Here is a 57671-nt window from a genome sequence, read left to right as displayed (position 1 = left end):
GGAAAATTACGGACAGCAGGAGCGTTACTGGCACATTAAACAGTAAAATACCTAGAATGGTATGGCTGAAGTAGCTGACATGGTGCAAACGGAAAAAGTATTCAAAGTCAGGTGCCATGCTGCCAATAATCAGGCCTGTGCCGGAGAGCAAAGGCTTTTTTCGGCTAATGAGGGGCAGCACTAAAGCAGGATGTGCAGGAGTAAAGGGCATTGTAAGGGTGTGTTTTCCACTATCAACGCAAAGAAGGAACAGAGGATGCAATTATAGCGCTGACAAAATTTCAGTAGGCGCTAAAAGCTACTTTTCTTCGGTTTAATGATAGTAAACTCTACCCGGCGGTTGAGACGCCGGTCTTCCTCTGTTTTCTCTTCACGTAAAGGTTTTCGGCTGCCGTAGCCAATGGCATCAATGCGTTCATTGCCAATGTTTACCTGCCGTTCTATGTAGCGTTTTATGGCTTCCGCTCTATCCTGCGAGAGGGAAAGATTAAAGTCGGGGTCTCCGAAGCTGTCTGTGTGGCCAGCTATTTCCAGCCTGTAGCTGGGGTGGTCAATCATAAACATCGCCACCTCGTCTAGTATCGGCTTCATTTCCTCAATAATGTTCGACTGGTTCTGCTCAAACTCAATGTTCTTGAATACCATCGGCACGCTATAATCTATCAGGGTGGTCATTACCTGGAAAGCGGTGTCCTGCTCCAGCGACAATTCCCTTTCAATGGTAAAGAAGTCAGCGCTTTGGATCAGTATCATGTAGCGCGATTTATCGATCAGGTCAAACTCAAAAGTCCCATCGGGGCGGATATACTTAGAGGAGATCTCAATGCCGTTTTCCAGGTCAACGACAGAGACTATGCCAGACAAGGGCTTGCGGGTAACAGAATCCGTTAGGATGCCTTCTACTTTGGTAACGGCCAGGGGGTGCGCCTCCATCGGTAGCGGAAATGAGAACAAGTCCAGGTTCTCTATATCGTCTGCTTCGGAGCGGGCGTAGTAGAGGTTTTTAGAGGCAGCATCAATCGTAAAATAATACTCGCTACCCCGCCCGTTCACGAGCGGCCCAATGTTACGGGGCTCCTGCCAGTGCCCCTGCACCTTATAGGTTTTGTAGATGTCGAAGTCACCGAAGTTGTAGAGCTGGCCCCTGGAGCTAAAGTACAGCACCTGGTACAGCGGGTGGAAGAACGGACTCACCTCGCTCTCGCGGGTATTTACCACCGGGCCTAGGTTTTTAGCTTTCGCCCAGTTGCCTCCTTTTGTTTTATAGGTATAGTAAATGTCTGACAAACCAAAGCCGCCCAGGCGGTCAGAGGCAAAGTAAAGGGTGTCTTCATTAGAAGAAAGCGTCGGTTGAGAGTCCCAGGCTTCAGAGTTTACGTTGGCGCCCAGGTTCCTGATCTGCCCCCAGGTGCCATCTTCTTGCATAGAGGCCATATACAGGTCGCAGTTGCCCATGCCGTCCGGCGATTCGCAGCGGGCAAAGTAAAGGGTTTTGCCGTCGCGGCTCAGGCAGGCAGAGCCTTCGTTGTACTGGCTGTTGATGGGCTTGCCGAAGGATTTGGCCTCTTCCCAGTATCCGTTGTTCTGTTTGCTGTAAAACAAATCCTCATTTACTTTCGTCTCCATCCCCAGGTAGTTCACGTTGCGCTTCGAGGTATATATGAACATCTCGTTTTCATCGCTGAGGGTGGGGCCATAGTCTGCATACTCAGAGTTGATAGCGTTGCCCATGTTAATGTATACCCCTCTCGGCGGCTGAAAAGTAGCGATGGACTTCCGGTATTCTACCAGCTCATAGTAGTAATCGAGCGGTACATAATAGTCTTTGGTGTTCTGCTCCAGGGAGTCGTAGTGGGAGGTCACTTTGCGCACATCGGAACGGTGGTGTTTCAGCACGAGGCGGTATAAAGCTATTGCCATTTCCTGTTCCCCTCTTTTCTCGTATAGCTGACCCAGGCGCCAGAGCAGGTGTGTGTCTTTGTAAAAGTTCTGAACTCCAAAGTTTTTTACGTACTGCCTTAGCAGCGGCAGCACCTGGTCATAGCGCTTGCGTTTCTCTAATTTTTGTATGGCCGCAAGCTTTCTGGGCTCGTGATAGTAAGGTATTTTATTTAAATTGGAAAAGTTAAAGTGAAGCTCGGGAGCAGGAGCTTTTTTATGAACATTCAGGCCTGCTTCTGAATCGAGTGGAATGTGCTTGTACTGCTGTCCCTGGCTTGTGAAGGCAAGATGGAATAGCAGCAAGTAAAGCGCCAACAAGAGGGATCGTTTCATCATTCTAAGTGTTTTGCCTGAGTTTCAAAGATATCAAATCTTAGCTATATTTTGCGAAAGCGTTATAACTTGCTATAATTTTTGAAAAGGGCTTTACACTTAAATAAAGTTTAACAGACAATACTTCTGCCAAAATAGCCTTGGCACAAGACTTGACATTACTACGGAAGTTCAGAAAAACGGGGGACAACAGTGTTTTTCTGTCAAAATGGCATTAATCAACATATGAACTATACATTCAATCAATTTTTACAAAATCTATTATTAAGCAGGATTTCTGATGACGATGATATCGAGCTCATCCCGGTAATAACGGCAGAAATTGAGGATGACGTAAAGACCGAAGACCTGCCGGATGAATTGCCGATTCTGGCAGTGCGCAATACGGTGCTTTTCCCGGGGGTGGTGCTGCCGATTACGGTAACCCGCAAAAAGTCTGTGAAACTGGTGCGAAAGGCCCATACCGGTAGTAAAGTGGTGGGTGTGGTGGCGCAAAAGAACACCAGCAGCGACGATCCGGCAGGCGAAGACTTGTACAACATAGGTACCGTCGCTAAAATCCTGAAAATGCTGGTGCTGCCCGATGGCAATACCACCATCATTATTCAAGGGCAGAGCCGCTTTCAGATAGACGAGATAAAGCAGGAAGACCCTTTCCTGACGGCTAAGGTGAGTATCTGCGAGGAGACGCCACTGGATAAGAAGAGCAAAGAAGTGAAGGCGCTGGTGCAGTCGTTGAAAGATGCGGCCGGCAAAATGCTCAAGCTAAACCCGGAGATACCGCAGGAGGCGCAGGTGGCGCTGGACAACATCGACAGCCCAAGCTTCCTGACGCATTTCCTGTCGAGCAACCTGAATGTGGAAGTGGCGCAGAAACAGGCGCTGCTCGAGGTGAACGACAGCAAAGATCGCGGTACCCAACTGCTGGAGCTTATGCTGCTCGAGATTCAGATGCTGGAGCTGAAGCAGGAAATCCATTCAAAAGTACATACTGATATTGACCAGCAGCAGCGCGATTATTTCCTGCGTCAGCAGATAAAGGTGCTGCAGGATGAGTTGGGTCAGGAGGGACCAGACCAGGAGATAGAACGCTTTAGGGAGCGTGCGAAGAAGAAGAAATGGGCAGAGCCTGTGGCCAAGCATTTCCAGAAGGAGATGGAGAAGCTAGCCCGCCTGAACTCGCAGGCGGCAGAATACCCGGTAGCCGTTAACTACCTCGAGTTCCTGCTCGACCTGCCCTGGAACGATTTCACCAAAGATAATTTTAACCTGAAGCGCACCAAAAAGATACTCGACGCCGACCACTATGGCCTGGAGAAGGTAAAGGAGCGCATTCTGGAATACCTGGCCGTGCTGAAGCTGAAGAACGACATGAAAGCGCCGATTCTTTGCCTTTATGGCCCTCCAGGGGTTGGTAAAACCTCCCTCGGCCGTTCTGTGGCGAAGGCGTTAGGCCGCAACTATGTGCGTATGTCGTTGGGTGGCGTGAGAGATGAGGCAGAGATACGCGGTCACCGCCGCACCTATGTGGGGGCGATGCCGGGCAAGATAATCAGCCAGATTAAAAAGACAGGTTCTTCTAACCCGGTCATTATCCTGGACGAGATAGACAAACTGGCGTCTGATTTCCGTGGCGACCCTGCTTCCGCTTTGCTGGAGGTACTGGACCCGGAGCAGAACCATACGTTTATGGACAATTACTTGGATGTAGAGTATGACCTGTCGAAGGTGCTGTTCATCGCCACAGCCAACTCATTGGATACCATACAGCCCGCCCTGCGCGACCGTATGGAAATCATCGAGATTACGGGCTACACCCTGGAGGAGAAAACAGAAATAGCCAAGCGCCACCTCGTGCCAAAGCAGCTGCAGGAGCACGGTCTGGAGCCGGACGACGTGAAGGTGCCAAAGGCAACCATTCAGAAAGTGATAGATGATTATACCCGTGAATCAGGCGTAAGAAACCTGGAGCGGAAGATAGGCCAGCTGATGCGCAACACCGCTAAGCTAAAGGCGATGGAGGAGGAGTTCTCTTCTTCTATTAAGCCGGAAGAGGTGGTGAAGATTTTAGGCTCCGAAATTTTTGACAAAGAGATATACCAGGACATTGACACGGCAGGTGTGGTAACAGGCTTGGCCTGGACCTCTGTAGGTGGTGATATCCTCTTTATAGAATCTATCCTGAGCAAAGGAAAAGGCAAGCTGACGCTGTCAGGGCAGTTGGGTGATGTGATGAAGGAGTCGGCTATGACGGCCATTTCTTATCTGAAGGCACATGCAGAACTACTGGATATTGACTACCGCCTGTTTGACCAGTACGACCTGCACATCCACTTCCCGGAAGGGGCTGTGCCAAAAGATGGCCCGTCGGCGGGTATTGCCATTTTTACGAGTATTGCCTCTGTATTTACGCAGCGTAAGGTGAAGTCGCGACTGGCTATGACCGGTGAAATAACCTTGCGCGGCAAAGTGTTGCCAGTAGGCGGCATCAAAGAGAAAATTTTAGCGGCCAAGCGTGCTGGTATATCCGATATCATCCTTTGCCAGAAAAATAAGAAAGACATCAACGAAATTCCGGCGCACTACATCAAAGGTTTGAACATACACTATGTAGACCGTGTGGATGATGTTGTGAAAATAGCCCTGCTAAAGGAGAAGGTGAAACACCCTCTTAAGCTGACCTTGACGGAAGAGAAAACGAATGTTGAATAAGTGAAGAGGTGATTGACAGAATAAGTTGTCTGTCATTTCGACGATAGGAGAAATCTGTAGTCTGCATAACTCAGATTTCTCCTATCGTCGAAATGACAATATTGTTTAGGGCATTCTATTACTCAAAACTACTCCAGTAGCCGTTAAAGCATGAAAGCACACAAGCCACTGCTCGTCGTCCTGCTATTGGCTTTTGCGCTTACAGCGCAGGCGCAGGTGGGCGGCCAAAGAGGCTTCAGTTTCCTGGAGCTTCCGGGCAGTGCTAAACAAGCGGCTTTGGGTGGAGTGAACGTAACGGCTGGGGCGCATGATGTGAACATGGTGGCGGCTAACCCGGCGCTGCTGAACAAGGAGATGGACAACCAGCTATCACTGAGTTATGCAGGCTACCTGGCTGATATCAGGCAGAGTAACGTAGCTTATGCTTTTAATTCTGAGAAGTATGGTCGGTGGGCAGCAGGCATAAATTACCTGAACTACGGTGATTTTGTACAACGCGACGCCACCGGGGCAGCAGAGGGCAGCTTTAGCGTAAATGAGTATACCATCAACCTGACACATGCCCGGCAGTTTGAGGCCTTTACAGTGGGTGCCACTGCAAGGGTAGCAGTATCGAGTATAGCGGGGAACAAGGCAGTGGGTTTGTTGGCAGATGCGGGAGTGGCGTTTAAGCACCCTGAAAAGGATTTTACGGTGGGGCTGGCCTTTAAGAACGTCGGATACCAGGTAAAGCCGTATGATGGAGGAGAGCGACAGTCAATGCCTTTTGATGCCCAGTTGGGCATAAGCTATAAGCCGGAGCATATGCCCGTGCGGCTTTCGCTCACGGCGCACCGCCTCTACCAGTTCGATATTGTGTACCTCGACCCCAATGCACCGGGGCAGCTGGATGCGAATGGGAATGAGGTGAAGGAAGAGAAAAAGTTAGGTGACAAGATAGCCCGGCACTTTGTGGCAGGCGCTGAGTTTGTGTTCAGCAAGAACTTTCAGGTGCGGGCGGGGTATAACCACCTGCGCCGCCGGGAACTACGACTTGATACCCGTTCAGGAGGGGCAGGTTTTTCACTGGGAGCCATGCTGCGGGTGCGTACGTTTGAGTTGAATTACGGCAGTGCTTTTTTTCATCCTTCCGGCGCTACCCATTATGTTACCGTGAGCACCAACACCCGTACCTTCCTTAAAAAGAAGAGTAGTTAAAATAAGTTTATAAGCTGTGGCAGTGTATCCGCTGTAGTGCGTAAAACATTATCAAAAACGAAACAACATGTTAGATAGCATAGAACATTTAACCCCGGCCCAGATTGTAGCGGAGCTGGATAAATATATTATCGGGCAGAACGATGCCAAGCGCAATGTAGCCATTGCGCTTCGTAACCGCTGGCGCCGCATGAATGCCGATGAGAATATCAAAGGCGAGATTGTGCCGAACAACATTCTCATGATTGGGGCAACAGGTGTAGGTAAAACAGAAATCGCCCGGCGCCTTGCCAAGATTGCAGATGCGCCCTTCACCAAAGTGGAGGCTTCTAAATTTACCGAAGTAGGTTACGTAGGCCGCGATGTGGAAAGCATGGTGCGTGACCTGGTAGAGCAGTCGGTGAACATGGTGAAGAGCAAGAAGAAAGAAGAGGTTAAGCAGCGTGCCGCCGAAGTAGTGGAAGACATTATCCTGGATGCCCTTATACCGCCTATTCAGGGCAGGGGCAATACCACTTCGTCTGTTGGTTACTCCTCCGACCCCGCTGTGATGCCGGACAGCGATTATGAGCTGAACGAGCGTACCCGTGAGAAATTCCGTGAAAAAATCCGCAACGGCGAACTGGAAGACCGAAAGATTGAAATCAGGATACAGCAGAGTGCTATGCCTGGCGTAGGGGCCTTAGGTCCTGGCATGGATGAAGCTTCTATGATGAACATCCAGGAGATGATCAGCGGCATGATGCCCAAGAAAACGAAGAAGCGCAAAGTAACCATTGCCGAGGCCCGCAAGATTTTGCTGGAAGAGGAAGCTTCAAAACTTATCGACATGGATGAAGTAAAAGAAGAGGCCATCTTCAAAGCAGAGAACGCAGGCGTTATCTTCATCGATGAGATAGACAAAGTGGCCAGCTCCAGTAAAAAAGGCGGCGGTGGCCCGGACGTAAGTCGCGAAGGTGTGCAGCGCGACCTGCTGCCGATTGTGGAAGGTTCGTCGGTAAATACCAAGTACGGCATCATCAACACCGACCATATCCTGTTTATTGCAGCCGGAGCGTTCCACGTGGCCAAGCCATCTGACCTGATTCCGGAATTGCAGGGACGTTTCCCGATTCGCGTGGAGCTGGATAGCCTGACCAAGGATGATTTTTACCAAATTCTGAAATTCCCGAAGAACGCCCTCACCAAGCAGTATGAAGCGCTGCTTTCTGCCGAGGATGTGGATTTGAGCTTTAACGACGAAGCACTGGACGAAATCGCTTCCATTGCCTTTGAGGTGAATTCTGAGGTAGAGAACATCGGTGCCCGCCGCCTGCACACGGTTATGAGCCGCCTGCTGAATGATATCCTGTTTGATGTGCCGGATAAAATCGGGCCGAACGCGCATATCGTTATCACCCGTGAAACAGTGCAGGAAAAGCTGGCAGGCATGGTGAAGAACCGCGACCTAAGCCAATATATTTTGTAGTTAGAAAGTTAAAGAGTTAGAAAGTTAAAAAAGGTACACGCTGGCGCGGGAATCTATCCCTGACTTGGGGTGGACAAGAGTCTCCAGACTCGTTTTTGTTAGCTAATTTTTACTCAAAAAGCTGGTGTTTCTGCTATGGCAGGGGCACCAGCTTTTTGTTTGACAGTAGTTCTTGCGTTTATCATGAGAATAATGTGCTGCGCTTTGTTCTGATATGTTCCTACTAGAGATGTGTGCAGGATGCGGGTATGGTGCTATCGAATCAACATCTCCTATCATCCGTACCTCATAAGAACAAGTCATAATTTATAACTCATCATTCATAATTAAAAACGAAGTGAACATATACATTATAACTGGAGCCAGCAAAGGGATAGGCAAAGCCATCGCGGAAGAGCTGTTGAAGGACGAAAATAACCGTGTAGTGGGCGTATCGCGCACCAACAGCATCAAGCATGAGAACTACCGGTATCAACCACTTGATTTCTCTGATATAGAGGCGGTGGAGCATAACCTGCAGAAGGTATTTATTTCTTACCCGGAGGCACAGAAGCTGGTGCTGATAAACAATGCAGGTGTGTTGGGAGACATTGGCTATGTAGGTGAGAACATGCAGAATGAGATGTTTCAGTTCGTATTTGATGTGAACGTGGTGGTGCCGGCTATGCTCATGAACACGTTCCTGGAGGTATACCAGCAGCACCCGGCGCAGAAGGTGGTGGTAAACGTGAGCTCCGGCGCAGGCAAATACCCAATTGATGGCTGGGCCAGTTACTGTGCTTCTAAGGCGGCCATCGACATGCTGTCGCAGACAGTGCAGTTGGAGCAGGGCAAACGCGGCTCCGGCGTGAAAATTTATGCGCTCTCACCAGGTGTAGTAGATACGGGCATGCAGGGGCAAATCCGGGAGTCAGACGCCAGCAGGTTCAGCACCGTAGAGAAATTCCGAGACTACAAAGCGAACGGAGAACTGGCCTCACCGGATGAGGTAGGCAGTAAGATTGTGAACTTTCTTCACAATATAGACAAGTATAATGAGGTGATGGTGTCGGTGCGGGATATGTAAATGTCTTTGATGTTCTCCTTTTGTTCAAGTTTCTGATGCCATACGGCAGTGCATACTAAACTAGAACATTGTAGAATAAAAAAACTTGTTTTTCTACCATCAAAAATGCCCTTCCAGCAACTGGAAGGGCATTTTTGATGGTAGAACCAGGGGTAAAATTCCGATTACCTACAGCTGTTCTGCCAAATAACAAAATATTCTTTTTACATTATATTGCTAACTTGATATAATTCTGCAGATAATGATACACGTTTAATAAATAAAAGCTCTTTACCTCATGGAAAATAACAGACAAAAAATGCAGGAGTACTGGAAGCGCAACGTCCGGATTCTATCTATTCTGCTTGGCATATGGTTTCTGGTCTCGTTTGTCTTCGGGATACTCTTAAAGGATGAACTCAACCAGATTAGGATGGGAGGATTTAAACTCGGCTTCTGGTTTGCCCAACAGGGCTCCATCTACTGCTTTGTTATCATCATTTTTGTTTACGTGTGGCTGATGAACAGGCTGGACCGGGAGTTTGATGTGCACGAAGACTAGTCACGCCTTTATCATAAAGAAGTTTAACTCTAACTTATAAGACAATGGGTATTTTAACCTGGACATATATTATTGTAGGAATCACATTTACCGTCTACATTGGCATTGCTATCTGGTCCAGAGCAGGTTCCACAAAAGATTTTTACGTGGCGGGCGGGGGGGTATCACCGTTGGCAAACGGATTGGCCACTGCGGCAGACTGGATGTCGGCAGCCTCTTTCATCTCCATGGCCGGCCTTATCTCCTTTATGGGCTACGATGGCTCTGTATACCTCATGGGCTGGACAGGTGGCTACGTTTTGCTGGCCCTGCTCCTGGCGCCGTACCTGCGCAAGTTTGGCAAGTTTACGGTGCCTGACTTTGTCGGGGATCGATACTATTCTAAAACTGCCCGTTTGGTGGCGCTGGTATGTGCCATCTTTATTTCCTTTACCTACGTGGCGGGGCAGATGCGTGGAGTGGGCATCGTATTTTCGCGTTTCCTGGAAGTAGACATCAACACAGGAGTTGTCATTGGTATGATTATCGTGCTTTTCTATGCCGTTTTAGGGGGTATGAAAGGAATTACGTATACGCAGGTGGCGCAGTTCTGCGTGTTGATATTTGCTTACATGGTACCAGCCATATTCATATCCATTCTGCTGACAGGAAATCCCATTCCACAACTAGGCTTTGGTGGCGAATTAAAAGAAGGGGGGTATCTGCTGGACAGGCTGGATAACGTACTGACCGAGCTCGGTTTTGCTGCCTATACGGAGGGCAGTAAGTCAACCATAGATGTGTTCTTCATCACCGCAGCTCTCATGGTAGGCACTGCCGGCCTACCTCACGTAATTGTGCGCTTCTTTACGGTGCCTAAAGTAAAGGATGCCCGTAAGTCAGCTGGTTATGCACTCCTCTTCATTGCGATTCTCTATACTACTGCCCCTGCTGTAGGAGCCTATGGTATGTACAACATGCTGCAAACTACAAGCGGGCGGGAGATTGCCTCTATGCCACAGTGGGTAGGCAACTGGGGAAAGACAGGATTAATTTCGGTGACGGACAAGAATGCAGACGGCCTTATCCAGTATGTGAAGGACCCGGAACAGAATGAGCTGGTTATAGACAAGGACATCATGGTGCTGGCCAACCCGGAGATAGCACGGCTACCCAACTGGGTAGTTGCCTTAGTGGCGGCTGGTGGCCTGGCAGCGGCCCTTTCTACAGCGGCGGGTCTGCTGCTGGTTATTTCCACCTCTATTGCCCACGACCTGTTAAAAAAGTCGTTTACGCCTGATATATCCGAGAAGCAGGAACTGCTGGCTGCGCGTGCCGCCGCTACTGTAGCGGTTGTGATAGCTGGTTATTTCGGTATTAATCCTCCAGGGTTTGTGGCGGAAGTAGTTGCCTTTGCATTCGGACTCGCTGCCGCTTCCTTCTTCCCTGTAATCATCATGGGTATCTTTTCTACCCGCATGAACAAGCAGGGGGCAATCTGGGGTATGGTGACAGGGCTTCTGTTTACAATCGCGTATATATCATACTTTAAGTTTATTAACCCTGCGGCTAATGTGCCTGCTAACTGGTGGTTTGGCATTTCCCCGGAAGGTATTGGTACCTTGGGTATGATACTCAACTTCATCGTGTCCAGTATTGTGTCTCGTTTCACGCCTGCCCCGCCAGCTTATATTCAGGAACTAGTGGAGGACATCCGTATACCCCGCGGTGCGGGTACGGCAACACATCATTAATATGGAAAAAAATCTTTTGCGTATATTCTAAAATGTAGCGCTCTTTTAAAAGACAAACATTAACTCAAATCTAACCTTTGCCATGATTAACTATCAACTTAAAACAAATGAAGAATATCAGGAAGCTTACAAACGCAGTGTAGATGACCCGGAAGGCTTTTGGGCCGATATAGCCGATACCTTTACCTGGCGAAAGAAGTGGGACAAGGTGCTGGAGTGGAATTTTGAGGAACCGAACATAAAGTGGTTTCAGGGAGGCAAACTCAACATAACAGAGAACTGCCTGGACCGCCACCTGAAGACCCGTGGCAACAAGCTCGCCCTTATCTGGGAGCCGAACGACCCGAAAGAGCGGTTTATACGCTTTACCTACCGCGAACTCCACGAGAAGGTATGCCAGTATGCCAACGTGCTGAAGAAAAACGGGGCAAAGAAAGGTGACCGCATCTGTATTTACATGCCTATGATCCCGGAACTGGCGATAGCCGTGCTGGCCTGCGCCCGCATTGGTGCCATTCATTCGGTGGTGTTTGCCGGCTTCTCTGCTTCGGCCATGGCCGACAGGATAAACGACGCCCAGTGCAGCATGGTGCTGACGTCGGATGGGCTTAACCGCGGTGCAAAGCAGATACCGGTGAAGCGCGTGGTGGACGAAGCGCTGGAGAGCTGTGAATCGGTGCAGAAAGTAATTGTGGTGGAGCGATTAGGCTGGGCCGTGAACATGGTGGAAGGCCGCGATGTATGGTACCATGAGGAAGTGAAGGATGTAAGCAAGGAGTGTCCTGCCGAAGAGATGGATGCCGAAGACATGCTGTTTATTTTGTATACCTCCGGGTCAACGGGCAAGCCAAAAGGGGTGGTACATACGTGTGGCGGCTATATGGTATATGCCCAGTACAGTTTCACGAATGTGTTTCAGTTGGAGGAGAGTGATGTCTACTGGTGCACCGCTGACATTGGCTGGATTACGGGACACACCTATTTGCTATACGGTCCGCTCATGGCCGGGGCAACCTCATTGATGTTTGAAGGGGTGCCAACTTACCCGGACAACGGGCGTTTCTGGCAGGTAGTAGACAAATTCGGGGTAACTATTTTTTACACGGCACCAACAGCCATCCGGGCGCTCATGGGCGGTGATATTGAAGATGTGCTTTCTTATAGCCTGAACTCGCTGCGTGTGCTGGGTTCGGTGGGCGAGCCAATCAACGAGGAAGCGTGGCATTGGTACCATACCCACGTCGGGAAAGATCGTTGCCCGGTGGTGGATACCTGGTGGCAGACAGAAACAGGTGGTATCATGATATCAACCATAGCCGGTGTAACGCCCATGAAGCCAAGCCATGCTGGCCTGCCGCTGCCGGGTATACAGCCCATACTGGTGGATGCTGAGGGCAAGGAGATAAAAGAGAATGGCGTGGAAGGTTACCTGTGCATGAAGTTTCCGTGGCCCGGCATTATCCGCACCACCTACGGCGACCACGAACGAGCCCGCCTCAGCTACTTCTCCACCTACAAAGGCCTGTACTTTACAGGCGATGGTGCCAAACGCGACGAAAACGGGTTGTATCGTATTATTGGCCGCGTAGATGACGTGATAAACGTGTCTGGTCACCGTTTCGGAACAGCCGAGATTGAGGAAGCCATTAACCACAACAAACATGTGGTGGAGTCGGCTGTGGTGGGGTACCCGCACGAGGTGAAAGGGCAGGGTATCTATGCCTTCGTTACCCTAAAAGATAAGCCGGAGCACATGGATTGGCTTCGTGCAGAGATAATCGAGACAGTGGTAGAAAAGATTGGCAAGATTGCCCGTCCGGATAAGATACAGGTAGTAAGTGGTCTTCCTAAAACGCGTTCCGGTAAAATCATGCGTCGCATTCTGCGCAAGGTAGCCGAAGGCGACACCTCCAACCTGGGCGACACCTCTACGTTATTGGACCCTACCGTAGTAGACGAAATAAAAGAAGGTGCGTTATAGGCATCTTTTTGACGTTAAACTTAACCCTTGCAGTTCACGCTGCAGGGGTTTTTTATGGCTGTGCTATTAGGTGGAGTCATTATATTTTTGATTCGGGGGCATCTGGTTTTATCATGGTGCCGTCCTGAAATAAAGCAAAGAAGGTATGGGTTCCTTTTAATTCGATATATTGATGTAGGAAAGTATAATGTAGGATATCCTTAAGATGTGCGCAAGAGCTTTAAAAACGGAGAAAAGCAGGCTTACAAACCTCCGCACATGACGCTGATAACTATATGCTCACGCATATCCACAAGTTGGCACAAATAGGTAATTAATGAAGAAGAGAATTGTCTATATCTTAATTGCTCTTTCAGCATGCCTGACATTGTTGATAAGACACTCTATTTATGATAGTGAGTACAGGAGCGCGGCTGTAGTGGGCAAAGAAAATGTTAAGAAGCTTAAAGACGTGCAAATAGGAATGGACTCTCTTATTGTACTTGACATAATGGGAAAACCGAGTGACAGACATGTTTTCAAAGAAGAAACTTTTTATAAACGTGAACTCGGGAATTAATCTTTGAAATTTACACTTGTAGAGCTCTCAATATGAATATCGGTTGATGTATTCTTCTATTTCGGGAAATATAGGCTACAAATGCAGATAAATACCATGATACTCACGATTACTTAGTGTTTAAAACACCATATAAATGATTGCAAATCAATTATTTATATATGGTTTAATTACCGAGTTTACGTTTTTATAACTATAAAGTGCCACCAGGTTCTTCATATCAAGCTCAACAAAAGGGGAAAGGTAGCTTACATATCATCTGTTCCTCATGTTGAAGAATAGTAGTCAGAAAAACTAAATGTGCCAACACAATACATACTCAACCTTCGCTAATGCTTCGGGCTCAGTATGCACGACGCCGTTAAATGCCAATAACATATCTGCCACAATGAAGCTGCTACCTATCTCAAGACGAGTTGCCTTTTTATTTTCATCAGCATAAACACCTCCTCGTAAATGGTGGCGGTGAATGCAGTGAGTAAACTGAACGTTTTCGTTTCTTCAGCAGTAATCATCCTGCACCTCGAAGGTCAAAGAACTCAAACCGGGATGCCTTTGCTACTGCTCCTGCTTTGCGATTGTATAACAAACTGGGTAATTTTCGCTTCATCCCCTTTTCCTAAGCGTTTTCTATACCATGGATTAATCTAAATTTATACTTTCTAGATGAAACTAGCCTGCTTTATACTCCTCGCCTTTTTGCTTACTGGCTGTAACCAGGAAAAAACGGTCCAGTTGCCAATCGCTAAACCGGATGCCAACTGGGCCCTGCTTGATTTTGTAAAGGTTGATAGCCTGAACCCTATCCTGCAACCTTCTCAGGCGCAGTCTTTCTATTCTCCTCTTAGCAAAAAGGCAGTGAACTGGGAAGAAAGAAATGTTCTGAACCCATCCGCCATTGTAAGAGAAGGGAAAGTTTATCTGATCTACCGGGCCCAGGATAACCAAATGACTTCAAGACTAGGCCTGGCCATTAGTGAAGATGGTTTGCATTTTACAAAACAAGCTGACCCTATTTTATTTCCCAACGAAGACGAATTTAAAAAATACGAATGGAAGGGCGGAATAGAAGACCCGCGGATTATAGAAAGCGAAGACGGCACTTATATTCTGACTTATACTGCTTATGATGGTAAAACAGCCCGCCTTTGTTTGGCTACTTCCAAAGACCTGCAAACCTGGACGAAGCATGGCCTGGTTTTAGGGGAAGGAAAATACAAAGACACCTGGTCTAAATCGGGAGCCATTGTAGCCAAGCCAGTCGGCGACAAAATGGTGGCGGCCAAAATAAACGGCAAGTACTGGATGTATTTTGGCGACACCGATTTGTTTATGACTACATCGGATGATCTGATTCACTGGGAAGTAGCTGAGAACGAAGAATCGGGGAAAATGATCTCGGTACTGCATCCGCGGAAGGGGTATTTCGATAGCCGCTTGGTTGAACCCGGCCCTTATGCCATGCTGCAGGATGAGGGCATACTGTTAATCTATAACGGCAGCAACGCTGCAAACTTCAACGACCCTGCTTTACCGAAATTTACCTATAGTGCCGGCCAAGCGCTTTTTGATAAAACCAAACCTTACAAGTTATTAGAAAGAACCAATACTAATTTCATTCAGCCAGACAAACCCTATGAAAAAGTTGGCGAGGTAAATGAGGTATGCTTTGTAGAAGGACTCGTACATTTTAAGAACAAGTGGTTTCTTTACTACGGTACAGCAGATTCAAAAATAGCCGTAGCGGTAAGAGACGAAAAGTAGAACTTCTCATAACAAACTAAGACTTTGTTGGGCACGCGGCGGACAGGTCTACGGAAACAGTTTGAGTAGGTATAGGTTAATGAAACAACTATGAAATGCGGTATTGCCGAAATGGCAAGAACGAAAAAGACATCTCTGGATGAAAATGATTGCCTGCACCAGGCAATCTGTGGCAGCCGGTATGCAATTTCCAACTCGTCAAGCCAGGATATAAAACATAGTCGGTTCCTTAGGCTTACCGCCGGAGACAGGTGAGCAACCTTACTGCCTTATGCCTCGGCACCATGCAGTTAGCCTTCTGGGTTATCTGGTGCGACAAAACAAAAAGAGGAAGTGCAGAACTGCACTTCCTCTTTTTGCCTCAACATTCAGTTACATAATGCTGAAGTATATGTTTGAGCTGTAATCTTACAGTTTGTTCATCTTTGTTAATTTCGCCTCAATGCCATGGTCTTGCATCAACTCGGTCGCATACTTAAAGCTGCCATGGGGCACGAACAATCGCAGATCGCCGCCTTTCATTTTGGCGATAGACTCCAACGCTTTCCATTTGCTTACCAACATACGCTTGTCATCCTCATTCCCGTTTTTCACTACAAGCTCAAAGTAGTATTTATTATCGCCGCGCTTAGCTGTGAAATCAGGCGTTAATACAAGCTCCTGATTTACCATAGTTAAGGATGCCGGGCTGTCATACCCTGTAAAGTCAGCTTTGATATCCTTGTAACCTGATTTTACTGCATAGTTGATAACCTGTTCGGCAAGTGCATTGTACTCCTCTGATGTGTTCTTTCGTGTGTATAGCATAAGTATAAGTAATTTTAGATGAATAAATTTAAAACAGCCGAAGAGCACTGTCAGACAAATAATGGAACTGGGCAAACTGGTCACAAACAGGCGCATCTGAACAGATGGTGGTGTAGGCTTAGGGTAGTTTGCTTGGCTTTCCTTAATTAAGCTTCATAAATGAGGCCTGCTTGAGGGTAACAGCATTATAGCTGTTCCATATTCTGTATAGCGACAGAAGCCTTTGTATTACTGGTCCGGGCTTCCTAAAATGTGAAATGCTGACGATTTCCTCGGTATTTTGTAATATACGGAAAATTTATGAAAAAACCTAATTTTAATCTGTATTTTTGATAAAATATTATTGATTGCCAGCGGTTTAGCGCTGCAAGATGAGCCTGCTATTGGGTATAGGAAGTCGTTCTGAGTATGATTTCCTCCATCAGTTGTATTAGAAGAAAAAACAAATAAAGCAGTGGTAGCTATGGATGCTAATTTCAGAAACAAATCGACAAATGAGGAAATAAGACAGCGGTTTGACAACGATGTGGATAGGTTTTCTAACTTGGAAACAGGACAGCAATCAACCATTGACGCTCCCATTTCTCTTGAGTTCATAACGGATGCTGCTAAAGCGGTGAACCCAAAGGCTGTCAATCTTCTCGATATTGGATGCGGGGCAGGTAATTACACGCTAAAGATGCTGACAAAGCTTCCGGGCCTTAACTGTACGTTGGTTGATTTGTCAAAACCAATGCTTGACAAAGCCTATAGCAGAATCCAGGAAACGACAAGCGGGCATATAAATGCTATACAAGGAGACATAAGAGCGGTTGCACTGGCTCCAGGCCACTATGACATCATTCTTGCTGGTGCAGTCTTACACCATCTGAGAGGTGAGGATGACTGGAGGCTTGCCTTCACAAAGATATACAATGCACTGATAGAAGGCGGTAGCTTTTGGATATCCGACCTGATCACGCATAGTTCAGATGAAGTAAATGCGCTGTTTCAGGATAAATATAGCGCCTATCTGGCAAGTATAGGAGGGGCCGATTACAGGGATAAAGTTCTCAGTTACATAGACAAAGAGGACAGTCCCCGGCCTTTAACGTTCCAGCTTGATCTGTTGAAAGAGGTCGGGTTCAGGCATGTGGAAATATTGCACAAAAACAGTTGCTTTGCAGCATTTGGCGGCATCAGATAAAGTCTTCATTTTCAATACAATTGATCCAGCTTGTATGTCCGGTTAAGGCTAAATATTTGCTGCCTGGAATTGATTTTCAAACTGAATCGGTTTCCGCAGACTACCTGGTTGTACATTGTGTGCGAACAGTAGCTTCCTGAGTAAAAAAGGCACCTGTATAGAACTGTTAGCGCATATTTGCTGTTTAGGAGGCGTTCTAATATGCCGCTTCACTTTATTTAATGGCATCATCTGCATGTTATCACATTGTCTTATCTATTTTTGGATCAATATTTGAAACATGCAGCATCTGGTGCCCAATTCTCACGATCCATAATAGCACCGTCATTAAGATTTGCAACGAAATATTAAGCATAAAGCATTACTTTTAGAGGCAAAATATTGTTTGGGTGAACCACACGAATAGGACGAACAGGTAAACTCACAGACTAAATAATTATCTAATCTAACACAAAACAACCTTCATTGACAAATATGTCGAACTGGAAAAAAAATCTTACACTACTACTTTTTGGTGCTTCTACCCTTTATGGCGTAGAAGCAACTGCCCAGCAAACCAACGCTACAGCTACACAAAAGCAATTCATCGATAAGTCGAACATGGACGTGTCGGTAAAGCCGGGCGATGATTTTTATACCTACGCGAGTGGTACATGGCTTAAAAATAACCCGGTACCGGCGAAAGAAACCCGCTGGGGAAGCTTTAACCTGCTGCGCGATTTTAACATTAAAGCGGTGCAGGATATCCTTAACGAATCTGCTGCAAATAAAAATGCTGCATTGGGATCAGTTGAAAAGCGTGTGGGCGATTTTTACGCCGCTGCCATGGATAGCGTGACTATCGACAAGCTTGGTTATACCCCAATTAAGAAAGACCTGAAAAGAGTAGGGGCAGTGAAAGATAAAAAAGCTGTACTAAACGAGGTGGCTTACCTGAGAACATCGGGCGCAGGCTCTCCTATGTTTGGCTTTTATGTGGGCCAGGACCGCAAAGATGTCAACAATATGGTTCCGCAGTTGAGCCAGGGCGGTACAACGTTGCCGGATCGTGACTACTACCTGAAAGATGATGCACGCAGCAAGAAAATTCAGGAAGCGTACAAACAATATATCACGACCCTCTTTACACTGACAGGTGTTCCGCAGGCAAAAGCACAGCAAAACGCAGAGACCATCTTCAACCTCGAGAAGAAAATGGCCGAAGCACAAATGGCTCGTGTAGAGATGCGCGACCCGTACAAAACTTACAATAAATTCTCCGTTTCTGATTTCAGCAAAACCACGCCGAACATCGACTGGAAGACGATGATGGCAAAGATGAAGGTAACAGGCGAGGATACCATCCTGGTAAATAACCCTGCTTTCTTTAACGAACTCGACGGTTTGGTAAAAGCGACACCTGTTACAGATTGGCAGAAGTACCTGCAGTGGAACGTGCTGAAATCAGCTGCTCCATACCTGAGCACGCCGTTTGTGGATGCCAACTTTGCTTATTCACAGGCACTGAGCGGGCAGAAAGTGCAGACGCCACGTTGGCAGCGTATGTCATCCCTGACAGACGGTACCATTGGTGACCTGCTGGGGCAGCTGTATGTGAAGAAGCACTTCAAGCCGGAGGCAAAAGCCAGAATGGAAGAATTGATCAGTAACCTGATCAAGGCCTACGAAATCCGGATCAACAACTTGGATTGGATGACAGCCACCACAAAAGAGAAAGCGCTGGCCAAACTACACGCCTTTACTCCAAAAGTGGGTTATCCTGACAACTGGAAGGCGTATGATGGCCTGGAGGTTAACCGCAAAACCTTCTTCCAGAACGTGCGCAATGCCGGCCAGTGGGGCTATGACGACATGGTAAGCCAGCTAGGCAAGCCTGTGGACAGAACCAAATGGGGTATGACAGCTCCGACTGTTAACGCTTACTATAGCCCGGTGATGAACGAGATCGTGTTCCCGGCAGGTATTCTGCAGTTCCCTTTCTTCGACCCAAATGCGGATGATGCAGTGAACTACGGCGGTATTGGTGCTGTAATCGGACACGAGATTTCGCACGGCTTCGACGACTCCGGCAGCCAGTACGACAAAGATGGTACGCTGCGCAACTGGTGGACAGAAGAAGACCGCGCCAGATTTGAAGAGAAAGCCAAGGCGCTGCAGGAGCAATATGATGCCTACACAGTGCTGGACACTATCCACGTAAACGGTAAACTGACGCTGGGTGAGAACATTGGTGACTTAGGCGGATTGAGTGCTGCTTACGAAGCCTTTAAAATGACAGAGCAAGGAAAGTCTAACGAATTGATTGACGGTTTTACACCTGATCAGCGTTTCTTCCTGTCGTGGGCACAGGTTTGGAGAGGTAACATCCTTCCTGAAGCAGCGGCACAGCAAATTATCACGGACCCGCATTCACCAGGGCAGTACAGGACGATTGGTGCGCCCGTAAACATGGATGCCTGGTACGAAGCATTCAATGTGCAGCCGGGTGATAAGCTTTACAAAGCGCCGGAAGAAAGAATCAGACTCTGGTAATATCTGTTGCAGTTTATAAACAGTAAAAAGCCGCTCCGTCTAATGATGGGGTGGCTTTTTTATGATGCAGTTTGTTCAAGTTGAGATTGTTTGTCTAAGCTGCCGTTGTTACTGTTCATCCAGCGGCAGCTCACCTACAGTTGCATTGTGTCTCTCTGAACTCTCAAGGCCGAGAGGCCTCGTCTTCGGGCAGCGCGCTGGTAGTTTTTGGCGCCAAGGCGCTGCCGCGTGAGCGGCACCAAAAATCTCCAAATAGAGGGCCCCTTCCCCCAGGCGCTCAACCCAAAGACTGGAAACACCTTCACTCCGTGCTGGCTTTTATAATTCGAAGAAAAAGCCTTTCCAGTTTTCCTGAGAGGCGCCTTGTAGATTTCCGGTGCCACGCTAGTGGCAGCCGCTAGGCAGGAAATGTACACAGCGCCGAACGGGAAAACGCGCCCTCGCGGGAGTGGAGCGCATGTGGCGAGCTATGGAAAAGGCCGCTCATGAGTCGCTGGATGAACTGCCAGTACGGCAGCTTAGACAGAACATTTATAGCAAATTTTCATAGCTCCTTCAGCAGGAGAACTTGACAAGCCTAAAGAACAATTCAACTATATTTGCTGCACAAAGAACAACCGCTATGATCGACGAACAACACAACCCCTGGACAACCCTGTCCTCAAAGGAAGTCTATGAAAACCCCTGGATAAAAGTGCGTGAAGACCAGGTGTTGAACCCAAAAGGCGGACAAGGCATCTACGGTGTAGTGAGCATGAAAAACAAAGCCATTGGTATCATTCCGATAGATGATGATGGGTATACTTACCTGGTAGGGCAGTACCGCTATGCTTTGAACGAGTATTCCTGGGAGATACCGATGGGTGGCGGCCTGCTGGAAAACGATATTTTAGAGTCGGCGAAGCGGGAGTTGCAGGAGGAGACGGGCTATACGGCTGCTAAGTGGACAAACATGATGCGGCTGCACACGTCTAACTCTGTTACCAACGAAGAAGGATTTGTTTTCCTGGCCCAGGAACTAACAGCAGGCGAAACAGCATTTGAAGAGACAGAGGAACTGCACATAAAACGGTTACCTTTTCAGGAGGCGGTGCGCATGGCCATGAACAACGAGATAACAGATGCCATTAGCGTGGCAGGTATTCTGAAGGCGGCATTGCTCCTGCAGCAACCAGGGTAACGGGTATACCACCAGCGCAGCTTTGTCGTTAGGACTGTGCCCTGTGTGGCAGGCTGCTTGGCCGATTTGTACAATTAGGGATAATGCTTACATTTGGATGTATGAAAGCCATTAAATACGTATCACATCGAATCTACACTACCTGGTGCGTCACCTGGTTTGTACTGCCGTTTGTGGTATCCTATCCGCTCCAGGCTTTCCTGCTCCGGAAGGAGAAGTGGTGGCGCCACGTGCATAATATAAACCGTGGCTGGTCTACTGTTTTCCTGCGCATGTTTCTGGCTCCGCTTATAGTAGATCGCCGGGCGAAGCTTAACCCGAAGCAGCAGTACATCTTCACGCCTAACCACAGTTCTTACCTCGATATCCCGATGATGCTGCATACCATCCCCGGGTTTCTTAACTTTGTAGGTAAAAGCTCCCTGGCAAAGGTGCCGCTTTGGGGGAAGGTATATGGAACACTTTATATTACGGTAGACCGGAGAAACCCGGTAAGCAGTGCCCGGAGTTACATCAAGTCTGTGAGAACGCTGGAGCAGGGGCGCAGCCTGGCCATTTTTCCGGAAGGAACCATACCGAAAACTGCCGGCGAGAAGCTGATGGAGTTTAAGGACGGGCCTTTTAAGCTGGCTATCGAAAGGCAATTGCCAGTGGTGCCTGTAACGATGCCCTACAACCAGCACTTTCTGCCAGACTTAGAAGGCAAACTGAAAGTACGCTGGCATCCGCTTAAAATAGTGGTGCACGAGCCAATCCAGACAAAAGGCATGACCTTACAGGACCTGCCGGAGTTAAAGGCACGGGTATTTAACATCATTCAGACAGAGATAACGAAACACAAGAAGATATATGTCAACGGATATTCAGACTATAAAAAAATTAGCACACTTAGCGAGGCTTGAGTTCAACGAAGAGAAAGAGCAGGAAATGCTGCAGGACCTGAACAAGATCCTGAACTGGATGGACAAGCTGCGCGAGCTGGACACAGAGAACGTGGAGCCTTTAACGCACATGTCGGAAGAGGTGAACGTGCTGCGCGAGGATGCTGCCAGAAATACTGTTACACATGAAGAGGCGCTGTTAAATGCCCCTAAAAAAGACTCTGATTACTTCCGGGTTCCGAAAGTACTGGAGTAGTCTGCTAACCTACATATGAATAAAATTAAGTTTTGGGAAGGTTGGGATACTACTATAAGGTATCCCTATCTTTTTTTACTCCTTTTGGGTGCGCTGGCCCTGCTGTTGGGCGTTTACCATTATTTTAGCGGAGAGAGTCTTGCCTTTGGCTGGGATAAAATCACAGACCTGCAAATAGTGCCCGTGCCGGTGCATGAGGTAACGCGCCTCCTCGAGCCTTTTACCCTTTCTGCTGACGGCTATCTTCTGTTTGAACAGTATGATGTAGCGCTGCCCACCATAAACACAGTGGCCGCAACGCTTATGCTGGGTATTCTGGCCCTCTGCGTTGCCTTTTATACTGCGGCCATCAGCACCATGAAGCAGTTGCCTTACTTTGGCAGCATACTGCTGCTGATGCTGTTCCTGGCCACCTTCAACTTCGATGTGCTGGGTGCCTTTGGCAATGCCTCCAGCCAGTTGCTGCTCATAGCCATTGCCTTGCTGGCCATCAGCAGTTATGCTTTTCAAGCTTTTTGGAAAGGAGTCAACTTTTCGCTGCGCCTGCTGGCGATGCTATTTGTGGTGCTGCTGATCGGGCTGCTGACTTACCGAGGGGGAGAGTTCCCGGCGGAACTGGTAACGCTGCACCTGGTAAACTATAGCACAATTGGTACGCTGGTAGCTACTGTGCTCTTTATACTGTGGGTAGCTTACGAAAATATAAACGCCTTGCTCTGGATTAATACACAGGCAAAGACACCGGAGCGGCGTTTTAGTATGTGGCAGTTCATACTGGTCAGTGTGCTTTACCTGCTCAACCTGGTGTTACTTTACCTTCGGCATGTAGGGTATCTGCAGCTAGACCTGTTTTACATTAACGGCTATTTCATTCTGCTGCTATCAGCAGTGGCAGGCTTTTGGGGAATGCGGCAGCGGGAGCAGTACTATAAGCCGCTCTTCCTGTTCCGGCCGACAGGTGCTGTGCTGTACTTGGTGTTCGCTACCATTGCCTTCCTGAGCATTGGGTACGCCTTCGCCACAGCCAACGACCCGCTCACTGTGTTTTACCACGACATGATCGTGTATACGCACCTTGCCTTTGGAATAGGCTTCTTCCTCTACATCATGATCAATTTCGGGCGACTCATAGAGCAGCGCCTGCCGGTGTACAAAGTGGTGTATCAACCGAAGAGCTTTTCCCTTTTCTCTTTTTTCCTGATGAGCCTGATTGCCTGTGTTATACTGGTGATGCGCACGCAGTACCGTTCTTATTTTCATGTGCAGGCAGGTTACTACAACTACCTTGGCGATCTGTATTCTGCTTCCGGAAATGATATTCTGGCGCAGCGGTTCTATGAGGAAAGCGATCTGTATGACGCCAACAATGTGAAAGCTAACTATAGCCTGGCCGCCATGCACCGTCAGGATGCGCAGGTAAACAATGAAATTTTACGGCTAAAGGACGCGCTGGAAAAGCGCCCGAACCCGAAAATATACGTGCGCCTCGCGAACCTCTACGACGAAAAGCAGTTCTTCTTCGAAAAGCTGTACGTGCTGCAGCAGGGCGCGGAGCGGTTTCCGGAAAGCGGCGAGATCTATAATAACCTGGCTTTGCTTTACTCCCAGACAAGCGTGCAGGACAGCACCGAGTATTATTTTGACATGGCGCAGGAGTATAATTCAGATAATGATTTTGTGCGCAGCAACCGCCTGGCCTATTACACGCGGCAGGCCATGCTGGACCCTGCCAAAGTGGTGCTGGAGGAAAGCCGGAAAGGCAAAGCCAAGTCGCTTCGCAGCAACATGGCCGCTTTGCGGCAACTGCTGGGCAGGGATCCGCAAAACGAGGACACCTTTATGCCGGATTCCATACAGGCAGTGGAGGACTTTACGCTTTTCTATAACCAGACCATCAGCAGGCTCAACAAAGGCGATACTACGCGGCTTGAGGCAATCGATAATTACCTCGCGTCGCCTGCAAACCAGCTGTTTCACGAAGACCTGCTGTACCTGAAGGGGCTGGTGCACCACTACAACGGCTTGCCAAGAGAGGGCAGGAGAGTGGTTGAGAACCTGGCGCTGCAGTCGGAGCGGCGCAGTGGCTATTACTATAATGCCCTTGGCCAGTGGATGCTGGAAGAAGAAAACTACCGGGCTGCGGCCGCTTACTTCAAGCAGGCCAAAGACCTGGGTTATACTCAAGCCTACCTGAGCCAGGGCTATGCGCTGGCGCTGGCAAACCAGCCGGAGGCCGCTACAGCGGCGCTGGAGGAGGTGGCCTTCACCGAGAACGAAGCTGCGGTTGCCGTGGCACAGGACCTGGCAGAGGTGCTGCAGCAGGATGTAAAGACGATTGTGACAGAGGTGCCGGACAAGGACAAGGTGCAGTACCTGTTAACCCGCTTGCCGCAACTGAGCCTGGAGGAGGTGAACATACTGGTGCAGGCGGTAGAAGAGAAAGACCTGAAGCGCCGGGCTATGATAGCACGTATAGATTACCTGATTGGCCGGAAAGACTGGAGGGCAGCTTACGAGGCGATAAAAGAAACAGCACCCAGGCTGCAGCCGGAAGGGGAACTCCGGTCGGCCCTGAACCTGCAGCAGCTCAAGGTGTGGCTGTATGCCGGAAACTACGATGCCGTGCTTAACAGAATGGACAAGCTGTACCTGACAGACCGCGATAAGCGCCAGCGGCTGTACTTTAGAGCCCGTATCGCAGAAGAGAAGGGGCGCACAGAAGAAGCCGCCACGAGGTATGAGCAGGCCCTGAAAATGCTTCTGTATGATGAAGAAGTGGTGTTGGCAGCAGCAAATTTTTTTGACAGATATAAGCCGGAAGGAGAGACAGCCTATAACATTCTCCTGAGCGGTATCACCTATAATCCTTATGCGGCAGAGCTCTATAAAGCGTATGCGCTGGAGAGCCTGGACCAGGGGTTATATACCTATGCTGAGCAGGCACAGGAAACGTTGCAGAATTTGCTTCCTTCTTCAGAATACAGTACATTTATAAAGAAGTTAAACCAAAAACGCCAGGAAGTTGAGACCCGTGCTGACAACTGGCAACTATGAAAAAAACGTATGGACACGCTTATTGTAACGCACGACATCTCAAAGATATACCGAATGGGGGCGGAGACCATCCACGCGCTCAAATCAGTGTCTATTAAAATCTCTAAAGGCGAGTATGTGGCTTTTATGGGACCTTCTGGCTCCGGCAAGTCCACGTTCATGAACATTATCGGCTGCCTCGACACACCCACCGGCGGCACCTATATCCTGAACGGCAACGATGTGAGCAACATGACCGACAATGAGCTGGCAGAGGTGCGCAACAAAGAAATAGGCTTCGTGTTCCAGACCTTTAACCTGCTGCCGCGGCAAACATCGCTGGAGAACGTGGCTTTGCCGCTGATTTATGCAGGCTACGGCAAGAGCGACCGGGAGGAGAAGGCACAGCGTGCGCTAGAAAGCGTGGGCCTCGGCACCAGGGGCAAGCACAAGCCAAACGAACTCTCTGGTGGTCAGCGGCAGCGTGTAGCCATTGCCCGCGCCCTCATCAACAACCCAAGCATCATACTGGCCGATGAACCGACAGGTAATCTCGACTCAAAAACCTCTTACGAGATTATGGAGTTGTTTGAAGACCTGCACTCCAAGGGTAACACCATTATTATGGTGACGCACGAAGAGGATATTGCCAAATACGCACACCGCATCATCAGAATGCGCGACGGCCTGATAGAGTCTGATACGATAAATGAGGATATCGCTACCGCCACCAGACTACAGGCAGAACAACATTAAAGTTTGTTTTAAGTTTTACCTTTGAGCTGCAAATGCGTGTTTTCAAAACCTGGAATCACCCATTTTAGCTTCAAAAACAAAATTAACAGGCTCTTAATGAAAATATACACAAAAACAGGCGACAAAGGCACCACCTCCCTTATAGGAGGAACCCGTGTGGCTAAATCTGATCTGCGCATAGAGGCTTATGGTACTGTAGACGAACTGAACTCTTACATCGGGCTGGTGCGTGACCAGGAGGTGAACAGCGAACGTGCCACTATCCTGAAAGAGATACAAGACAGACTTTTCACTATTGGTGCCCTCCTGGCTACTGATCCTGAGAAATCAAAAATGAAAACCCCTGACCTGCACGAAGAGGATGTAACCCTACTGGAGCAGGAGATTGATATCATGACAGCCGAAGTGCCGCCCCTGCGCGCTTTTGTGCTGCCAGGCGGGAATCAGTCCGTGTCGTTTTGCCATATAGCCCGTTGCGTGTGCCGCCGTGCCGAGCGTATAGCCATTCATTTACAGGAGCTTTCGCCGGTAGAGGACCTGGTGATAAAATATCTGAACAGATTATCCGACTATCTGTTCGCACTTTGCCGTAAAATGACACAGGAGCTCGGGGCGGAGGAAATTACCTGGAAGCCGCGCATCTGATAAAACATATCTGAATAAATTTAAGCATAAACCTAATTATATGTCAGTTGATACTCTAACTATACCTACAGAGCGTGTGCAGCAATCACGCATCTCGCAGGTAAATTTTGACAATCTTCAGTTTGGGAAGACTTTTTCCGACCACATGTTTGTGGTGGACTACAAAGACGGCGCATGGCAAAACCCACAGGTGCTGCCATACGGTAACATGTCGCTGAGCCCTGCTACTTCTTCCCTGCACTATGGCCAGGCCCTTTTTGAAGGGATGAAAGCATACCGTGGCCAAAATAATGACCTTCTACTTTTCAGACCCCTGTCCAATCATAAGCGCCTGAACACTTCGGCAGAGCGTTTGTGCATGCCGGAGTTGCCGGAAGAGCTTTTTATGCAAGGACTTACCCAGTTGTTGCGCACAGATGCAGAATGGGTGCCGTCCAAGGAAGGAAGTTCTCTATACATCCGTCCGCTGATGTTTGCCACCGACGACTACATTGGTGTGCGGCCATCTCTAAACTACCGTTTTCTGATCATCACCTGCCCGGTAGGCAAGTACTACGATAAGCCGGTGAAGGTGGCGGTGGAACCTAATTATGTGCGTTCAGCAGAAGGCGGAGCGGGCTATGCCAAAGCGGCAGGTAACTATGCGGCGGCACTGCTGCCATCCCGTAAAATGCAGGAGAAAGGTTACGACCAGCTTATCTGGACTGATGCCAAGGAGCACAAATACATAGAGGAATCAGGTACCATGAACGTGATGTTCGTGATAAACGGTGTGCTGGTTACTCCAAGCCTGAGCACCAGCATTCTGCACGGTGTTACCCGCGACAGTGTGCTGCAGGTGGCAAAAGACCTCGGCTATACGGTAGAAGAGCGCCGTATTGCTGTTGACGAAGTCATTGGGGCGCAGAAGAATGGAAAGCTTTCAGAAGCTTTCGGAACGGGAACAGCAGCTATAATTTCCCAGATTTCCCTGATTCACCATAATGGGCAGGATTATGAGCTGCCTCCTGTGGAGGGGCGTGAAATCTCTAACAAGGTAGCTGCCGAATTAGATAAAGTAAGAACAGGCCAGGCCCCGGATACACACAACTGGGTTCATAAAATTAGCCTGTAAGGTATAACATATGCACAACATGCTGGAGTATAGGCTGCTATGGTTTGTACTCCAGCATTTTGCCTTTTAACAATTTCATACATTTTTTATAAACTATAACCCATGACAACTGAACAGGTTAAGGAATTAAAGGCCAGAGTTGAGGCCTTGAGGAGGTATCTTTGACTACGATACCAAGAGACAACAGATAGAAGAAACAGAAAAGCAAACCACTGCCCCTGATTTTTGGGATGACCCGAAAGCTGCGGAAAAGGTCCTTAAAGAAATCAAATCCATTAAAGTGTGGACAGACCATTACGAGGAGGTAGACAAGGCGCTCTCCGATTTTGAGGTGCTGTTTGATTTTTACAAAGAGGGAGACGTTTCGGAAGAGGATATTAAACAGGAGTTCAAAAAAGCGACTGACGCAGTAGAGGGGCTTGAGTTCAAGCGCATGCTGAGCAGCGAGGAAGACCAGTTGAACGCTATCATCGAAATAAACCCAGGTGCCGGCGGTACAGAGAGCCAGGACTGGGCCGAGATGCTGATGCGCATGTACATCATGTGGGCGGAGTCCCATAAATTCGGCGTGAAGCAAATCAACTATAACCCGGGTGACGGTGCCGGTATAAAGTCCGCTACCTTAGAGATAACCGGCGACTTTGCCTACGGCTACCTGAAATCTGAAATAGGGGTACACCGCTTGGTGCGCATCTCACCGTTTGACTCCGGTGGCCGTCGCCATACTTCGTTTGCCTCGGTGTTTTCTTACCCGGTAGTAGACGACACCATCAATATCGAGATCAACCCGAGTGATATCGATTGGGACACTTTCCGATCGGGCGGTGCCGGTGGCCAGAACGTGAACAAAGTAGAGACAGCCGTGCGCCTGAAGCACAAGCCATCGGGTATTGTGATTGAGTGCCAGATTGAACGTTCCCAGCTCATGAACAAAGAGCACGCGCTGCGCATGCTGAAGTCCCGGCTGTACCAGATAGAGATAGAAAAGCGAAATGAGGAGCGTGACCGCATCGAGAGCACCAAAAAGCGCATCGATTTCGGCTCACAAATCCGGAATTATGTGCTGCACCCTTACAAGCTTGTCAAAGACATTCGGACGGGTGTAGAGCGTAGCGATGTACAGAACGTGCTGGATGGAGACCTGGATGAGTATATCAAAGCGTACCTGATGCAGGCCTAAGCTATTTGTGTAGAAGTTTAAACAGAAAAAGGCACCATTTACGGTGCCTTTTTCTGTTTATGTCCGGTACATATTTAGGAGAACCATTAGCCCTCACTTAAAGCAATTGCACATATTTTAAGGTAATACTTTACAAGCGTTTATTCCCGGAGAAAGTATAACAGGAAGAAGAGGTATTTTAATTTCTCAATACAAACACTTATATATCAACTACTGATGGGTTTCTTTTCGGCAACAAACTTATCATGATATATTTCATTTTGATAACAATATGAATTAGTTATTAACGAATAAATACAATTTGTTATAGTTGGTAAGTGATTGCTCAGAAAAAAGATATGTTTGTTGATGGATATAACAAAGGATGTATGTTGTTTTTGTTGTAACATCAATAGATTCGTTTGTTTGATGGAAAATTTATTTTTTTTGCCGCTATTGTTTTTGTATTTGTTAATACATAATATTGGGAAACGGTAATAAACATTAGCGTACGGCGCGAAAAAAATAGCAGATGATTCATGGTATCCTAATTCAACTCCATTCCCTGTGTTAGTTTACTGTAGTCTGTTGTAAGGCCCGTAGCAGAAAAAGCTTCAATAAAACTTGAGAAAGACCTAATACTGCCAGGTGTTTTATACTCCCTGACTATTATTATTGAGCACTCATAAAGTGCTACTGGAAAAGTATTACCCAAATATTACAATAAACCAAACTCAATTAACTTAATCAATCTAACTACTAACAACAAATGAGAAAATTGTTACTCATGAGTTTTGTTTTCGTGCTTACGCTTCTACAACAAGCATATGCACAGAGCAAAACGGTGTCTGGAACGGTAACCGACCAGGCCACATCACAAGGGCTACCCGGTGTAGCTGTAATCGTAAAAGGTACCACTGTAGGAACGGCCACAGGTCCCAATGGCAATTTTACAGTAAACGTACCTGAAGGCTCAAACACACTCGTGTTCAGGTACATTGGATACCAGACTGTGGAGCGGCCAGTTGGCAACAGCAGTGCTATTAATGTGGCACTGGCAGTAGACAACAAGCAACTGGAAGAGGTTGTGGTAGTTGGATATGGTACGCAGCTGAAAAGAGACGTGACTAGTTCTATTGCACAGGTATCAGGAGAGGAGATAGCCAATTTAGCTACTCCAAGCTTTGATCAGCAGCTCGCTGGTCGTGCCTCTGGTGTGCAAATCACGCAGCCATCTGGTATCCTGGGAGCTCCTCCTAAAATCAACATCCGCGGTGTAAACTCTATTTCTTCCAGCACACAGCCACTTATCGTAATTGATGGTGTACCTGCTATTACTGGAGACTTGGGTGGTTTTACGCCGGCAAACGCGCTTGCCGACATCAACCCGAACGATATTGAGTCTTTCGAAATATTAAAAGATGGTGCTGCAACGGCTGTGTACGGTTCCCGTGCATCAAACGGTGTTATATTAGTTACTACAAAGCGCGGTAAAGCTGGTCAAGCTAAGTTCTCTTACGACGGATGGGCTGGTACTGCCAAGGCAATTGAACTACACGATCTGTTGAATGCAGCAGAGTTTGTTGAAATAACAAATGAGAAATACAGAAACATAGGTCAGACTGAACCAGCAAATTTGGGAGAGTCGGACACAGACTGGAACAAAGAAGTATTCCGCACTGCCCTTCAGCAAAGCCACGCTTTCTCAGCTAGTGGTGGTACTGACAGAAACACATATTATTTCTCTTTAGGTTACACTGATCAGGAAGGTATAGGACGTGCTAATAACCTGAAGCGTTACACAGTTCGAACGAACATGACAACAAAGGTTACAGACTGGCTCGACTTTGGTATTCAAGCCGGCTTGTCCAACCAGATCAACGAAGGCCCTTTAACGGGTTCTAACAGCTTGTCTGGTAATATGTTCAGCGTTATCCGTATGCACCCAAACGTGCCGGTATATGACCCGAACCATCCAACAGGATACAACATTGATGAGGTAAACCCAAGATCACTTGGCCGCGGACCAAACACCGCCACTATAGCCAATGGTATCCCAAACATCCGTTTTGTGCTGGACAACAACCTGCGTAAATCAATCAGCTACCGTGGACTTGGAAATGCTTACCTGGACTTTAAAATAGTAGACAATCTGCATTTCAAAACAATGCTTGGTGCCGACTTGAGCATGACCGAAGACTTCCTGTATAACGACCCACGTCACGGTGATGGTCAGGGATCTAATGGTACGCTTTCTCAGGCTTACACGCCAATCAACCGTTGGAACCTGCAGAACATCCTGAGCTACAACAAGCAACTGGGCGAAGTGCATAACATTGATGCAACTTTGGTGCAGGAATACACTAAAACCAGAAACCGCTTCTTCCAGGCACAGGGAACTGGCCTTGCGGACCGTTTCTTCCGTGAGAACCTTGTGAGTGGTGCCTTTGCTAACCAGTTTGCTTTTGGTGGTATCGGTGAAAACGGTCTTGCTTCCTATATGGCTCGTTTTAACTATAACTATGCAGGTAAGTATTATATCGGTGGTTCAATTCGTGCGGATGGTTTATCTAAGCTTCCTGCTGATAGCCGTTGGGGATATTTCCCGGGTGTGTCTGCTGCATGGAGAATCTCTGAAGAAGACTTCTTCAAAAATGCTGCTTTCTCCACCATACTTAGCGACTTGAGAATAAGAGGTAGCTATGCTGAAGTAGGTAACGTGGATATCGATGGTAACTATCCTTATTTAGGTACATTTGGTTCTGCGCAATACGGATCTCAGAACGGTATCTCTTACAGCAATACGGCTAACCCGGACCTTAGGTGGGAGTCTCAGAAGATTTCTGATATAGGTTTAGACTTAGGCTTGTTCAACGGCCGCATTAACCTAGAAATGGCCTACTGGAAAAAAGACAACTCAGACATCGTGCTGAATGCGCCGACGCCTCCTTCTTTGGGTGTACCAGGAAACAGCATCAGCAGAAACATTGGCCGTATTGTAAATGATGGTCTTGAGTTTGCTATTTCAGGTGCTGTTTTAAGCACTTCTAATTTCAGCTGGAACTCCAGCCTGAACTTCTCTACGCAGCGCAATGAAATTAAAGAACTTGTGGAGGGACAGGACATTGTGTATGAATACACCATCCACCGCGAAGGCGAGTCTATCAATGCCATCTATGGTTACAACTATGAGGGTGTGAACATGGCAAACGGTAACCCTATCTATCGTAAGGCAGATGGCACTTTAGTACAAGGTAACATTACAGGTGTGCCTGCAAACACTGCAACCGGAACACCAGCAATAGCAGCCGGTGTATATTACGGATACGACCCAGCTAACCCAGCAGTGTATGGTACAAGAACTTCTTTAACTACTGCAGACAAAGAAATTCTTGGTACAACGCTTCCAAAGTGGTTTGGTGGTTTTGATAACAACTTTAAGTATGGCAACTTCGACCTGAACGTATTCTTCCGCTTCTCTGGTGGTAATATGATCATGAACCGTACGCGCCAGGATCTGTTAACGATGGCATTTGAGAACAACGGTGCAGAAATACTGGACAGATGGCAGAGCCCGGAAAACCCTGGTGATGGACAGACTCCAAAGTTAGCAGCCGGTGCCGCTTACAGTAACTTTATCAACCGTGTAAGTGAATCCTCTACCCGTTTCGTAGAGAGTGGCGATTTCTTAAAGTTGAGCAATCTGACTTTAGGTTATACCCTGCCTACAGCGCTTACGCAACGTGCTAAAGTTAACCGCCTAAGAGTGTACGCTCAGTTACAGAACGCCCTTGTATTCACAAAGTACTCTGGCCTGGATCCTGAGACTTATACTAACATTACAGGCACTAACAGCAACCTGGGAGTTGACTTCAATGGCCAGCCGCAGCAGCGTATAGCCACTGTGGGTGTAAATCTTGGATTTTAATTATTAAATTATCTGACAATGAAAAATAGATTTTTCTTAAAACATAAATTGAGGTTAGCGCTCATGGCACCGGCAATTTGCATGTCGCTGCTGCTTACTTCCTGCGAAGATGATGTATTGGAGTTAATGCCCTTTAACGCGTTAACAGAGGAAACTGCCTTTACTACACCAGAGCGTATCAACCTTGCGGTAGTGGGTATTTATGATGCGGCACAAAGCGGCTTTTATGCCGGTACTGCAGTGCGTGGCTATCCTTTTGGTGCGGCACACATAGAGCAGGGTGATAACCGTGGAGAGGACATGCTGAACCTGGAGGCCTTCTATGCCATCACTTACGAGTCTACCTATAACGCGGCCTCTGCCAACAACCTATACCACTTCGAAACGCTTTACGGCGTGATTAACCAGGCAAATGTGGTGATTGAGGGACTTCAGAACGCGGTTGCTTCTAATGTTATCACAGCAGAGGTAGCGCAGCAGTATGAGGCTGAAGCCCGCTTTTTACGTGCTTTGGCACATCATGAGCTTTTAATACACTTTGCACGCCCTTACAACCATACACCTGATGCATCACACTTGGGTGTGCCGTACAGAACAATGGCTGTAAACACGCCTGCGCGTGTTGAAGAAGCAGCTGCCGCGGGTCGTAATACAGTGAAAGAAAGTTATGATCTACTGTTGCAGGACCTAAACTTTGCAGAAGAAAATCTGCCTGAAGAACGCGCTAACCAGATCTCCAGAGCGACACAAGGTGCTGCCATTGCGCTTAAAACACGCGTGTTGCTGCACAAGCGTGATTGGGCTGGCGTGATAACAGAAGGTCGTAAACTAGTGCCTGAATCAGCTCCCTATGTGAGCCCGATTGGAGGGTACAGCTTAACAGAGTCACCTGAAGGTCCTTTCGCAAATAACAGTAGTAACTCCGAGTCTATTTTCTCCTTTGAAAATACGGCAAACGATAACGCTAGTGTGAATGGATCGCTGGGACAGATGTACAATGCCGCTACTGGTGGCCGCGCACTGGTGGCTATCAGCCCGATTATCTGGAATGCAGCTTTCTGGCCTGAAGACGATGCACGCCGTGATATAACAGTGAGCACAGCCAGAGCAATATATACCAGCAAATACCGTGATGCAGCAACTCAATCAGATTGGTCTCCGATTGTGCGTTATGCAGAGGTAATGCTGAACGTGGCAGAGGCCATCGCCAGAACAGAAGGAAACGGTCAGGCGCTGGAACTCCTAAACGCAGTGCGCGGAAGATCTACAGATCAGTTATATACCGATTTATCTGGGGATGCTTTAGTACAAGCTATCATCAATGAGCGACGTGTTGAGTTTCTGGCAGAAGGTATACGCTGGAAAGATATCCACCGCCTGGCTGTAGAAGGAACTTTTGGTCCTCAGGGTATTCCTGCTAAAGTTGCTTCTGCAAACTTGAAGTTTACGGATTACGTGGCTGCCAGTGGAGAAGTAAGAGCAGGTGCAATATCAGTTACTGCTATCCCTTATGATGACTATCGTTTCATCTGGCCAATTCCTGTGACTGAGACAAACGCTAACCCTACGTTAGCAGCGCAGCAAAACCCAGGATATTAGTCTTAACTAAATTCAACTCTAAAGGCCTTCCGTTTAAAACGGGAGGCCTTTTTGTTGTAAGGTAGTAAAGCCTTTCACTTGTTGCTTAAAACCCGCCAGCGTTTGACTGGCGGGTTTTTCTTTTTATACTTGTGACAATTATTTTAATACCTATGCTCTTACCAAACCACAGTGGCTATACCTTAGAAGCGGGAGTAGATGAAGTAGGCAGAGGCTGCCTGGCCGGTCCTGTAGTGGCGGCAGCTGTAATCCTGCCTATCCATTACCGGCACCCACTCCTGAACGACTCCAAAAAGCTCAGCAAAAAGCAGCGGGAACTGCTGCGGGAAGATGTCCTGAAAGATGCCGTGGCGTGGGCAATAGGAGAGGCCTCCCCGGCAGAGATAGATGAGGTAAACATTCTGAACGCCACATACCTGGCCATGCACAGGGCATTGGAAAAGCTAAGGCAGGAGCCGGAGTACCTGTTGGTGGACGGTAACAGGTTTAAGCCTTACAAAGAACTGCCTTTTAGTTGTATGGTAAAAGGAGATGGCAGGTACCTTTCCATTGCGGCCGCCTCGGTTCTAGCTAAAACCTACCGCGATGACCTGATGTGCGCCCTGTCAGCAACACATCCGTATTATGGTTGGGAGCAGAACGCAGGATACCCTACAAAACTTCACCAGAATGGGATTAGCAGGCATGGCGCAACAGTGCACCACCGGCAATCGTTTACGCTGCTGCCCAAACAACCAGAACTGTTCTAAGGCTATTGTACTGGCAATATTTTTTTTAATAGGAGAGTCTGGTGCGGCTACTGTTTCAGCTTGATCAGGTCAAGAAAAAGACTGAAACTGTCGAGGGAGGAATGGCTTTTCTCAAAGCTGTCGAAGGTAAGTGGTTTTACGATGTAGCCTGTTACATTCAGCTGCTGGGCTGCCATCCGGTCTATGTCTTCATTTGAAGTCGTCATAATAAAGACAGGGATGTGGCTGAATTCCGGCTCACGGCGCATTTCTGCCAAAAACTCCAGTCCATTCATCTTGGGCATGTTAATGTCTAAGAGAATAACGCTGGGTGCAGGCGAAATTCTTTCAGCACCTTCGGTTCCGCGTAGCATGTTCAGGGCCTCACGGCCATTGCGTGCCACCAGTAACGGAAGGGAAACGCTTATTTTGCTTAGCTCCCGCTCTACATTCATAATATCCAGGTAGTCATCTTCAACTAAAAGGATATTTACTACTTTATCACTCATTATTTAATTGTGCCTCCGGTAAAAACTTAAAACAACTAAAATATCATCTCACTTTTTAGGCCATGTAAAGGTAAAAGTAGCGCCCTGCCCAAGCTGAGAAATAACACCTATACTGCCTCCCTGCCACTCTACAATCTTTTTTACGATGGTTAAACCGACACCAGTGCTTTCCACCGCATCCCGTTCCTGCAGCGTCTGAAAGATAACAAAAATCCGCTCATGGTAATCCGGGTCAATGCCCGGGCCGTTATCTGATACAGAAAATTCGTAGAAGTTGTCCATTTCCTGGCAGCTTACCTTTACCAGGCCCTCACTTTTATCATGGTACTTAATAGCATTATTGATGAGGTTGCTGAACACCTGCTGCAGCTGTATACGGGTAGTATGCAGTATTGGCATATTATTCTGTACCTCAATGTTAAAGCCTGGAGGAGGGGTGAGCATGTCTACTATCTCACTCAGCAGCATGTTCACATCCACCTCCTCCTCTATTTGATTTGTGCGGCCGATGCGGGCCAGCGCAAGGATACCGTTGATCAGGTTTTCCATGCGGTGCACCCGAATGCGCATCATCATGAGGTACTCCTGCACCTTGGGAGGCAGCTGCGTACCCATGTCTTCCTCCACCCAACGCGAAACCACCTCTATGCCGCGTAGCGGTGCCTTCAGGTCATGCGATACTACATACGCAAACTGGTCGAGTTCTTTGTTCTTGCGGTCCAACTCGGTAAAAGTCTCACCTATGGTAGCCGACATACGGTTAAGGGAGTGCGAGAGTTGGCTGAGTTCATCGCGGGAGTTGTCGATTATCTGAGTTTTGTAGTCGCCCTGCGATACTTGTTCGGCCAGCGTCACCATTTTAATAATTCGCCCAGAAATGAGGCGCGTAATGTAATAGGCCCAACTTAAACCCAGCATAACAGACAGAATGGTGAGTATGGTAGAGAGCTGTTTGGTGTTTATTATACTAGCATTCAGCCGATCACGCCGCTCTGTACGCACCTGGTATTCATAACCATTAAACTCACTGAAGGCGGTACGGATGGTGTCCATCAAAGCTTTCTCACCCATTACAAGGCTGTCCAGCCTCAGGTGAAAAGTATCGTCTACTTTTCCCACATCAGTGCGTACCATGTCAATGAGCGGTTCAGCATACACCTTCTGCCATCGGTTTTGCAGGTGTATAATCTCATTTATTTTTTCTTCCTGCCCGGGCAAATCACTCATAAAGTTCTTCGTTTGCTGGAAAAGGCTGGGCAATTGGTTTTTTGCCTGTACGTAGGGCTGGAGGAACGTCTCGTTTCCATTTAACAAAAAGCCACGCAAGCCTGTTTCCATGTCAATAATGTTGCGCTGCAGGGAAGCAGAGTTCCGAATAACAATCTGGGACTGCGAAAGCCACACGGTGTTTTCAAAGACAGCGTCAGAAAGCCGGATGTTCACAATGGCTACCGCTGTAAAGAGGAGTGAAATGAGTAGGAAGCCTGCAAAGAGTTTATAAGAGAGTTTCATTTAAAGTTGCTTTTCCTCTGCATTAAGGGCATATCAGGAATTTAAAGGTACAATTGTTTTCTGAAGTTTATAGGTCTGAAAGCACTCATTTGCAGCTAAAGTATAAAGTTTAATCATGCTATATAGTGTGGAGATACAAAAAAGGGGCGGGCTTAAAAGGAAAAGACAAACCAATGCAAAATGAATACGCCTGAGTAGCAGGAATGTTAGAGCTGATCCTGATGATGCCCCAGGTTTAAAGCCTTTTTGCCGCCGCCACAGGAGCGGGTATTTTATTTCGGAAGGGGATTTAATTTACTTATTTTTGCCACTCAAATACGCTGAACCTTATACAACACTGCATGGAACTTAAAAAGATTGCTTTAAATGATGTGCACGAAGCCCTGGGTGCTAAAATGGTGCCTTTTGCCGGCTATAATATGCCTGTGCGCTATTCATCTGATATAGAAGAACATAATACTGTGCGTAATGCTGTTGGTGTTTTTGATGTCTCGCACATGGGCGAGTTCATGTTGCGCGGTCCGCAGGCCCTGGACCTGATACAGCGTATCACATCAAACGATGCCTCTAAACTAACAGATGGCAAAGTACAGTATTCCTGCTTCCCGAACGAAGAAGGCGGTATTGTTGACGACTTGCTGGTATATCGTTTCAGCGAAGATGAGTATATGCTGGTCGTAAACGCCTCCAATATTGAGAAAGACTGGGCTTGGGTAAGTAAGTATAACACCAAAGGTGTGGAGTTGGAGAACATCTCTGATGAGATGTCGCTGTTTGCTGTGCAGGGGCCAAAGGCAGCCGAGGCACTGCAGTCGCTCACGGCTATTGACCTGCCAGCCATGGTATACTATACCTTTGAAAAAGGTGAATTTGCCGGCGTGCAGGATGTCATTGTTTCGGCAACAGGCTATACTGGTTCAGGTGGTTTCGAAATTTACGTGAAGAACGAGGATGCCAAAGCCGTGTTCGATGCCATTATGGAGGCTGGCAAGGATTTCGGTATCAAACCAATAGGGCTTGGCGCGCGCGACACGCTGCGCCTGGAAATGGGTTTCTGCCTTTACGGAAACGATATAAACGACACAACCTCTCCATTGGAAGCAGGCCTGGGCTGGATCACGAAGTTCGAAAAAGACTTTACAAACGCTGATAATCTCAAAGCACAGAAAGAAGCTGGTGTAGCACGCAAGCTGATCGCGTTTGAGATGCTGGAAAAAGCCATCCCGCGCGCGCACTACGATATTGTGGATACAGCAGGGGATAAGGTGGGTGAAGTGACGTCGGGCACGATGGCGCCATCGCTGGGCAAAGGCGTTGGCCTTGGCTATGTAACCAAAGACTTAAGCAAAGCAGGCACCGAAATTTACATCCGGATCCGCAACAAAGATTTGAAGGCACAGGTGGTAAAGCTGCCTTTCTATAAGAAATAAATTAATTGTTGATTGCTAATTGTTAATTGTTGTTCAATAAGTTGTTGGGCAAAATACAGCAATATGCAATCAACCATCAGCAATAAAAAGATGGCAAGTATAGACGTGTGCTACAGCCCGGAGCTGCTGCACTTATATGATTTAAAAGGAAAGGCAGTAGTGGCGGTAGATATACTGCGGGCTACTTCTACCATGGTGACAGCTTTTGCACACGGTGCTAAAGACATTTTTCCGGTGATGGAACTGGAGGAATGCCGTGCTTTTTCCGGAGAAGGCTGCCTGACAGCTGCCGAGCGCAATGGCATAAAAGCAGAAGGCTTTGATCTTGGTAATTCCCCTTTCAGCTATATGAACGGTGCCGTGAATGGCCGCTCTATTGCCATTACAACCACCAACGGTACCCGTGCCATTCGCCTATCCGAAGCTGCTGAAGAGGTAATAGTGGGTGCTTTTCTGAACCTGAAAACGGTAGCCAAACATTTGAAGGAGCTAGCTTTAGACGTGGTGGTGGTGTGTGCTGGCTGGAAAGGACAGTTTAACCTGGAGGATACCCTTTTCGCCGGCGCCTTGGTGGATTACCTGCAAAAGGATTTTGCTTTTGAGAACGATGCCACCCTGGCCTCGCTACACCTGTACCAGGCCGCCAAGACGGATGTGTTCAATTTCCTGAGACAGTCCTCGCATGTGCGCCGCCTCGAGAATTTAGGCATTCATGAAGATGTCCAGTTCTGCCTGCAGCACAACCTGTATGAGGTGCTACCAGTATGGCGCCAGGATAGACTGATAGATTTGAAAAGTTAGAAAGTTAGAGGGTTAAAAAGTTAGAAAGTTACAATAGCCCTGGAACTGGCGCCGGTATCCAACCGGTGACGTACAGTGTGTGCGAGTCTCCAGACTCGTTTGTGGGAAACGAAGGTTAAGAGCTAATATCTAAAATGAGCATGAGTTTTAAATAGCATTTAACTTTCTAACCCTCTAACTTTTTAACCTTTTAACTTCTTATTATTCTTGTGCCGCTCGCTGTCGCGGGCGGTTTTCTTTTCAAGGTTTTTGCGCAGTGCCTCCGTTAAATCAGTGCCGGTCTGGTTTGCCAGGCAGATCAGGACAAACAATACATCGGCTAGTTCATCGCCCAGATTTTTGCCTTCGTCGCTCTTTTTAAAGGATTGTTCTCCGTACTGCCGCGAAATAATACGGGCTACTTCTCCCACTTCTTCTGTGAGGATGGCCATGTTGGTGAGTTCGTTAAAGTAACGAACACCGTTTTCCTGTATCCACTTATCTACAATGGCTTGTGCTTCGGCTAATGTCATGCTTTTATATGCTTATCTATTTGCCAAACTTAACCACAAAATCAACATAAGGCACGCCTATAAAGACAATTTCACTGGCAATGTCAGGGTTGTTCAGGAAGGCGAAGTCAACCGTAATTTTCTCACCCATAAAGCGTAAGCCATAGGAATAAACACCATAGTAGCCTTCTGCCGGTACAAACCAGTTCTCTGATACCAGCGCCACTTTACGCCCAATTCGTTTCATGCCACTGAGGTTAATCACGGGCTCCCCGGAAACTTCGTCATCTACGTATCCAAAGCCAACGCCAAGGGTAACGTTATTGTCCCTGTTGCCATACGTTACAATGCCGTAGCCAATGCCCAGTCCTGAAAAGTCTTCGATGGCTGAGTTCGCGTAAAGTACACCAGCCCCGGCATTCCAGTTCTCACTAATGGGGAAAGTATATTTGGGTGTGATGAAGAAGATTGGTTCGCCAGAGAAAGTGGATATCAGTTCAAAACCAGCCCCAATAGTAAACCTGTCTGTAACCCCATAGTTAAAAGAGTTCAGGACCAGATATGTGTTTTGGTAGTATGCTTCGCCTTTGCGCAGGCTATAAGCAGAAGGAGCGAAGAGGTAGCGGGTGGCATTCGGATTTTCAAACCAATATACTCCATTCCTGAAGTTTCGCTCGTTCAGAATCCGGAAATTCTTTACGGCACTCATCGGGATTGTTATCTCACCGGCGCTTTCGGTTAGCAAGCGAATGCCTGCTTCACTTTGGCCTAAATATGTTCCCTGAAATACGGAGCCATCGTTGGTCTCTACCACCCAGCGCTGCGGGGGGAAGGTTTGTGCCTGTATACTGTCTGTTTGCTGTGCCAGCACAGCAGTGGCCGAACTGAGCCATAAGGTAATACACAGCAAAGCAAATACAGCAAAGGAGCAAGCGTGCAATCTGCTAACCATAATTCGGAGGTAAAGCAATATGAAACTGATTTCGCAATGACCCCTAAATATATAGAATTGCGCTATATGTTTGTCCTTTAGGTGGTTGTTTTTTAGCTATTCCTTGTTTTGGGTGTCTATTGTAATAGTAACAGGGCCATCGTTCAGAAGCGACACTTTCATGTCGGCACCAAACTCACCGGTTTGCACTTTTTTCCCCAGGCTAGCCTCCAGTAGCGTTACAAAGCGCTCGTACAGCGGAACAGCCAGGGTAGGGGGGGCAGCATTGATGTAGGAGGGGCGATTGCCTTTTTTTGTGCTGGCATACAACGTAAACTGACTGATAACAAGTAGGTCCCCCTGCACGTCCTGCACACTCAGGTTCATTTTACCTTCTGCATCCCCAAAAATGCGTAGCTGCGCTACTTTTCCCGCCATCCACTTCAGGTCTTCCTCCGTATCGTCATCGTAAAACCCCGCCAGCAGCAGCAGGCCATGCCCTATTTCACCTTTCACCTTATTCTCAATCACGACCGAAGCCTGCGTTACCCGCTGTATTACAATGCGCATACTTAACTATAGATTCATTGAGGGGCAAAGGTATAAATTTTGTGATATGGAAATTCGGAAAAGGAGTAATCAGCAGCAGGAATCAGATTTCCTACGAACCCAACAATCAACAATTTAACAATAAAGCAATTTAACAATTAGTCTACATACCCCTCGTAGCGGATGCGGTTTACCTTCCCGTTTTTGAGGTGGAAGTGCAGGGACATTGGAGCGCCTTCATGGTTCGAGGCTATGATCTCGTTGTTGCTTTGAGTAATGTCCAATTCCTTGCCCTGTGCCTTTAATCTGTTAAGGAGTTCTGCCTGACTCATGCCCACGCGCAGGTTGTTGCGTAGGGTAATGTCAGGGCTCTGTATATCTGCCACCTGCAGGAGTAATTCACCAGACTGGCTTGGAGCGTAGAATTCCATCATGGAGTTGCCGAACCGGATAGTGAAAATAGTATCGGTTACGTCGCGCCTGTGGCGGTTTTCAATAGCATCCGCATCCAGTGTTAAGTCAGCGTCGATGCGTTCTATGTAAGTGCTCAGGCTGTTGCTTTGGCTACGGTTGGCTACAAAAGGGTTGCTCAAAAGACTTACTGTGACAGGCGCAGCAGGTGTGCGACGGACAGAAGCCGTGTCGGTTATAGCGGTACGGCTGCGCTCTTCAGCCAGATAATCCTCCTCTTCAGTAGCTGTGTCGGAGCTGCAGGCTACAGCAAAGGTGTTTACAAAAAGCAACAGCAACATCAGGCGCACAGAAAGGCTGTGCGTATAGCGGAGGCTGCTGTAGCGGCGGATTAGCATGTGAATAAAAGGATAAAAGTGGTGCAGGTAAGAATTATACTTACATACGAGATGTAGCCGCTCAAAAGTTATAGCTAAAACGCCTCCGCTGGTTGTTTGGCCCTAGGATAAAGCATAATTTTGTGGCAAATATGATACAAAAATGAATACACCGCAAATAGCGCTTATAACATATACAGACACCGGCAATTACAGTGGCATTTCTGATGAGGAGAACAGCAAACTGTATGATTTGTTAAAAGAAAAAGGCTTAAATATTTCTTTTCAGATTTGGGATGATCCTGCCGTAGACTGGAGCCAGTTTGACCTCATTGTCCTGAAATCACCCTGGGACTATTTTGATAAAATTGATGCGTTCTATGCCTGGCTGGATACACTGGAGAGGCTGCAGGTGCGTGTGCTGAACCCGGTAAAGATTGTGCGCTGGAATGCCGACAAACGCTACCTGCTGGACCTGCAGGAGCAGGGCGTGAACGTGGTGCCTACTGTGTGGCTGGAGCAGGGAGATGTCTTCGAGCCGGGCCAACTGTTTCAGGTTTTCTGTGCAGAAAAAATAATCGTGAAGCCTGCTGTAAGCGGGGGAGCCAAAAATACATTTGCACTGACTTTAAAAGAGGCAGAGGCTAAAACAGAATTGATAAACGAATTGCTGCAGCAGGAAAGTTTTCTGGCGCAGCCGTTTTTAGAGGAAATTGAAACAAAAGGAGAATGGTCGTTTCTTTTCTTTAACGGCGAGTACAGCCACACTGTACTAAAAACCGCTAAGGCCGGTGACTTCCGGGTGCAACACTTTTACGGGGGCACTGTGCACACGCCCGAGCCACCGGCTGCCCTACTGAAGGCGGCACAGCGCATAGTGGATAAACACGCAGCTGGCTGCCTTTATGCGCGCGTGGATGGGGTGGAGCACAACGGGGAACTGGCTCTGATGGAGCTGGAGCTGATCGAGCCGTTCCTGTTTATGGCTACGAGCGCAGGCGCTTTTGAGCGCTACTGTGAGGCCCTGCTGGTGCAGTTGCAGGAAGCTGCAAACATGGTGTCTTAGGAAGAAAGCAGCTTATTCTTTGCTGTGGAAAACCAGCAGCGGTACATCCAGTTTTTTTACCAGCTTTTTTGTCAGGCTGGTGTCAAAGAGGCCTTCCAACAGTGAGCGCTTGCGGTTTGTAACGGCAAGCAGATCCACCTGCTCTTTTTCTACGAAATGCTGGAGGTTATCTGCTACGTCCTGTCCCTCCAGCAGCAGGAAGCGGATGTTTTCAGTCTGTATCTCGCGCTCCAGCTTCGCCTGCAACTGTGTTAGTTTGTCCCTGTCTTCCTGCATAGCAGCTCCCGGAGTAAAATGGAGGCAAAGTATGTGTGGGTTAAAAGGCTGTAACAACTGCTGTAAAGTTATGATTGCCTGCGGGTCCGCTTCGTCAAAATCAGTGGCATACAATACACGCTTTAAGTCATGGCTTTGGGAATGTTGTGGCACCGCCAGCACCGGCACTTTCACATCGTCTACCATTTTGGTGGTAATCGTGCCGAAGATGGAGCCGGAAAGGCCGCTTTCTCCCTGAGTACCCATAATGATCAGGTTTGGTTTGAAGCGCCTGCTCTCTTCCGGAATCACGTCGTCCGGAGAGCCCTCCATAAAGGAGGTTCTCAGGTGTACCTGCCGGCTGCCGGTTTTGCTTTGCAACTCCTGGCGCAGTCCCTCCAGCATGCGTTGCTCCTCCCTCTCATTCCGGTTAATCACACGCTCGGTCACTTTTTCTGTAGGAGTAAGCTCTTCCCTGTCTTCTTCTTCCGGTACTTGCCAGGGAGAAACCAGGTAATCTTTAAAGCAGTGCAGGAGCAGGATTTCTGACTCTGGTGCTGCCGATGCAAGATCCAGTGCATACTGACAGGCTTTGTAAGTGCTGTCTTCGAAGTCGACGGGAACAAGGATTCTGAACATGGCAACTGTGTTAAGGGTTAGGGTTTTATATACGTGGCAGCGGTCGCGTTAAGTTGCTGTTTCTGTCAGCATACCCTTCAAGTAAACAGTATTTGTTGTTCCGGACTGGCAGCCACCAACCTGATAAGTGAGAAAAAAAAGCTAGTTTTGTTTTCGAGAACACCTGTCATGTCAAAATACATCGTATTCTTCTTTGTTGGTTTTGTTATACTTGCCTCGCTGCTCTACTACGGTTTTAACCGGTGGACTGAATCCAGGGAGCAGGTTGACCTGTGGACACTGGTGCCGGAGAGTGCTGCACTGGTGATAGAAACAAACAACCATGAAGCCCTTGTCGAACACCTGCGCGAAACAGAGCTTTGGGAGAGTTTTTCGGTGCTGCCCTTTGCGCAGCGCTTCGAAGAGAACTTCGCCTCTATTGACAGCGTGTCACCGGGTAGCGAGCGCCTCTCCCGTTTCCTTAACGAAAAGAACATCCTCACCTCCATCCATGTGGTGGAGCAGTCTGAAGTGGGATTTGTGTACTATGTGCCGGTGACTTCTGTAGGAGAGCACCGCTTTCTTCGCACTCTCACCGAAAATATCACCAAAAGTGAGCTTTTTGAGGAAAGTACCCGCGACTACGGAGGCATGCTCCTAACCGATATTACGAATACCCGTCTTGGCTCCGGCTTTACATTCGTTACTTATCGCAATAACATTGTGCTGAGTCCTTCGCCTGTATTGATAGAGGAGATTGTGCGCCGCATTAACCGCACGCAGTCTGCCTCCATTGTAGAAAACTACAGGAACACCAACTACCTTAACCAACCGGAGGTATACGCCAATGTTTTTGTGAATTACAGGGTTATGCCCGAATTCCTGGGGCTTTTCCTGAATGATGAAGTGATGCCGGAAGTGCGTTACCTGTCTTCCCTTTGCGAAAACGCCATGCTGCAGCTGAAACTGGAGCGCGACAAGATTTTTCTCAATGGCTTTTCGGTTCCTGAAACACTTAAGGGTTCGCTGCACCAGGTAATGCAGCCACAAAAGCCGCAGCCTTTCGGCGTAAAAGCATACCTGACAGGCCGCACAGCCGTTTTATTGCATTTTGGCTTAGAAGAAGTGGAGCGCATGCGGTTGCCCCAGCAGCGAAACGGAGCCGTTTATGCCACCGCCATAGATAGTCTTGCCGGGTCTTTTAATCTGGAGGCAGCATTGGCTTACCTTGAGACGAACAGCATCAATGCCGAACCAGAGAAAGTTGCCTACGTGCATCTGGCAGACCCTGCCATTACAGAAAGTCTCCTGGTAAGTTTGAGCAGCCAGGTAACAGCTGCAACAAATCAAAAAGCTTCAAGGGAGCAGTATGGCAACTATACTATCCAACTACTGCCCGTTGCGGAACTGCCTGCCCTGCTTTTAGGGCGTGCGTTTGAAGGCTTTGAGCAGAGTTATGTAGTGCTGGTAGATGACTATCTCATCGTGTCAGAGAGTGTGGCCACGCTTCGGGCCTTGCTGGACGATATTTCAGAGGAGAATGTGTGGAGCAAATCAGCGGTGCAGAAAGCTTTTCTGGAGGAGACCCTGCAGGAAGCTAATTTTAGCCTGTACCTGAACACCGTGAATGCCTGGTACATCCTGAACCGGTATGCGGAGGAGGAGGAGCGGGACAACCTGCTGCAGAACGCCGCTTTGGTCAGGCGCTTCAGTCAGGTGAGCCTGCAATTTTCTAAAGTGGAGGAGGGGCAGTATTATACCAGCCTTGTCATCCGCAGGCCAGACCGCAGCAACAGCAGTGCCGGGCAGGATGTTTTTGCAGCGGAGCAGGTGCTGGAGTTTGATACCCGCCTTGAAAGCCGCCCTTACCCTATTCAGAACCCAGTGGACCGCAGCCGGGAGGTGGCAGTGCAGGACTCTGCGAATGTGCTCATCAACATCACCGCCAATGGCAGGCGCGGCTGGGCTGACTCACTGGGAACTTCCATAAGAGGAAGCATTCAGCAGATTCCTTATGGACAGGAAAATATACTGCGGTACCTTTTTGCCACAGCCAACCGCATTCACGCCATCGATAACCAGGGGCAGGAGCTTGAAAACTTCCCTTTTAATCTAGGTGATACACTAAACATACAGCACCTGGCTGTTTTCGATTATGAAAATGACAAAGATTACCGCTTGCTAGTGGACGACGATATGGGCAACCTGTATATGTATGATATGCGTGGAGCGCCTCTGCCAGGCTGGCAACCCCGCCGCATGGATTACAGGCTGGCTGCTGAGCCGCAGCACCTGCGTGTAGGCAGCCGCGACGTAATCCTGGTAGTGCTGGAGAATGGCTATATCTACGCCCTCAACCGGCAGGGCGATACCTACCCCGGCTTCCCTATCAACCTGAATGCTCCTGTTACTGCCGGAGCGGTGGCTAACATCGGTGCCGATTTAAGACGCACAGAGGTGAAGGCAGTGACACGATATGGCAGCGTGGTTACATTTAACCTGCAGGGCAGGGTACTGCAGCGGGAGCAACTGCCACGGCCAAGCAAACGCGCCCTGTTTAGCATGGTGCAGGAGAGCAGCAGCGGCAAGTCTTTTGTGATTGTGCGGCAGGAGCAGGGGCAGGTAACGTTGTTCGACCAGGATCTGAACGAGTTGTTTTCAAAACGCTACGTTACCTCGGCATCTAAAATTGTGCAGTACTTCCACTTCGGGGGCGACAACAGTATATTCGCCGTAACCGAGACCGGGCCTCAGAAAACCTACCTCTACGACAGCCGCGGGAACCTCATCGGGAACCGCACCTTTGAAAGCACCCAGCCGGTGACCATCTATTTTAATGAGGCATCCAATAGCTATACCCTTTACAAAGTCTTCCGCCGCGAGTTAAAGCAGATTGATTTCAGGCTACCGGATTGATTTTTAGGACAAAATCCTTTTCGACAAAAGACAAAGGACTCTTATTCAAAACAGCATAGGGAGCTACTATTGGCTGCCCCTGCTGTTTCAGTTCATTATGAAGGCTTAAAATGTTGCGCCTCTATGAAGTTCTCGTGCTACGCATAATCTTTCATCTTTTGTCCTTTGTCCAGTTGTCCTGAATATTCTTGTCTTTTACCTAACAGTTTTTCTTCCTTTTCCAGTCATCCTTTGTCCCTAAAAGCTTCTGAACCAACCTTTGCGGTAGAAGAAGTAAAGCTGAAGCAGGATCAGGAATGACATTAGCAGCAGCAGGATTGGGTAAGAATAAGGCTGATACAGTTCTGGCATGCTAAAAGAATATACCCGGCCTGTTTCTGGATTTTCGCGGGCAAAGTTCATCCCATACAAGCCTACTATAAAGCTGAGTGGGATAAAGATAGTGGAGATGATGGTGAGCACTTTCATGATGTCATTCATGCGGTTGCTTACTGTAGCCATATGGAGATCCACTAAACTGGAAGTCATTTCCTTGTGATTATCTACCAGGTCAATAAGCTGAATAACATGGTCGTAGGCATCCCGGAAGTAGGCTTTCAGGCTTTCAGGTATAACATCCTCATCCATCCGGAGCATCTCCGTTACCTTATCACGTTCCGGCCACGTAATTCGGCGCAGTTTTACAAGCTCACTTTTCAGATCGAGTATCAGTGTCAGGTTATCCTTGGAAGGGGTTAAAAGCACCTGCTGCTCCAGGTCCTCTATGTACTCGCCCATTTCTGCCATAACCGGAAAGTAGTAATCCAGTACCACGTCCATCATCGCATAGGCCATGTACATGGTAGGCCGCTGCCGGATAACGCCTTTGCCCACCCGGATACGTTCCCGAAGCGGATCGAGGCAGTCGGCGTAGTCGCTTTGCAGGCTGATAACATAGTTTGGCCCCGTAAACAGCGACAGCTGCACATCATCCAGCGATTTGGACTCCGGTGACCAGCGCAGCATGCGGGAAATGATAAACAGCCTGTTCTCATCAAACTCCTCTACCTTTGGCCGCTGGTAGTCGTTAATCACGTCTTCCATCTGCAGCGGGTGTAGACCGAAGTCAAGCGACAACTGCTCCAGCATTACCTGATCGCCGTAGCCCCGTATGTCGATCCAGTGGCGGGCATCAGGCCTAGAGGTTACACGCTGCAGTAGCTCGGGGTACGTTTTCAACTCCAGTTCCTCAAAAAAGCTTTCACTGAATGAAATAAGGAAAAAACGCGGGGCAAAAGATTCAGTGGGTACACTAAACGAGCCTGGCCTTAAACCAACCTTACGCTCTAATATCTTATTCCGGGGGCGGCGATGCTTACGTTTGGCCATGTATGAGATGGGGAGTTATAGAGTTAGAAAGTTAAAGAGTTAGTGGGGAGTTTCGCTTAATATGGATACTTCAACGCCTTCCGTATCTTTGAGTTTTATTATGATTTCCCCCTGCAGCTTTTTGCGCACTTCCAGTGTCAGGCGGCAATCCAGTTCGAATTGCTGGTCCCGCACGTTCAGGTCATACTCTTTCACGAGGCTCATCACGTCATTCATCTGCGGGTAAGCATAATGTACCTGCAGCAGTACTGTCTCATGCTTTTCTACGATGGTGGCACGCTCCAGTGCAGCGGCGGCGGCTGTTTTGTAAGCGTTTATCAAACCACCCACACCTAATTTTGTGCCCCCAAAGTAACGAATCACCACGATGAGAACATTACTGAGGTCGGCAGAGCGAATCTGGCCTAATATGGGATCTCCAGCAGAATGGTTGGGCTCCCCGTCATCGTTGGCACGGAAGCGGCCTTTGTCGGCTCCCAGGCAATAGGCAAAGCAATGGTGGCGGGCATCATAATACTGCTTCTTCAGTTCTGCCATCGTCTCCTTTACCTCCTCCTCGGTGTACACGGGGTACGCGAGGGAAATAAACTTGCTGCCCTTCTCTTTGTAAAGGCCTTCGGCGGGAGCTTCTATTGTTCTGTAGGTGTCTTCTTCCATGGGTAAACAGCCAGCACCATGCTGACGGAAAGCTAAACGAATAGCATCTGAATGTAGCAGCAGGTTTACGCTACAAAGCTAACCGATCTGCCGCCAAGGGCAAAACCATACCTGCCAAAGCAGTTTATTGGCTTAAAGTTTTTAATTTAGGGCCTAAACAAACGGGCAGCGCCTATTAAAATGCACAACCAAGGCTGCTCTTCGTAGAACTTTACTGGTACCAAACAAAAGATACCTTGCCGGCAAATCCATTCCTCCTGCAGTTTGAACGCATTGGTAATCCTGAAACGGGTTATATTACTACCATGCAATACGCTGAAAAAGTGCCTTTTACTATACGGCGCGTCTTCTGGACACACGGAACCCCGCCGGAAACAGTGCGGGGCCGCCATGCCAACAAAGCCACAGAGGAAGTGCTGATTGCCTTGGCCGGATACATAAAGGTGAAAGCGGACACCGGGCACGAGGTGCAGGAGTTTGAACTGACTAATTCCCTGACAGGGCTTTACATCCCGGCTATGTGCTGGACGGAAATTTATTTCTCAGAGGGTGCTGTTGCTCTTTGCCTTACGTCCACAGACTACAGTGCCGCCGATTATATCCATGATTACGAACACTTTAAGAAGCTGACGACGCACCAGGCGCTGTGATTTGTACTTTTCCCCCTGATGAAGCCAATCCCATATTTTGAGTTCAGAGATTTTCCGGCAGGAAGTGAAACTGCCGTACAGGCTGCTTTAGTAGAGGCTGTGGCTGGCAAGCATTACATTCTGGGGAAGCAGCTGTTAGCTTTTGAGGAGGCATATGCCTCCTATATAGGTGCTGCCGCAGCGATAGGCGTAGGCAACGGTTATGATGCCCTGGTGCTAGCACTGAAGGGAGTGGGTGTAGGACCAGGAGACGAGGTGGTGCTGCCGGCACATACCTTTATTGCCACCATAAATGCGGTGTTGCAGGTGGGGGCGACGCCGGTCCTGGTAGAGCCGGATGAAGGCACATGCAACATCACCGCTGCTACCACTGCCAAAGCCATTACCGCTAAAACCAAAGCCATACTGCCGGTGCACCTGTACGGGCAGGTATGTGAAATGGAGCCACTGCTGCAACTGGCAAAAAAACATCATTTGAAAATAGTGGAAGACGCCGCGCAGGCACATGGTGCTACCTATGAGGGGCAGAAAGCCGGTATGTTCGGGCATGCCAGCGCTTTCAGCTTTTACCCCACTAAAAACCTCGGCGCTTTGGGGGATGCCGGTGCTGTGGTAACCAACGATGCCGCCGTGGCTGATTTTGTGCGGATGTACCGCAACTACGGCGAAGTGCAGAAGTACCAGAGCGAACTGGTAGGAGTAAACTCCCGCTTAGACGAACTGCAGGCAGCGGTACTTCGGGTAAAGCTCTATTATTTAGATAGTCTGAATGCAGCGCGGCAAAAGTTGGCAGCAGTATACCTGCAGGAACTACAAGGTTTGGACGACCTTATGCTTCCGGTTACAGCCCCGTACTGCAGCCATGTATACCATATATTCAGCATCCGGACAAAGCAGCGGGACGCTTTGCAGCAACAGCTTCAGGAGCAGGGTATACGCACCGCCATCCATTACCCGATACCCGTGCACCTGCAGCCCGCTTATAAGTTTTTAAGGTACAGTGTCGGCGACTTTCCGGTAACGGAAGAAATATCTAAAACAAGCCTGAGTTTACCGTTATTTCCGGGTTTGCAGCTGGAAGAACAGGAGCGGGTGGTGAAAACTATTAAGCACTTTTTCAGGTAATGCCGATGCTTTTGTCCTATGCTACATACACCCGCTCATGAGTCAGTTGCCACTTGTTTCCGTTATCTGCCTGTGCTACAACCACGCACGCTTTCTGCGGCAGGCACTCGATTCTGTGCTGGCCCAGACGTACTCAAACATAGAGGTGATTATAGTGGACGATTGCAGCAACGACGGAAGTGTGGGTATTATTCAAGAATACCTGTTGAAACACCCGCAGATAAAGTTTATCAGCACGGGTCATAACAGAGGAAACACGACCGCTTTTAACATAGGGTGGCGCGCCAGCCAAGGCATTTATATTATTGACTTTGCAACAGACGACGTGTTGCTGCCGGAGCGGGTGGCACAGCAGGTGGAGGCTTTTGAAAAATTGGACAGTACCTACGGTGTGCTGTATACCGATGCCGAATATATCGCTGACGATGCCACGCACATGGGATATCATTATAAACGCAACCCGGACGGTAGCCTTAATGACTATGCGCCCTCCGGGGAAATGTTTGCAGACCTGCTGGGTAAATACATCATCTGCCCTCCCACCATGCTTGTGCGCCGCCAGGTATTCGAGGACCTTAATGGTTACGACGAAACGCTGGCCTATGAGGACTTTGATTTCTGGGTGCGGTCATCCAGAACTTATAAGTATTATTACCTCGATAAAATAACTACACAGCGGCGGGTACATACCCGGTCCCTCTCCAAAGGGTGGTATAAAACAGGAAATAAATTGCTTGCCTCCACTGTAAAAGTATGCCAGAAAGCCGCTGCGATGGTGCAATCAGAAAAAGAGCGTGAAGCTTTCATACACCGGCTAAAATATGAAGCCCGGCAGGCCTACCTTACCAAAAATTATAAGGAGGCAGCACAGCTGCTTCATTTACTCCGACAGCAAACTAATTTGCCAGTTTTTTACCAGTTTCTAAATTTACTGAACCGGCAAAAAGTTAACCTCAGTTTCCTGCGCAAGGTATACTATTACCTGAAGTACAGAAATTAATTGCACTCTTTATCTGACAGTTCTGTTGAAAGTTTGATGCCAAGGCATAACCCTTTCTGTTTTTTACGTAAGTATTAGTTCCTGAGCTATTTAGTGGTAACGTCGTATTTAAGCTGAGCTAAAATATTAGGCAACAAAGCTACATTTTAGTATAAATAAGTATATTTGAATTTAAATCAACCAATGCAAATGATTACAGCAGCAACCTCTCGTGTAGAAGTAATAAAATGGATGGAGGGCTTTGTGGGCGAAAAGTTCACCGAGTTACTGAAAACAGTAGAAGAGAGCTGGCAACCTGCCGATCTCCTGCCAGACGCAACCTTGGAAACTTTCTTTGAAGAGGTAAAGGACTTACGGGAGCGTGCCCGCGACTTAAGCTATGACCTGCTGGCAGTACTAGTAGGTGATACCATTACAGAAGAAGCACTGCCATCTTACGAGAGCTGGCTGATGACTATAAAAGGACTTCCGCAAGACCCGGACAGCCCGTGGATGAAATGGAACCGTGGGTGGACAGCCGAGGAGAACCGCCATGGGGATGCCCTGAACCGTTACCTTTACCTGAGCGGCCGCATTAACATGCGCGAAATGGAAGCTTCCACGCAGTACCTGCTGGCAGACGGCTTTGACCTGCAGACGGATATGGATCCTTATCGCTCTTTTGTATACACCAGCTTTCAGGAAACAGCGACTAATATTTCACACCGACGCGTAGCGCAAATCGCCAAGAAGCAGGGCGACAATGTGCTGGCAAAGCTTTGTGGCCATGTGGCTGCCGATGAGGCCCGCCACGCCAAAGCTTATAAAGCTTTTGTGAGCAAGATATTTGAAGCTGACCCTAGCGAAATGATGCTGGCCTTTGAAGACATGATGCGCAAGAAAATTGTGATGCCGGCGCATTACATGCGTGAGTTAGGTGTAGACATCGGCAAAACATTCGGTCATTTTACAGATGCAGCGCAGCGTATCGGGGTGTATACCTCCGCTGACTACACTGACATTCTACAGGGTTTGATTGACGAGTGGAAAATTGAGACGCTAACTGACCTAAACGAACAAGGCGAACGTGCCCGTGATTATGTGCTGGGCTTGCCTGCCCGTTTCAAACGTGTGGCAGAGCGCATGAAAGCACCTTCCTTGGAGTATAAATTCCGTTGGATTGCTTAAACCAACTGAACTTTAAAGATTTCCATACAAATAAAAGCGAAGGCCGAAACTACCATAGTTTCGGCCTTCGCTTTTATAACTAATCCTTTATTACCTGCAGATCGGCAGGTAATCTGTCCGCAAAACATTATAATTTAAAAATTACCTATTCCTTTATTTCTATACCTTTCCAGAAAGCGACATAATTCTTTATTTCACTAGCAGCGTCTTTTGGGTCGGGGTAATACCAGGCGGCGTCTGGGTTTACCTCCCCGTTTACCTTTACATGGTAATAGGAAGCCTCGCCTTTCCAGGGGCAGGTAGGGTGCTTACGGCTTTCTTCGAAGTATTGGTTCTTCATTGAGTTCGGGGGGAAATACTGGTTGCCCTCTATTTCTATTGTCTGGTCGCTGTCTGCAATCACTATCTCATTCCATATCGCTTTCATAGTTTTTCTCGTTTTAGGTTAGATGAAGTATATTTATCTAATCTACTACAATACCTGCTGCAAAGTTTAACAGTATAGGCTTTGACTTTTTGAGTGCAGAGGAGGTGCAGCAGCGAAATTTAAGTCTTTCCGACAGAACAATGCACCTGCTCTTAATGTTATAACCTGCAAACCCTTTATTATGGCTATAGGATACCGATTTACAGAATATGTACCGCCTCAGGACGACAAACCCGGGTTCGAGTCGTTGCTGAAGATTTTCATGCAACTGGTTACCATTACTTCCGGCGATGTAGGAGAGGCGCTGAGCTGGCTCAGTTCGCTTGATAAACAGTATAACCTGACCGGCGACGACTACGGCATTGGTGATTTTATTGATGACCTCCGAAAGAAAGGATACCTCGACGAAGACAAGCAACAGCAGGGGAGCTTCAAACTCACGGCTAAGAGTGAACAGGGCATACGCAAGAGTGCTTTAGAGGAAATCTTCGGGAAGTTGAAGAAGGGCGGCAAGGGCAGCCATGCCACTCCACATACAGGCACAGGCGACGAGGCCAGTTCTGACCGCCGCGAGTACCGCTTTGGTGATTCGCTAGACCAGATTTCCATGACAGAGTCGCTGCGCAATGCGCAGATAAACCACGGCATCGGCGATCTGCGGCTGACAGAGCAGGACCTGGAGGTGACGGAGACAGAGCACAAAACGCAGTCTGCCACGGTGTTGATGATCGACATCTCGCACTCCATGATTCTCTACGGCGAAGACCGTATTACGCCAGCCAAAAAGGTAGCGATGGCTTTAGCGGAACTCATCAAGCAGAAATACCCAAAAGATACCCTCGACGTGCTGGTGTTCGGCAACGACGCCTGGCAGATAGAGATCAAAGACCTACCTTACCTGGAGGTGGGACCTTACCATACCAATACCGTGGCAGGCCTTGAACTGGCCATGGACATCCTGCGCAAGCGCAAAACGCCGAACAAGCAGATTTTTATGATAACAGACGGGAAGCCAACCTGCCTGAAAGAAGGAATTCACTACTATAAGAACAGCTTTGGCCTGGACCGCAAAGTGGTGAACAAAACGCTGAACCTGGCGGCGCAGTGCCGCCGCATCAAAATACCGATTACCACTTTTATGATCGCCTCTGACCCCTACCTGCAGGCTTTTGTGGATGAGTTCACCAAAGTAAACAACGGACAGGCCTACTATAGCAGCCTTAAAGGCCTAGGTCACCTTGTGTTCCAGGATTACAAGCAGAACCGCAGGAAGAACTTCTAAGACTATATGAGCAGCCAGAGAGCGGAAGCAAACCAAAAGGAAAAGCTGACAGGCGGTGCGATGGCTACTTTTATGCCGCACCTGCTGGTACAACTTGTGGCCCTTATGTCTGCTTCGGGCGGGCTTATACTGCTGGCGCTTTCGCAGTGGCCCGGCGTACTATTCGCTTTGCTGTTCCTGCTCTTTCAGGTGTGCCTTCATTTTTTTATTAGATCCACCAATATCTATGTGCAGTCCGTTCCGGGCAAATCGCTAAAGCTTGTGATGCAGGTGGTGCAGTCAGCCTTTGTGGTGATGGGCATTGCGGCCCTTTCTATCCTGTTCTGGTGGCTGTTTGAGTGGTGCTTATTTTATTTGGAGAACGGGAGTAGTGGAAGCGACTTTTATTTCGACTTATATGGTGTCGTGCTGTCGCTCGTGCCAGACCTGGTTTTGATTGGATTAATAGGAGAGGCACTCCGGCAGTTCTTCCCACACTTAAGGAAAGCGGCTTTGATGAAGTATTTCACCACATCAGATTAAGCTTACGTACATAAATTTTAAGTCACAAGATTGATACAACTGCATCAGTGAGAAGATGCTAAAGATAAATACGAAAGATACATGAATTACAAAAACATACCAGCCGAGAAGCTTTTACAGATAAAAACACTGGGCCAACTGAAGGCTGCCGGCTATGAGCCGCAATCGGTAAAGCAGGAACTGCGCACCAACCTAATCAAGAAGTTGCAGAACAAGGAAGAGGTTTTTCCTGGCATTTGGGGCTACGAAGAAACCGTTATTCCAGACATGCAGCGTGCTATTCTGTCCATGCACCACATTAACTTGCTGGGTTTGCGGGGGCAGGCGAAAACACGTATCGCCCGCCAGATGGTGGACCTGCTGGATGAGTACATTCCGGTGGTTAAAGGTTCTGAGCTGAACGACGATCCGCTGCAGCCGCTCTCCCGTTTCGCCAAAGACACTGTGCACGAGCATGGCGATGATACCCCCATCAGTTGGATGCACCGCTCTGACCGCTACACTGAAAAACTGGCCACACCGGATGTTTCCGTAGCCGACCTGATAGGCGATGCAGACCCGATTAAAGCGGCGACCATGAAGCTGCCCTATTCTGATGAGCGGGTGATTCACTTTGGCTTGATTCCGCGTTCGCACCGGGGTATTTTCGTTATCAACGAGTTGCCGGATTTACAGGCGCGCATTCAGGTATCGCTGTTCAATATCCTACAGGAAGGTGATATACAGATACGTGGTTTTAAGGTGCGCATGCCGCTGGATATCCAGTTTGTGTTCACGGCCAACCCAGAAGACTATACCAACCGCGGTTCTATTGTAACGCCGCTGAAAGACCGTATCGACTCCCAGATTATCACGCACTATCCGAAGACCATTGAGACAGGTAAAAAGATTACGAAGCAGGAAGCACACGTAAAAGAAGAGCAGGGGCAACTTGTGAAGACCAACGACATTATTGGAGACCTGATAGAGCAGGTGGCTTTTGAGGCCCGTGAGAGTGAGTACGTTGACGCTAAAAGCGGTGTGTCTGCCCGTTTAACCATCTCTGCTTATGAGAACCTGCTAAGTGCTGCTGAGCGTCGTGCTTTGATGAATGGCGAAACCTCCACCTATGTGCGTGTGGCAGACTTCCTGAATACCATTCCGGCGGTGACAGGCAAAGTGGAACTGGTGTACGAAGGCGAGCAGGAGGGAGCGGGGCATGTGGCGCAGGTGCTTATGGGCAAAGCCATCCGCTCACAGTTCCTGAAGTACTTTCCGGACCCTGACAAAGGAAAGAAATCAAAACAGGGAAGCCCGTACAAAAGCATCACAGAGTGGTTCGGCGATGGCAACACCGTAGATATACTAAATGATGCCTCTGAAGCCGATTATAAGAAAGCTGTACAGAACGTACCGGGGCTGAAGGGACTGGTGGAGAAGTATCAGCCAGACGCCAAAGGAGATGAAAAACTCTTCCTGATGGAGTTCGCTTTGCACGGCCTTGCCGAGCACAGCCAGCTCAGCAAGAACCGCCTCAGCACAGGCCTTCAGTTTAAAGACCTGCTCAGCGGTATGTTCTCTATGCCAAGTTTTGGGGAAGAAGAGGAGGAGGATGACAATTTCTAACCCAGTTCAGAGTTACAGATTAATATAACAGAGAAAGGCAGGAGCACTAAGCTTCTGCCTTTCTCTGTTATTGCGCTATAAGTTCTGCTGTAATCTGCTCCCACTCCTCGTTTAAAGAGACAGACGGTCGTTTTTTGCCTGCCTTTCTGTACCAGTAGTCTGCATTCCAGGTGTCGCCTTCTTTGCGGTGCAGGTAAGCGTGTATCCAGGCGGCGTCTTTGTCGGGAAGGTCCTGAATTAGTTCATGTGATTTGTCCCAATCGCCTTTCCCATCATACCAGAGCGCCTGCAGGTATACAGAAGCCTTTGCTGGTGGTGTATTGTCTTTTATGCTTTGCTGAAAAGTCTGTAGATCCATCGTTTAGTTTGTTTTTGCAGGAGATATCTTCATTGTTTTTGCAGGAGATATCTTCAGGTAATTATCTTGTTAAGATAGGTAAATCAATGAACGGGTTTTGTTGCTGATTAGATTACAATTATACATTGATCTGAGCTTCAGCGAAGCAGATTAGCTGAGAAAGTAAGGTTCAGGTAAAAGTAGTCAGTTTTCACTGAAGGCATACTCCTGATAACATGTTTGCTTAGTGGTTCACTCCAGGGAACTGTCTCAAAGCTGTAATTATAACCGGAGTCGATGCCCAGGCTGTATTCCCTTAACTTCAGGCTCTCTTTCTTCCCAAGGCGATACTGAAATCTTGCTCCGAAAATAGCTGATCTAGCAGGGAAGGCCGTTCTCATAACTACCACATTATTACTGCCTGCAGAAGGGGTAGCTATATAGTACTCCCTCTTTGTAGGACCACCAGGCACTGTTTCTAAGTTGATTGGTCATTCTGAGTTAGGCAGCCTGTTGTTTGTACACCTCTACCGGAATACACCTGCCGATTCCCTGATGGTGCTTCT

The 57671-nt window shown here is 48.1% G+C and carries 47 protein-coding genes (1 of these 47 running past the window's edge); 33 read left to right on the top strand and 14 right to left on the bottom strand.

The window, feature by feature from the left end; all coding sequences use genetic code 11:
• Positions 1-211, bottom strand: partial view of a DUF4184 family protein gene (locus tag E1919_RS08210; protein WP_162052876.1) — the start only. The gene continues 533 nt to the left of window position 1, outside the view; only the first 211 of its 744 coding nucleotides appear in the window; it begins with the start codon at positions 209-211; the stop codon falls past the left edge of the window.
• Positions 212-291: 80 nt separating this feature from the next.
• Positions 292-2277: an OmpA family protein gene (locus E1919_RS08205; protein ID WP_237144155.1), complete on the bottom strand. Its 1986-nt coding sequence runs from the start codon at positions 2275-2277 to the stop codon at positions 292-294.
• A gap of 222 nt (positions 2278-2499) precedes the next feature.
• Here E1919_RS08205 and lon point away from each other — a divergent pair, with 222 nt between their 5' ends.
• From lon to E1919_RS08160, 9 genes are all read left to right on the top strand, one after another.
• Complete coding sequence (gene lon, locus E1919_RS08200) at positions 2500-4986, top strand: endopeptidase La (RefSeq protein ID WP_162052875.1); 2487 nt, start codon at positions 2500-2502, stop codon at positions 4984-4986.
• A 150-nt stretch (positions 4987-5136) separates the two neighbouring features.
• Complete coding sequence (porQ, locus tag E1919_RS08195; protein WP_162052874.1) at positions 5137-6183, top strand: type IX secretion system protein PorQ; 1047 nt, start codon at positions 5137-5139, stop codon at positions 6181-6183.
• Positions 6184-6250: 67 nt separating this feature from the next.
• Positions 6251-7651, top strand: a complete 1401-nt coding sequence (gene hslU, locus E1919_RS08190) for an ATP-dependent protease ATPase subunit HslU (protein ID WP_162052873.1) — start codon at positions 6251-6253, stop codon at positions 7649-7651.
• A gap of 337 nt (positions 7652-7988) precedes the next feature.
• Positions 7989-8717 (top strand): SDR family NAD(P)-dependent oxidoreductase, encoded by a 729-nt coding sequence (locus E1919_RS08185; RefSeq protein WP_162052872.1) that lies wholly within the window; start codon positions 7989-7991, stop codon positions 8715-8717.
• A 277-nt stretch (positions 8718-8994) separates the two neighbouring features.
• Positions 8995-9258, top strand: coding sequence for a DUF4212 domain-containing protein (locus E1919_RS08180; protein ID WP_162052871.1), 264 nt, complete (start codon positions 8995-8997; stop codon positions 9256-9258).
• A 44-nt stretch (positions 9259-9302) separates the two neighbouring features.
• Positions 9303-10991 carry a sodium:solute symporter family protein gene (locus E1919_RS08175; protein WP_162052870.1) on the top strand — a complete coding sequence of 563 codons (1689 nt, stop codon included), beginning with the start codon at positions 9303-9305 and terminating at the stop codon, positions 10989-10991.
• 82 nt (positions 10992-11073) lie between these two features.
• A complete protein-coding gene (gene acs / locus E1919_RS08170) occupies positions 11074-12972 on the top strand; it encodes an acetate--CoA ligase (RefSeq protein ID WP_162052869.1) in 1899 nt (632 codons plus the stop codon).
• A gap of 316 nt (positions 12973-13288) precedes the next feature.
• Complete coding sequence (locus tag E1919_RS08165) at positions 13289-13531, top strand: hypothetical protein (RefSeq protein ID WP_162052868.1); 243 nt, start codon at positions 13289-13291, stop codon at positions 13529-13531.
• 735 nt (positions 13532-14266) lie between these two features.
• Complete coding sequence (locus E1919_RS08160; protein ID WP_237144152.1) at positions 14267-15295, top strand: glycoside hydrolase family 130 protein; 1029 nt, start codon at positions 14267-14269, stop codon at positions 15293-15295.
• Between the two features lie 408 nt (positions 15296-15703).
• Here E1919_RS08160 and E1919_RS08155 read toward each other — a convergent pair whose 3' ends face one another.
• Complete coding sequence (locus E1919_RS08155) at positions 15704-16102, bottom strand: hypothetical protein (protein ID WP_162052866.1); 399 nt, start codon at positions 16100-16102, stop codon at positions 15704-15706.
• 463 nt (positions 16103-16565) lie between these two features.
• Here E1919_RS08155 and E1919_RS08150 point away from each other — a divergent pair, with 463 nt between their 5' ends.
• From E1919_RS08150 to E1919_RS08090, 13 genes are all read left to right on the top strand, one after another.
• Positions 16566-17288: a class I SAM-dependent methyltransferase gene (locus tag E1919_RS08150; RefSeq protein ID WP_162052865.1), complete on the top strand. Its 723-nt coding sequence runs from the start codon at positions 16566-16568 to the stop codon at positions 17286-17288.
• A 474-nt stretch (positions 17289-17762) separates the two neighbouring features.
• Complete coding sequence (locus E1919_RS08145) at positions 17763-19820, top strand: M13 family metallopeptidase (protein ID WP_162052864.1); 2058 nt, start codon at positions 17763-17765, stop codon at positions 19818-19820.
• 622 nt (positions 19821-20442) lie between these two features.
• Entirely contained in the window at positions 20443-21000 is a 558-nt protein-coding gene (locus E1919_RS08140) for an NUDIX domain-containing protein (RefSeq protein ID WP_162052863.1), read from the top strand.
• A gap of 101 nt (positions 21001-21101) precedes the next feature.
• The gene (locus E1919_RS08135; RefSeq protein ID WP_237144150.1) at positions 21102-21902 is read left to right on the top strand and encodes a lysophospholipid acyltransferase family protein; all 801 of its coding nucleotides are present in this window, start codon (positions 21102-21104) and stop codon (positions 21900-21902) included.
• Positions 21850-22137, top strand: a complete 288-nt coding sequence (gene gatC / locus E1919_RS08130; RefSeq protein WP_162052862.1) for an Asp-tRNA(Asn)/Glu-tRNA(Gln) amidotransferase subunit GatC — start codon at positions 21850-21852, stop codon at positions 22135-22137. Before E1919_RS08135 ends, gatC begins: the two co-directional genes overlap by 53 nt.
• Positions 22138-22152: 15 nt before the next feature.
• Positions 22153-25191 (top strand): tetratricopeptide repeat protein, encoded by a 3039-nt coding sequence (locus tag E1919_RS08125; RefSeq protein ID WP_162052861.1) that lies wholly within the window; start codon positions 22153-22155, stop codon positions 25189-25191.
• Between the two features lie 9 nt (positions 25192-25200).
• Positions 25201-25926, top strand: coding sequence for an ABC transporter ATP-binding protein (locus tag E1919_RS08120; protein ID WP_162052860.1), 726 nt, complete (start codon positions 25201-25203; stop codon positions 25924-25926).
• A 96-nt stretch (positions 25927-26022) separates the two neighbouring features.
• The gene (locus E1919_RS08115) at positions 26023-26571 is read left to right on the top strand and encodes a cob(I)yrinic acid a,c-diamide adenosyltransferase (protein WP_162052859.1); all 549 of its coding nucleotides are present in this window, start codon (positions 26023-26025) and stop codon (positions 26569-26571) included.
• A gap of 40 nt (positions 26572-26611) precedes the next feature.
• Positions 26612-27685, top strand: a complete 1074-nt coding sequence (locus E1919_RS08110) for a branched-chain amino acid aminotransferase (RefSeq protein WP_162052858.1) — start codon at positions 26612-26614, stop codon at positions 27683-27685.
• 102 nt (positions 27686-27787) lie between these two features.
• Positions 27788-28865 (top strand): peptide chain release factor 2 gene (prfB, locus tag E1919_RS08105; protein ID WP_162052857.1). Its coding sequence is split into 2 segments (ribosomal slippage): positions 27788-27847 and positions 27849-28865, totalling 1077 coding nucleotides; the frame shifts between segments, so codons are not numbered across the junction.
• Positions 28866-29613: 748 nt separating this feature from the next.
• Positions 29614-32772, top strand: coding sequence for a SusC/RagA family TonB-linked outer membrane protein (locus E1919_RS08100; protein WP_237144149.1), 3159 nt, complete (start codon positions 29614-29616; stop codon positions 32770-32772).
• 63 nt (positions 32773-32835) lie between these two features.
• Positions 32836-34371, top strand: coding sequence for a RagB/SusD family nutrient uptake outer membrane protein (locus E1919_RS08095; RefSeq protein WP_237144147.1), 1536 nt, complete (start codon positions 32836-32838; stop codon positions 34369-34371).
• A gap of 152 nt (positions 34372-34523) precedes the next feature.
• Complete coding sequence (locus tag E1919_RS08090; protein WP_162052856.1) at positions 34524-35120, top strand: ribonuclease HII; 597 nt, start codon at positions 34524-34526, stop codon at positions 35118-35120.
• A 47-nt stretch (positions 35121-35167) separates the two neighbouring features.
• On the opposite strand, the gene E1919_RS08085 is transcribed toward E1919_RS08090, so the two are convergent.
• On the bottom strand, positions 35168-35608 hold the full coding sequence (locus E1919_RS08085) for a response regulator (RefSeq protein WP_162052855.1): 441 nt from the start codon (positions 35606-35608) through the stop codon (positions 35168-35170).
• 48 nt (positions 35609-35656) lie between these two features.
• On the bottom strand, positions 35657-37120 hold the full coding sequence (locus E1919_RS08080; RefSeq protein ID WP_162052854.1) for a sensor histidine kinase: 1464 nt from the start codon (positions 37118-37120) through the stop codon (positions 35657-35659).
• Between the two features lie 341 nt (positions 37121-37461).
• On the opposite strand from E1919_RS08080, the gene gcvT reads away from it, so the two are divergent.
• Together gcvT and E1919_RS08070 are read left to right on the top strand one after the other, a co-directional pair.
• Positions 37462-38550: a glycine cleavage system aminomethyltransferase GcvT gene (gene gcvT / locus E1919_RS08075; protein WP_162052853.1), complete on the top strand. Its 1089-nt coding sequence runs from the start codon at positions 37462-37464 to the stop codon at positions 38548-38550.
• A gap of 90 nt (positions 38551-38640) precedes the next feature.
• Positions 38641-39351, top strand: coding sequence for a 2-phosphosulfolactate phosphatase (locus E1919_RS08070; protein WP_162052852.1), 711 nt, complete (start codon positions 38641-38643; stop codon positions 39349-39351).
• A 182-nt stretch (positions 39352-39533) separates the two neighbouring features.
• Here the strand turns inward: E1919_RS08070 and E1919_RS08065 are convergent, their stop codons facing one another.
• From E1919_RS08065 to E1919_RS08050, 4 genes are all read right to left on the bottom strand, one after another.
• Positions 39534-39863: a nucleotide pyrophosphohydrolase gene (locus E1919_RS08065; protein ID WP_162052851.1), complete on the bottom strand. Its 330-nt coding sequence runs from the start codon at positions 39861-39863 to the stop codon at positions 39534-39536.
• 16 nt (positions 39864-39879) lie between these two features.
• Positions 39880-40794 (bottom strand): hypothetical protein, encoded by a 915-nt coding sequence (locus E1919_RS08060; protein WP_162052850.1) that lies wholly within the window; start codon positions 40792-40794, stop codon positions 39880-39882.
• 96 nt (positions 40795-40890) lie between these two features.
• Positions 40891-41343 carry a D-aminoacyl-tRNA deacylase gene (gene dtd / locus E1919_RS08055; RefSeq protein ID WP_162052849.1) on the bottom strand — a complete coding sequence of 151 codons (453 nt, stop codon included), beginning with the start codon at positions 41341-41343 and terminating at the stop codon, positions 40891-40893.
• Between the two features lie 137 nt (positions 41344-41480).
• A complete protein-coding gene (locus tag E1919_RS08050) occupies positions 41481-42131 on the bottom strand; it encodes a hypothetical protein (RefSeq protein WP_162052848.1) in 651 nt (216 codons plus the stop codon).
• Positions 42132-42273: 142 nt separating this feature from the next.
• Here E1919_RS08050 and E1919_RS08045 point away from each other — a divergent pair, with 142 nt between their 5' ends.
• Positions 42274-43176 carry an ATP-grasp domain-containing protein gene (locus E1919_RS08045; RefSeq protein WP_162052847.1) on the top strand — a complete coding sequence of 301 codons (903 nt, stop codon included), beginning with the start codon at positions 42274-42276 and terminating at the stop codon, positions 43174-43176.
• A gap of 12 nt (positions 43177-43188) precedes the next feature.
• Here E1919_RS08045 and E1919_RS08040 read toward each other — a convergent pair whose 3' ends face one another.
• Positions 43189-44070 carry a universal stress protein gene (locus E1919_RS08040; RefSeq protein ID WP_162052846.1) on the bottom strand — a complete coding sequence of 294 codons (882 nt, stop codon included), beginning with the start codon at positions 44068-44070 and terminating at the stop codon, positions 43189-43191.
• Between the two features lie 168 nt (positions 44071-44238).
• Here E1919_RS08040 and E1919_RS08035 point away from each other — a divergent pair, with 168 nt between their 5' ends.
• Positions 44239-46965 carry a hypothetical protein gene (locus E1919_RS08035; RefSeq protein ID WP_162052845.1) on the top strand — a complete coding sequence of 909 codons (2727 nt, stop codon included), beginning with the start codon at positions 44239-44241 and terminating at the stop codon, positions 46963-46965.
• Positions 46966-47202: 237 nt separating this feature from the next.
• Here E1919_RS08035 and corA read toward each other — a convergent pair whose 3' ends face one another.
• Both corA and E1919_RS08025 read right to left on the bottom strand, forming a co-directional pair.
• Positions 47203-48333: a magnesium/cobalt transporter CorA gene (gene corA / locus E1919_RS08030; protein ID WP_162052844.1), complete on the bottom strand. Its 1131-nt coding sequence runs from the start codon at positions 48331-48333 to the stop codon at positions 47203-47205.
• 39 nt (positions 48334-48372) lie between these two features.
• Positions 48373-48990, bottom strand: a complete 618-nt coding sequence (locus E1919_RS08025; protein ID WP_162052843.1) for an IMPACT family protein — start codon at positions 48988-48990, stop codon at positions 48373-48375.
• A 236-nt stretch (positions 48991-49226) separates the two neighbouring features.
• On the opposite strand from E1919_RS08025, the gene E1919_RS08020 reads away from it, so the two are divergent.
• The 4 genes from E1919_RS08020 (at position 49227) to E1919_RS08005 (ending at position 52932) form a co-directional block, all read left to right on the top strand.
• Positions 49227-49640 carry a sugar 3,4-ketoisomerase gene (locus tag E1919_RS08020; protein ID WP_162052842.1) on the top strand — a complete coding sequence of 138 codons (414 nt, stop codon included), beginning with the start codon at positions 49227-49229 and terminating at the stop codon, positions 49638-49640.
• Positions 49641-49658: 18 nt separating this feature from the next.
• The gene (locus tag E1919_RS08015; protein WP_162052841.1) at positions 49659-50765 is read left to right on the top strand and encodes a DegT/DnrJ/EryC1/StrS family aminotransferase; all 1107 of its coding nucleotides are present in this window, start codon (positions 49659-49661) and stop codon (positions 50763-50765) included.
• Positions 50766-50802: 37 nt separating this feature from the next.
• Positions 50803-51765: a glycosyltransferase family 2 protein gene (locus E1919_RS08010; protein ID WP_162052840.1), complete on the top strand. Its 963-nt coding sequence runs from the start codon at positions 50803-50805 to the stop codon at positions 51763-51765.
• Between the two features lie 189 nt (positions 51766-51954).
• Complete coding sequence (locus E1919_RS08005; protein WP_162052839.1) at positions 51955-52932, top strand: acyl-ACP desaturase; 978 nt, start codon at positions 51955-51957, stop codon at positions 52930-52932.
• Positions 52933-53077: 145 nt separating this feature from the next.
• Here the strand turns inward: E1919_RS08005 and E1919_RS08000 are convergent, their stop codons facing one another.
• On the bottom strand, positions 53078-53359 hold the full coding sequence (locus tag E1919_RS08000; protein WP_162052838.1) for a DUF427 domain-containing protein: 282 nt from the start codon (positions 53357-53359) through the stop codon (positions 53078-53080).
• A 181-nt stretch (positions 53360-53540) separates the two neighbouring features.
• Here E1919_RS08000 and E1919_RS07995 point away from each other — a divergent pair, with 181 nt between their 5' ends.
• The 3 genes from E1919_RS07995 (at position 53541) to E1919_RS07985 (ending at position 56768) form a co-directional block, all read left to right on the top strand.
• A complete protein-coding gene (locus E1919_RS07995; protein ID WP_115566138.1) occupies positions 53541-54641 on the top strand; it encodes a vWA domain-containing protein in 1101 nt (366 codons plus the stop codon).
• Positions 54642-54647: 6 nt separating this feature from the next.
• On the top strand, positions 54648-55163 hold the full coding sequence (locus tag E1919_RS07990) for a hypothetical protein (protein ID WP_162052837.1): 516 nt from the start codon (positions 54648-54650) through the stop codon (positions 55161-55163).
• 81 nt (positions 55164-55244) lie between these two features.
• Positions 55245-56768, top strand: coding sequence for a sigma 54-interacting transcriptional regulator (locus tag E1919_RS07985; RefSeq protein ID WP_162052836.1), 1524 nt, complete (start codon positions 55245-55247; stop codon positions 56766-56768).
• Between the two features lie 67 nt (positions 56769-56835).
• Here E1919_RS07985 and E1919_RS07980 read toward each other — a convergent pair whose 3' ends face one another.
• Entirely contained in the window at positions 56836-57126 is a 291-nt protein-coding gene (locus tag E1919_RS07980) for a hypothetical protein (RefSeq protein ID WP_162052835.1), read from the bottom strand.
• Between the last annotated feature and the right edge of the window lie 545 nt (positions 57127-57671).

The sequence above is a fragment of the Pontibacter pamirensis genome (assembly GCF_010015475.1).
In the GTDB taxonomy this organism is placed as follows: Bacteria; Bacteroidota; Bacteroidia; order Cytophagales; family Hymenobacteraceae; genus Pontibacter; species Pontibacter pamirensis.
This window is presented reverse-complemented; position numbering and strand designations above follow the sequence as displayed.

Coding starts and splice junctions, on each gene's coding strand:
- E1919_RS08145 (WP_162052864.1), top strand. CDS start 17,763: ATGTCGAACTGGAAAAAAAATCTTACACTACTACTTTTTGGTGCTTCT.
- E1919_RS08060 (WP_162052850.1), bottom strand. CDS start 40,794: ATGGTTAGCAGATTGCACGCTTGCTCCTTTGCTGTATTTGCTTTGCTG.
- E1919_RS08045 (WP_162052847.1), top strand. CDS start 42,274: ATGAATACACCGCAAATAGCGCTTATAACATATACAGACACCGGCAAT.
- E1919_RS07980 (WP_162052835.1), bottom strand. CDS start 57,126: ATGGATCTACAGACTTTTCAGCAAAGCATAAAAGACAATACACCACCA.
- E1919_RS08140 (WP_162052863.1), top strand. CDS start 20,443: ATGATCGACGAACAACACAACCCCTGGACAACCCTGTCCTCAAAGGAA.
- lon (WP_162052875.1), top strand. CDS start 2,500: ATGAACTATACATTCAATCAATTTTTACAAAATCTATTATTAAGCAGG.
- porQ (WP_162052874.1), top strand. CDS start 5,137: ATGAAAGCACACAAGCCACTGCTCGTCGTCCTGCTATTGGCTTTTGCG.
- E1919_RS08095 (WP_237144147.1), top strand. CDS start 32,836: ATGGCACCGGCAATTTGCATGTCGCTGCTGCTTACTTCCTGCGAAGAT.
- hslU (WP_162052873.1), top strand. CDS start 6,251: ATGTTAGATAGCATAGAACATTTAACCCCGGCCCAGATTGTAGCGGAG.
- E1919_RS08000 (WP_162052838.1), bottom strand. CDS start 53,359: ATGAAAGCGATATGGAATGAGATAGTGATTGCAGACAGCGACCAGACA.
- corA (WP_162052844.1), bottom strand. CDS start 48,333: ATGGCCAAACGTAAGCATCGCCGCCCCCGGAATAAGATATTAGAGCGT.
- gcvT (WP_162052853.1), top strand. CDS start 37,462: ATGGAACTTAAAAAGATTGCTTTAAATGATGTGCACGAAGCCCTGGGT.
- E1919_RS07995 (WP_115566138.1), top strand. CDS start 53,541: ATGGCTATAGGATACCGATTTACAGAATATGTACCGCCTCAGGACGAC.
- E1919_RS08110 (WP_162052858.1), top strand. CDS start 26,612: ATGTCAGTTGATACTCTAACTATACCTACAGAGCGTGTGCAGCAATCA.
- E1919_RS08155 (WP_162052866.1), bottom strand. CDS start 16,102: ATGCTATACACACGAAAGAACACATCAGAGGAGTACAATGCACTTGCC.
- E1919_RS08065 (WP_162052851.1), bottom strand. CDS start 39,863: ATGACATTAGCCGAAGCACAAGCCATTGTAGATAAGTGGATACAGGAA.
- E1919_RS08120 (WP_162052860.1), top strand. CDS start 25,201: ATGGACACGCTTATTGTAACGCACGACATCTCAAAGATATACCGAATG.
- E1919_RS08135 (WP_237144150.1), top strand. CDS start 21,102: ATGAAAGCCATTAAATACGTATCACATCGAATCTACACTACCTGGTGC.
- E1919_RS08175 (WP_162052870.1), top strand. CDS start 9,303: ATGGGTATTTTAACCTGGACATATATTATTGTAGGAATCACATTTACC.
- dtd (WP_162052849.1), bottom strand. CDS start 41,343: ATGCGCATTGTAATACAGCGGGTAACGCAGGCTTCGGTCGTGATTGAG.
- E1919_RS08080 (WP_162052854.1), bottom strand. CDS start 37,120: ATGAAACTCTCTTATAAACTCTTTGCAGGCTTCCTACTCATTTCACTC.
- gatC (WP_162052862.1), top strand. CDS start 21,850: ATGTCAACGGATATTCAGACTATAAAAAAATTAGCACACTTAGCGAGG.
- E1919_RS08050 (WP_162052848.1), bottom strand. CDS start 42,131: ATGCTAATCCGCCGCTACAGCAGCCTCCGCTATACGCACAGCCTTTCT.
- E1919_RS08040 (WP_162052846.1), bottom strand. CDS start 44,070: ATGTTCAGAATCCTTGTTCCCGTCGACTTCGAAGACAGCACTTACAAA.
- E1919_RS08205 (WP_237144155.1), bottom strand. CDS start 2,277: ATGATGAAACGATCCCTCTTGTTGGCGCTTTACTTGCTGCTATTCCAT.
- E1919_RS08165 (WP_162052868.1), top strand. CDS start 13,289: ATGAAGAAGAGAATTGTCTATATCTTAATTGCTCTTTCAGCATGCCTG.
- E1919_RS08150 (WP_162052865.1), top strand. CDS start 16,566: ATGGATGCTAATTTCAGAAACAAATCGACAAATGAGGAAATAAGACAG.
- E1919_RS08035 (WP_162052845.1), top strand. CDS start 44,239: ATGTCAAAATACATCGTATTCTTCTTTGTTGGTTTTGTTATACTTGCC.
- E1919_RS08090 (WP_162052856.1), top strand. CDS start 34,524: ATGCTCTTACCAAACCACAGTGGCTATACCTTAGAAGCGGGAGTAGAT.
- acs (WP_162052869.1), top strand. CDS start 11,074: ATGATTAACTATCAACTTAAAACAAATGAAGAATATCAGGAAGCTTAC.
- E1919_RS08125 (WP_162052861.1), top strand. CDS start 22,153: ATGAATAAAATTAAGTTTTGGGAAGGTTGGGATACTACTATAAGGTAT.
- E1919_RS08010 (WP_162052840.1), top strand. CDS start 50,803: ATGAGTCAGTTGCCACTTGTTTCCGTTATCTGCCTGTGCTACAACCAC.
- E1919_RS08180 (WP_162052871.1), top strand. CDS start 8,995: ATGGAAAATAACAGACAAAAAATGCAGGAGTACTGGAAGCGCAACGTC.
- E1919_RS08070 (WP_162052852.1), top strand. CDS start 38,641: ATGGCAAGTATAGACGTGTGCTACAGCCCGGAGCTGCTGCACTTATAT.
- E1919_RS08100 (WP_237144149.1), top strand. CDS start 29,614: ATGAGAAAATTGTTACTCATGAGTTTTGTTTTCGTGCTTACGCTTCTA.
- E1919_RS07985 (WP_162052836.1), top strand. CDS start 55,245: ATGAATTACAAAAACATACCAGCCGAGAAGCTTTTACAGATAAAAACA.
- E1919_RS08025 (WP_162052843.1), bottom strand. CDS start 48,990: ATGGAAGAAGACACCTACAGAACAATAGAAGCTCCCGCCGAAGGCCTT.
- E1919_RS07990 (WP_162052837.1), top strand. CDS start 54,648: ATGAGCAGCCAGAGAGCGGAAGCAAACCAAAAGGAAAAGCTGACAGGC.
- E1919_RS08015 (WP_162052841.1), top strand. CDS start 49,659: ATGAAGCCAATCCCATATTTTGAGTTCAGAGATTTTCCGGCAGGAAGT.
- E1919_RS08085 (WP_162052855.1), bottom strand. CDS start 35,608: ATGAGTGATAAAGTAGTAAATATCCTTTTAGTTGAAGATGACTACCTG.
- E1919_RS08115 (WP_162052859.1), top strand. CDS start 26,023: ATGAAAATATACACAAAAACAGGCGACAAAGGCACCACCTCCCTTATA.
- E1919_RS08005 (WP_162052839.1), top strand. CDS start 51,955: ATGATTACAGCAGCAACCTCTCGTGTAGAAGTAATAAAATGGATGGAG.